Here is a 57,671-nt window from a genome sequence, read left to right as displayed (position 1 = left end):
TGACCCGTCGCCCCGGCCATTAGCAGGTGAGGCATTTTTGCCAGGTCGACCACAAAAGTTTCATTAGAGATGGTTTTTCCCAGCGCCATGGGCAATTCCATCTCGGCATTTTGAAATTTTGGTGAAGAGATCACCGAACGCATGGAAACGATACTCGGATTTTTATTAGGCACCTCTATACCGATAGTTCCGCGGCCGGGGATGGGCGCGATAATCCGGATTCCCAGCGCAGAGAGTGATAAGGCGATATCGTCTTCAAGGTTTTTGATCTTCGAGATACGTATTCCCGCTTCGGGAACTATCTCGTAAAGGGTAACCGTGGGGCCAACAGTAGCTTTGATCTGCGCGATATCGATCTTGTAATTCTTGAGGGTATCAACAATACGGTTTTTATTGTCCTCGAGTTCCTCCTGGTTGATGGTTATCCCGCCGCCATAATCTTTTAAAAGATCGATGGTTGGAAATTTATAATTCTTCAGTTCCAGAGTGGGGTCAAATTCCCCAAAATCTTTCACCAGTTTTTTGCTTAAATTATCTTCTTCCTCTTCTTCAGCGGCAGCTTCAACCTCCATAGAAACGTCTTCTTCAGGTTCTTTGATAGTGGGTTCTTCTGAAGGTTCAGGCTTGTTTTTTTCGGAAAGATCAATGGTTTTTTCAGGTTTTTCTTCCTTGATAGCGGCTTTTTCCTTCCAGTCTATTTCCTCTTCGGTTTCACTTACTGGAATTTCAGCATCTTTAAATCCGTCTTTCAATTCTTTTTTGCCAGAACGGAAAAATTCTATGACCATTTCCGGAGTCATCTTCAGCCTAATAGTGAGATAAGCTATAAAAAGGAAGAGCATCAGCAGAATTGTTCCAAAGAAGCCGAGATAATCCTGAAGAAAATCATTCATTTCATAACCAATGCGGCCGCCAAGAATGGCGTAAGAACCGGCAAAAAATCCGAAGAAAACCGAGAACCATATCATCACAAGTGTCCCCCAGAACCAGAATTTCTTAAGATTGTTATTGCTAAAACCCAGGAATAGATAGATCCCACTTAGAAATATCAGGAAAGCCATTGTGAAAGAAGCTATTCCGAAACCTTTATAGATAAAAAAGTCGCTTACCGCTGCACCAAATTTGCTCAGCCAGTTTTGAGCCTCTGCTTCACGGTTGGTAAATTCATTCAGCACACTCTGGTCTGCCTGCCAGTTAAAAAGAAACGATACGAAGGCGATGATGAGGGCCAGGCCAAAAAGCATCAGGAAACTTCCAAAAACCACTTTTTGATGCCGGTTAAGTTTCAACGAAAATTTACGGGATGAAGTACGGGTTTTTTTGGTTTTAGCTTTCTTTTTGGCCATAGGTAGCTCCGGGAATTTTGGCAAAAATACAAATTAGCCTCTTCTAAAATAAAGAAAAGATATTGTATTTAAAATTAACATTTTTTATTCAGAATGTGCAGTAAATATGATATTCGTCAGTGTGTAATTAAGTTAAGCCTGTAATTTTGTGAGTATCATTATTTATTTCTGAATTGTAACGCGCTCATTTAAATTAAATTTTATGAAAACAATCATCGTCGCTACCGATTTTTCCGCCGAAGCTGAAAATGCCCTGAATTATGCGGCTTCTTTCGCCCAGAAAGTAGGAGCGCGCATCATTATTTTCAATTCCTTTACGATCCCTTCCCATTTTGGCAATTCGCTTTTACCGGCTGAAGCCTTAATAGGGCTTGAAGAAGAGAACCAGGAACTTTTAAAATTAAAATGTGAAAGCCTGGCTTCCCGTTTTGGCATAGAAACCCATTATGAATCAAGTATGATGTCTGAGGTGCCGGAAGAATTGAAATGGCTGTATAAAAAATATGAGGCTGATCTTATCGTTATGGGAATGACTGAAAAAGCCCTGGATCAGGATCTTTTTGGAAATACTACCACCTCGGCTATTAGAAAACACAGTTACCCTGTTTTAACTGTTCCGCCCGAGGCAAAATTTAATGGCATCAGGAACATTCTTTTTGCATACGATGATGTGGTTGAAGGGCGGCAGCAGATTTCAGATAAAATAAAGTTACTGGCCGATTTTTTCAAAGCCAAAATCGAAATTTTTCATGTGAACCGCAATTTGAAAAAGGAATGTTCCCGAACTATTCTTCAGGAATTCGAAGGCTCCGACTACGATTTCAAAGAGATAAAATCTGATATGATCCTAAATGAGATCAGGCAGGAGATCAAAACTTTACCTGCAGACCTCCTGGTAATGATTCCGCAGAAGTATAATTTCTGGGAATCTATTATTCACCGCAGCAAAACGAGGATCATGGCATCAGAATCGGCAATTCCGGTATTGTCTATTCCGTTAACTTCCTGAACTCAGGGCTGCCTAAATCATTTTTAAGATCACGCTTAGGTGTAGGATTTTAACCCGGTTAGAAAATATAAGGGAAATAAATAAAAGCGGCGATAATAACTGCCGTAACTGCGGCAATAAAGACCGAGCCCGCGGCAACATCTTTGATATGGCCGATCTTCGCATGGAAATCGGGGTGTACAAAGTCGGCAATTGCTTCAACGGCTGTGTTCAATCCTTCAGCGGTCATCACCAGGCCAATGGCAAAGAACTGCGCGATCCATTCGGTTTTCGAGATGTCGAAATAAAGTCCGGCAATACACACCAAAATTGAAATAACAAACTGCACCTGAATGCTAGGCTCATGCATTAACAACAGCCATGCGCCTTTCATCGCGTATCCACCTCCTCTGATCCTTTTTCCGAGGAAACTGTTTTTCATTATAAAAGCGTTTTCAGTGCTGCAAGATAATCAGGTTCCTCCTCAATTTTAGGCACCTGTTCAGAATAAATTACTTTTCCGGTTTCGTCCAGAACCAAAACGGCTCTTGAGAGAAGGGTTTCCCAGGGGCCATCAATCATTTCAACGCCGTAGTCCTTTCCAAAATTCCGGTCTTTGAAATCGGAGAGGTTTACCACGTTTTTCAGGCCTTCATCGTTAACAAACCGCTGTTGCGCAAAGGGAAGGTCCCGGGATATACATAAAACAACGGTATTGTCAAGTTTTGTTGCCTTCTCGTTGAAATTTTTGACCGAAGTGGCACAGACACCGGTGTCTATACTTGGAAAAATATTCATTATTATTCTTTTTCCTTTAAAGTCTTCTAAGGTTGCAATGGAAAGATCAGATTTGATTAATTCAAAATGGGGAGCCTTTTCTCCAATTGGGGGAAGGTTCCCATAGGTCGTCACTTTTTCTCCTTCAAAATCTATTTTTGCCATATTGTGATGGTTTTACTCCTTATAAATTTAGAAGAATGAAAACGGCTTATTACTAAAATTTTCATAAAACAGAAAAGGCTGCCTTCTTGCGAAAACAGCCTTTATTTATGGGGATGAAGAAAGTTATTTGTCTATAGAACCTAACACTTTCTTCACAAAATTATTAGCGGCATCCCTTTCGGGAACTCCGTCTTCAATCATTTTATGGACTTCCACAGCTCCGCAAAGGTTGGTGAGCAATTCGCCTATCACATCCATTTCTTCTTCAGAAACCGAGCGGTGTTCGGTGAAATTTTCCAGCACTTCTATAGTGTGCTCAAGCTTCTCAACCTCATTGTTCTTCTGCAGATGTCTAATTACTGGTAACTTCATCGACTAAGTTTTTTAACTGGTCAAACTTATTGGTTTGAACCTGATTCTTAAAACTTCCGTTTTTAAAGGTCGCGAAGGTTGGCAGGTTATCAACGGTAGCCAGTTTACGCGATTCCGGATATTTTTCAGCATCCACCATTATAAATTTAGCATTTTCGTTTTCTGAAGCCAGTTTTTTGAACTTGGGCTTCATCAAACGGCAGTTTCCGCACCATCCGGCCATGTATTGCACAACCACTGTTTCGTTGTTTTCTACCAGTTCGCTTAAGTTATCCTGTTCTAATTCGTGAATCATAGCAATAATTTTCCCGTTTTCTTAATTTAAGCTAAGGTAGTTAGCAACACCTTCGCGGTCAGCATTCATCGCTTCTTTACCTTCTTCCCAGTTGGCAGGGCAAACCTCTCCTTTTTCCTGAACGTGAGTGTAAGCGTCGATCAAACGAAGGAATTCATTTACGTTTCTTCCAAGTGGCATATGGTTAATGCTTTCGTGGAAAATTGTTCCTTCCTCATCGATAAGATAGGTTGCACGGTAAGTTACATTATCACCTTCAACGGTCAAAGCACCTGTTTCCTCATCATAAGATTCATTGGAGATATCAAGAATATCAAGTCTTGAGCTAAGGTTGCGATTAGAATCGGCAAGAATTGGGTAAGTTACACCTTCGATTCCCCCGTTATCTTTTGGAGTGTTTAACCAGGCGAAGTGAACTTCGGGAGTATCACAGGAAGCTCCGATCACCATTACATTTCTTTTTTCAAATTCTTCCAGAGCTTTTTGAAAAGCGTGAAGTTCGGTTGGGCACACAAAGGTGAAATCTTTTGGGTACCAGAAAAGCAATACTTTTTTATTGTTTTTCTGGGCCTCTTCCAAAACATTTATTTGGAAAGTGTCACCCATCCCATTCATTGCGTTTACGCTAAGATTTGGAAATTTTTTTCCTACTAAAGCCATATTGTTAGATCGTTTTAAAAATTAAACTATTTATCTTTCTTTTTCACCAACAAAATTAAGCCTTAAGCTCTGTTTTTAAAGGAATGAAAATTCTAAAATTTTATTGTTAAATAGAAGTTGCTTATAGCTTTTAATATTTACAATAAATGGAATTTATAATTAGCAGATTGACAGAAATTTAAGTCTGGAATTAAACAATTCTTATTTTTTCTTGTCGGTAAGTCTCCTGATTTTAATATTCAATGCCGCGTAGAGTAAAGTCATAAACGGACTCAGGTAATTGAAAAAGGCGTAACCAATATAACTTAAGGTAGGTACTCCAAGCACTCCGCTATGGTAAGCACCACAGGTATTCCAAGGAACAAGAACAGAGGTAACCGTACCTGAATCTTCGAGCGTTCGGCTAAGGTTTTCAGGAGCAAGGCCTTTTTCCCGGTAAGCGTTTGCAAACATTTTACCCGGGACGACAATGGCCAGGTATTGATCTGAAGCTGTCGCATTCAGAGCCACACAACTTCCTACCGTGCTGGCAAACAAACCAAAAGTGGTATGGAACATATTCAGTAATGCCTTGCTGATTTTTGCCAGGGCTCCGATGGCTTCCATAATTCCGCCAAAAACCATCGCACAAAGTATAAGCCAGATGGTTCCGAGCATTCCGGCCATTCCACTGGAAGCAAAAAGATCATTTAAAGCCTCTGAATCGGTTTGTACGGCGGTATCAACGGTGATGGCTTTCATAATGCCTTTATAGCCGCTGATAAAATCTAAATGTTCACTGCCACTAATCGCCAGGACCACATGAGGCTGTGCGATAAGGGCGGCAACGGCTCCCAGCAGTGTTCCTATAAGAAGGGCTACGAGAGGAGAGGTTTTCTTTATAATAAGGACAATAACTATCACGGGCACCAGGAACAGCCACGGACTTATATTAAAAGCTGAATCTATAGAATTAAGGATGGCCGAAGTGTCGGTAGTTCCATGAGTATCAAGATTCAGGCCTATGATGATGAAAATAATGATGGTAATGGTTATTGTAGGCACCGTGGTAATTGCCATATATCTTATATGTGTAAAAAGATCGGTTCCCGCCATGGCAGGTGCAAGGTTGGTAGTGTCGCTTAAGGGCGACATTTTATCACCAAAATAAGCTCCCGAAAGTATGGCCCCGGCAGTCATTCCCAGCGGAATTCCCAAGGCATCGGCAATTCCCACCAGCGCGATTCCTACCGTAGCTGAGGTGGTCCAGGAACTTCCAGTGGCGACAGAAATAATGGAGCAAATAATCACAGTTGCTGCCAGAAAAATCGTCGGATTCAGAATTTGGAGTCCGTAATAGATCATCGTGGGAATAATTCCACTTATCAGCCATGTCCCAGCAAGCGCTCCAACCATCAGAAGGATCAAAATCGCTCCTGCCGTACTCTGTATATTTCGGGCTACTTCATCGAGCATGGTTTCAAACTTCACTTTATTGAAATGGCCTACTATTGCGGCGACTGCTCCTCCCATTAAAAGAATAAACTGATTGGACCCGTCTAATGCTGAATCGCCAAAAACCCAGACGTTAAAGGCTAGCATTCCGATAAGTGCAACAACGGGAATAAGGGCTTCCCAGATATTCAGTTCGCGATTCTCAATGATTGGTTCATTTTCTGGATTCGCAGTAGAGTTTTCCATATAATTATTTGATATCTCAGTATTTAAAAATAAAAACCTCACCACAACTTCTGTTTTCAGAATTGTGGTGAGGTCTTCATTTTAAAACCGGTCGTTAATTTTGATCATTTTTTCTGATCGTAATTTTACGACTTTCGGTTTAATCCTGCAAAAATTTAGGCTATTTCAGCCTCGAGTACTCCAACCTTGATCATACATTCTTTCATTTTTTCGTAGGTCCTCTCGATATTATTGTCCAGACCAATGGAAAAACGAATGAGTCCGTCGCTGAGTCCCATTTCTCTTTGTTCTTCTTCCGGAATTTCAGAAGAAGTAGAAGTGCCGGGAGCGCTGAATAATGTTTTATAGAAACCAAGGCTTACGGCGAGGTAGCCCAGATTTTCTTTCTGCATGAGTTCCATAAGTTCATTGGCCTTGGCCAGAGAACCAACATCTATGGTAAGCATTCCGCCAAAACCATAGTCTTCGTTCATCATTTTTTTGAAGAGTACATGTCCCGGATGAGATTTTAGCCCGGGGTAAACGGTTTTAAATCCGTCTTCCTGGAATTTTTCAGCTAAAAACTGCGCGTTATGGCTGTGTTGTTTCATGCGAATATGAAGTGTACGTAAATTCTTTAAAATGGATGCTGCCCTGAGGCTATCCATGGTCGGACCCAGAAGCATCGCTGCGCCGTCGTTCACATTCCGCAGGTCATTGATAAAATCACGGGAGCCGCAAACCACGCCGCCAACTGTATCGCTGCTGCCGTTGATGAATTTAGTAAGGCTGTGAATCACCACATCGGCGCCTAATTTTGCCGGACTTATAGATAATGGCGAAAAGGTATTATCAACCAGAAGCTGCAGCTTGTTGGTTTTAGCGATTTTTGCCAGTTCTTCAATATCGGCCACTTCAAGCAACGGATTACTTACGCTCTCACAATAGATCACTTTTGTATTTTTCTGAATTGCGGCTTCAACCACATCGGTTTTTGTAATATCCACAAAAGTGGTGGTAATACCCAGCTGAGGTGCGAAATTCTTCAGAAAGGCATAGGTACCGCCATAAATAGTGCGGCTGCAAACAATATGATCGCCGTTTTTACAAAGCTGAAGAAGGGCCGAAGTAATCGCTCCCATGCCCGAGGCGGTTACATTCGCCGTTTCGGTTCCTTCCATAGCGGCAAGGGCTTCACCCAGGTAAAGATTGGAAGGCGAGGAGTGGCGGGAATATAGATAACAACCTTCCGCATTTCCCTCAAAGGTATCGAACATGGTTTTTGCGGAAAGGAAGGTATAGGTCGATGAATCGGAAATTGAAGGATTCACTCCTCCAAATTCGCCAAAATATTGCAAATCCTGAATGCGATCTGCCGGTTTGTACTTCATGTCTTTAGTTTTAGTGACTCAAAGTTGAGAGAATGAGGAATAAAAAACAATGATCCTGATCATATTCAGATAATAAATCTATAAAAATTCAATATGTACGATCAATATTCTGTTTCAGGCAATATATTCCTATTTTTGATGAAAATTTTTTGGATGAAAATCGATGAACTGGACCGGAAGATACTGATGCACCTCCAGCAGGACAGCAAAAAGACAAATAAGGAAATTTCGAATGATCTCGGACTTTCGGTAACCGCAGTATATGAGCGTATTCGAAAACTGGAAAAGGCCGGCATCATTTCAAAATATGTAGCCGTTCTTGCTCCCGAAAAAATAGAAAAAGGCTTTATGGTGCTTTGTCAGGTAAAACTCATTCAGCATAAAAAGGATTTTCTCCACAAATTCGAAAAGGAAGTAGCGCATCTTCCGGAGGTTACCGAATGCCTTCACGTGAGCGGTGATTACGATTATATTTTAAAAGTCCTGGTAAAAGACATGGATGCATACCGCGAATTCATGGTCACCAAACTCACGAATCTCGACCATATAGGCTCGACCACGAGTATCTTCACCATTAATAAAGTCAAGGAAACGACGGTGATCAACCTCTGATTCTTAAAATTTTGGATTGTACGTAATGCTACATTGGTCATTGCCAAGAATAGTCGTACTTTTGTGTTCAATTTGTTAAAAAATCAGTAAAAAACAAGCTATTATGAGTACATATGATGTTGCAGTGATCGGTTCGGGTCCCGGAGGTTATGTGGCGGCCATTCGTTGCGCCCAGTTAGGAATGAAAACTGCAATCATTGAAAAATATTCCACTCTTGGAGGTACCTGTCTTAACGTTGGCTGTATCCCGAGTAAAGCGCTGCTCGATTCTTCTCATCATTATCACGACGCCATTGCTCATTTTGAGGAACATGGGATAGAAATTCCGGGCGAGGTAAAACTGAATCTTGAAAAAATGATGGAGCGTAAATCATCGGTGGTGAGTCAGACCTGTGATGGTGTGAAGTTCCTCATGGATAAAAATAAAATCGATGTGATTCATGGCGTAGGTTCTTTTAAAGATAAGACCCACATCAATATTGAAAAAGATGGCGAAACCCAGACGATAGAGGCGAAAAAGATCATTATCGCGACTGGATCGAAACCTGCTAATCTTCCGTTCATCGAGCTTGACAAAGAGAGAGTGATCACTTCTACTGAAGCTTTAACGCTGAAAGAAGTGCCAAAACATATGATCGTGATCGGGGGCGGAGTTATTGGTCTCGAACTCGGTCAGGTATACCGTCGGCTTGGAGCAGAAGTGACCGTTGTGGAGTTTATGGATCGCATCATTCCTACCATGGATGGAGCGCTTTCCAAAGAACTTCAGAAGGTATTGAAAAAGCAGGGGATTAAATTCCATGTGAGCACCAAGGTGAAATCGGTGGAAAGGAATGGTGATGAGATCGTGGTAAAAGCCGATGATAAAAAGGATAAAGAGATCGAACTGAAAGGAGACTACTGCCTTGTTTCTGTTGGTCGCCGACCATTTACAGATGGATTGAATGCTGAAGCAGCCGGAGTTGAGTTGGATGATAAAGGTCGAGTGAAAGTGAACGATCACCTTCAGACTTCTGCCGATAATATCTACGCGATTGGAGATGTGGTTCGCGGAGCCATGCTCGCGCATAAAGCCGAAGAAGAAGGCACCATGGTCGCCGAATTGATGGCTGGTCAAAAACCACATATAGATTATAACCTTATTCCTGGCGTGGTATATACCTGGCCTGAAGTTGCCGCGGTTGGAAAGACCGAAGAGCAGTTAAAAGAGGAAGGTGTAAAATATAAGGAAGGTAAATTCCCTATGCGCGCTTTGGGTCGGTCCCGTGCCAGCGGCGATCTCGACGGATTTGTAAAGATCCTTGCCGATGAAAAGACCGATGAGGTGCTGGGAATTCACCTGATTGGAGCCCGTATGGCCGATTTGATTGCTGAAGCGGTTACGGCTATGGAATTCAGGGCTTCTGCCGAAGATATTTCGAGAATGAGCCATGCTCACCCAACATTTGCTGAAGCGATGAAAGAAGCGGCACTTGCGGCCACTGATAACAGGGCTTTGCACGTGTAAAACCTCTCGACTGCGCTCGAGGAGACTTTCGGGTTGAAATTCAACATAAAAGGTTGTCTAAAAATTCTTATTAACGTCATTCTGAACTTGTTTCAGAATCTTAACAAATGATTTGTCTCCTCGAGCAGGCTGGGAACTGTCACCTCGAGCGCCTGCCTGCCGTGGTAGGTAGTCGAGAGGTCACCTTCTGGACGAAATAAAATTTTTAAAGACCACCTTTTGCGGGTGGTTTTTTCTTTTGAAACATAATCTAAGGTGATTTAAAAATTCCCTGTTCACTGCAAAAATTTGAATATTGTATTATAACATTCACTACATTTAACAAGTAATTCCAAATTTCAGAAATCATGGGAAAAGAAAAATCACCTTCGAAGAATTCGGCTAAAAAAGAGCCGGTATTGTCGCTAAAGGAAAAACGCGCTGCTAAAGCAGCGAAACGTAAGAACAGAAGTTAACTTATTAGTATTATAAAACTGTGAAGGCATCATGAAAATGGTGCCTTTTTGCATTCTACATTAAAAAATTGATACTTTTAGTTAAATTTCGATTATGAAGAAAATCCTTAGTTTCGCTGGCTCAAATAGCAGTACTTCCATCAATCAGCAACTTCTAGACAATATACTCGATCGGATCCAGGGCCATGAAATAACCCGCATAAAACTTACAGATTATCCTTTACCGCTGTTTGGAGTGGATCTGGAAAGGAAGCAGGGATTTCCGGAAAACCTTAAAAAAATCCATCAGCTTATCCGGGAGCATGATGCCCTTATCATTGCTGTTAATGAGCATAATGGAGGTCCGTCAGTTTTTTTTAAAAATACGATAGATTGGCTTTCACGCTTACAGCGCGATTTTCTAGAAGACAAAAAAATCCTGTTGTTTAGTACTTCGCCCGGCAAAAGAGGAGCCCGCTCTTCGCTTGAATACACTAAAAATATCTTAACTAGATTTGGAGGTGAGGTCATTGAAAGTTTCAGTTTGCCTTCTTTTAAAGACAATTTTCAGGATGGAAAGATCACCAACGAGGTTTTTGATATAGGAATTGACGATGTGCTTACTACCTTTGTGCATCAAATTGATGAGTAAGTGCGTACTTCTAGAATTTTTGAAATAAAGGACCTGACAAAATTCAAACAGCGTTTGCTGGAATGGAGCCTTCATTCCAGAGAAATTGTATGGCTGGATAGTAATGAATATCAGTCAGAAAACGGGGAATATGACGCCATTCTTGCCGTCGAGGCTTTCACCGCTTTAAAAACCGATCATTTCAACGCTTTTGATAAATTAAAGGAATACCAGGAAACTACCGGTGACTGGATCTTTGGTTACCTGAGCTACGACCTGAAAAATGATGTGGAAGACCTGAAATCGGAAAATTTTGACGGACTCCAATTTCCGGATCTTTATTTTTTTCAGCCTCAAAAACTGATCTTTTTAAAAGGAAATAAAGTCGAATTTCATTATCTAAAAATGCTTGATGATGAAATAGACACCGATTTTAACCAAATTTCTTCCACTGATGTTTCTTCCCCTGAAAAATTGCCAAATATTCAGGTAAAACCCCGGATTTCACCAGACCAGTATTTAGAAAAGGTAAACGAAATGCTTCGGCATATTCATCGCGGTGATATTTACGAGGCCAATTTCTGCCAGGAATTCTATGCCGAAAATGTTGACCTGAATGCCATTGAGATCTATCAGTCGTTAAATCAGATTTCGAAACCACCATTCGCGGCATTTCTGAAACTGGAAAATTTCAATCTTATTTCTGCCTCCCCTGAAAGATATCTGAAGAAAAAAGGAAAAGATCTTTTGTCCCAGCCCATAAAAGGAACTGCGAGGAGAAGCGATGATCCGGAAGAAGACCTTGAAATTGCCCGGGAACTGGCGTTAGATCCAAAGGAACATTCCGAAAATGTTATGATCGTAGACCTTGTGCGCAATGACCTTTCCCGTATAGCGAAAAAAGGAAGCGTAAAGGTAGATGAACTCTGCAAGGTTTATACGTTCCGGCAAGTGCATCAGCTCATTTCTTCGGTAAGGGCGAAAATCGCCGATACTATACCGCCGGTGGAAGCTCTGCGAACCAGTTTCCCAATGGGTAGTATGACCGGAGCTCCAAAAATCTCTGCAATGAAGATCATCGAGGAACTTGAGCAGACCAAACGCGGACTCTACAGCGGGGCCGTTGGTTACTTTTCTCCTGAAGGTGATTTCGATTTCAACGTGGTGATACGAAGTATCCTTTATAATTCGGAAAATAAATACCTCTCATTTTCGGTAGGTGGTGCCATTACCGCCAGGTCTAATCCAAATAAGGAATACGAAGAATGTCTACTGAAAGCAAAGGCCATGCGCGAAGTACTTTCTGCCGGTAAAAGCGAGGTTTAACAGGTTAGGCCTTCCATTTAGATAAATAGGAATGGTCTTTTTGTATCTTTGGTAAAATGATAGAAAAGGACTTTAAAAATCTTATAAAATCAAGATTTCCGTTTCTCTGTAACAATCGGTTATTGCTGGCGGTAAGTGGAGGAGTGGACAGTGTTGTGCTCGCCCATTTTTGTTATGTGGCAAAACTGGATTTTGCGCTGGCTCATTGTAATTTCAATCTGCGCGGCGAGGAAAGCGATGGAGATGAAGCTTTTGTGGTTGACCTGGCTGATTCGTTAGAAGCAGAAGTCTATACCGAAAATTTCAATACTGAAAAATACGCTGAAGAAAAGGGAATTTCCATTCAAATGGCTGCCCGCGACCTTCGTTATGACTGGTTTGAACAGCTTCGTCAAACCCTTAAATTTGATTTTATTCTTACCGCGCATCACGCGAATGATAACCTGGAAACCTTTTTGATCAATCTTATAAGGGGAACGGGACCCGAAGGTTTAACTGGTATCAAAACCGAAAACCAGAAAATTATCAGGCCACTACTTCCTTTTTCAAGGAAAGAAATCGAAGGATACGCGCGAGCTCATAAATTGAAATGGCGTGAAGACAGCAGCAATGCTTCTGATAAATATATGCGCAACAAGATCAGGCAGCAAATCGTGCCGGTTATGGAGGAGATCAATCCTCAACTGCTGGATTCATTTGCCAAAACCCAGCGGCACCTTCGGGAAAGCTTTGAGCTTGTTGAAGACTACATCAGTCTTCTCTATCCTAAAGTGGTGCAAAAGAATGAATTTGGGTATGAACTCGACGTGGAGTTTCTGAAAAAAGTTCCAAACCCCAAACAGATACTTTACCAGCTTTTAAAATCTTTCGGCTTTACCGAGTGGAATGATGTTTATGGACTTCTGACGGCACAGTCGGGAAAAGTTGTGTACTCCGAAACGCATCGGCTTATCAGGGATCGGCAAAAATTATTACTAACGGAAAATAGAAACCGCCCCGGAAAATTTGAATATGTTGTAAATGAAGGCGAAAACTTCATGATGATACCTCCGGGAACTTTTTGCATAACAGAAACCAATGCACTGGGAAGAACTTCAAAGAACTGTATATATGTACCTAAAAGAAAACTGCAGTTTCCGGTGGTCATTAGAAAATGGAAAAAAGGAGATTATTTCTATCCCTTCGGAATGAAAGGCAGGAAGAAGATCAGCCGTTTTTTTAAAGATGAAAAATTTTCTTTGCCCGAAAAGGAAAATACCTGGCTAATGTGTTCCGGTGAAGAGATCGTTTGGGTAATAGGGCATCGGGCTGATGGTCGATTTGCAGTCGAAGAAGGTGATGAAAAGATATTCAAGATTTGCATCACCTGAAAAATGGCATAAATACTGATATTTTCAGAAAATTCCTTTCCTGGTTTAGAGGCTACTTTTTATCTTTAGGCGCTTAAAAAAAAGACCCTGAATGAAATTTATTAAATACCCTCTGCTTGCAATACTAATTTTCTTTGTTGCAAACCCCGTTCTTTCCCAAACAGAATCTGAATACGATGTTAAGGAGCATTATACAAAAATGGAAGTGGATATTCCCATGCGAGACGGCATAAAGCTTCACACCACCATCTATTCACCAAAAGATAAGACTCAAAAATATCCCATTTTGATGCAGCGAACGCCTTACAGTTCGCGGCCTTATGGCGAGGGGCAGTTTCGTTCAAAGATCGGCCCTAATGAAATTCTGATGAAACAGGGGAATATCATCGTCTACCAGGATGTTCGCGGCAGGTGGATGAGCGAAGGTCAATACGACAATATGAGACCTTATATTCCTAATAAAAAAGAAAAACAAACCGATGAAGCGAGCGATACTTATGATACTGTAGACTGGCTGGTAAAAAATGTACCTAACAATAATGGCAATGTGGGAACCTGGGGAATTTCGTATCCTGGTTTTTATGCAACTTATTCCCTGCTAAGCGGTCATCCGGCTTTGAAAGCGGTTTCTCCGCAGGCGAGTATCAGCGATTTCTTTTTTGACGATTTTCATCATAATGGCGCTTATTTGCTCAGTTACTGGCGAGCCACCGCCCTTTTTGGATACCAGAAAACGAAGCCGGTAGATACCGCCTGGTATGATCTTCCAGAATTGGGAACCAAAGATCAGTATCAATTCTTTCTGGAACATGAGCCTTTAAGCACCCTTGATCAGTATTATAAAGAAGATAATGAATTCTGGCAGCAGCTAAAGAATCATCCAAATTATGATGAATTCTGGCAATCTCGCGGGATCGTTCAGTATATGAAAGGTATCAAGCCGGCAGTGATGATCGTAGGCGGTCTTTTTGATGCGGAAGACCTTTACGGTCCTTTCAATATTTATAAGAGCATTGAGAAAAACAGTGACAATTATAATATCCTGGTTTATGGTCCCTGGAGTCATGGTGACTGGGCGAGAAATACCAAAAGACAGTCGGTTGGGAATGTGTATTTTGGCGATAATATTTCAGCCGATTTTCAGAAAAATAAAGAGACGGTTTTTTTCAATCATTTCTTAAAAGGCAAAGAAAAACTCGGCCTTCCGGAAGCTTCCATTTATGACACCGGCCTTCGCCAGTGGAACGAATATGAACAATGGCCGCCAAAAAATGCCGTAGACACTACTTTTTACCTGGGAGCGCACCAGGAATTCACTACTACGGCTACCAATCATACCGAAACTTTTGTGAGTGATCCCGAGAAACCGATTTCATATAACGATGAGATCAAAGTTGTTTTCACCCCAAGGGAATACATGACCGGGGATCAGCGATTTGCTGCAAGAAGGCCCGATGTGGTAGTTTATGAAACCGATGTTTTGAAGGAAGATATGAAAATGGTAGGGCCCATCCAGGCAAAACTAAAGGTGGCTACCACCGGAACAGCTGCCGACTGGGTGGTAAAGGTCATAGACGTATACCCGCCAGATGCTGAAAATTATGAGGAAACACAGCCACACCTGAACATGAGCAATTATTATATGATGGTAAGGAGTGAGGTCATGCGAGGCAGGTTCAGAAACTCTTTTTCAAATCCGGAACCTTTTACTCCTAATAAAAAGACGGAAGTAGATTTAACTTTACAGGGAATAAATCATACCTTTAAAAAAGGACATAAGCTACAGATCCAGATCCAGAGCACCTGGTTTCCGCTCATAGATCTTAATCCTCAAACTTATGTAGACAATATCTTCAAGGCTAACGAGGAAGATTTTAAGAAGCAAACGCATACTATCTATGGAGATTCGGCTATTGAATTCTCCTTATTGAAAGAATAAAAATTGACCTGTCGTGAAAAAAGTGGAAGCATCAGATCTTAAAATTATCGAACTCGAGAATTCGAGAAAAAGTCGTTTGCAGATCCTCAATTTTGGAGCGACAATTTTCAGTTTCAAAATAAAGAATAATAAAGGGAAACTTACCGATGTTATAGTCGGTCCACAGGAACCTTCAGATTATATAAGCAGCGAATACCGTGAGGAAAATAAATGTTTTGGTGCGACTGTAGGGCGTTTTGCAGGGAGAATAGCAAACGGAAAGTTCAAGATTGGGGAGGAAGAGTATGATCTTTATGAAGAATATGAAGGTGCCCATTTGCACGGTGGTCATTTTGGCTTTCAATACAGGTTATGGAATATTGAAAATGTTGAAAAAGGAGAGAATCCTTCTGTAAAACTTTCCTATATAAGTCAAAATCTGGAAGAAGGCTATCCGGGAACCCTAAGAGTTGAAGCGACCTATACGCTAACCGAAAAAAACGAGATCAAAATTTCTTATTTCGCAAAAACCGATAAAACTACCATTGTAAATATTACAAACCACAGCTACTGGAATTTGAACGGTGGAGGAAGTGTGAGTGATCATTTCATGAAAGTGAAGGCCTCGAAGATCCTTGAACTGGACGAAATAAATTTGCCCACGGGAAACCTCACCAAATTAAAAGATCATCCTAAAGATTACAGGGAAAGTCGGCTGCTGGGAAATCGCGAACTTGATGATGTTTATATCCTTGATGTGATGGAGAATGAGGTACAGGCGCAATTATTTTCTCCCTTAAGCGGAATAAAACTGCGGGTGAGGAGCAATCAGCCCGTTATGGTAATTTATTCGCCCGAAACTTTACCGCAAAAATGGACCTATTTGAGCAGAATAGATTCCAAATATCCGGCGGTGGCACTGGAGGCGCAAAATTATCCCGATGCCCCTAATTTCAGGAATTTTCCGTCCAGTTTATTGCAGCCGGGGGAGGAATATAAGAATGAGATCACCTTTTCATTCAGTGTAAAATAGTTGATATAAATTTTTATCGATTTATTAACTTTTGGGAATATAGTTCTATATTTAGAAAAATTTAAGATAATATTATGATGCAAATAATCTGTTGCATAACTTCCGCTCAAATTTATTTCTAACAACTAACTAACTAACGAACAACCTTAAACAGATCTTTTATGGAGTTTGAATTACTGGACCTGATAGTTTTCATTGCCTATGCATTGCTAATTATAGGAATTGGACTTTGGGTATCCCGAGGAAAAGGAGAAACCTCTGAAGATTATTTTCTTGCAAGTAAATCTCTGCCCTGGTGGGCCATTGGTGCTTCACTTATTGCCGCGAATATTTCGGCAGAACAATTCATTGGAATGTCAGGTTCGGGTTTTGCACTCGGTTTGGCCATTGCTTCGTATGAATGGATGGCTGCTCTTACCCTGATCATCGTGGGAAAATTTTTCCTTCCGATCTTTATTGAAAAGAAGCTTTATACCATTCCTGAATTTATTGAAGTTAGGTATAGCAAGAATTTGAAAACGATCCTGGCAGTTTTCTGGATCTGTTTGTTCATTTTCGTTAACCTTACCTCTGTGCTTTACCTGGGAGCCACAGCTTTAGATACCATAATTGGTACCGGTGACGGCTCTATTTTTATGGAAAGTATTATTGGGCTGGCACTTTTTGCCGCCGCATATTCCCTTTACGGCGGACTTTCAGCAGTTGCATGGACAGATGTGGTTCAGGTCGTGCTGCTCGTAGCGGGTGGACTTATCACCACTTTTATCGCTTTAGAACATGTATCACCCGATGGAAATATTTTCCATGGAATGGCAACCATCTATGAGCAGGTTCCTGCAAAATTCTCTATGATCCTTGATAAAGGTGAAATTATTACTCCTAATGGGAAAGATGCCTGGTGGGATCTTCCCGGACTTGCCGTTCTTGTAGGCGGAATGTGGGTTGCTAACCTTTATTACTGGGGCTTTAACCAGTATATCATTCAGCGTACCCTGGCTGCGAAAAGTTTAAGAGAATCCCAAAAAGGGATCGTGCTGGCCGGATTTCTTAAATTATTAATACCTCTTATTACTGTAATTCCCGGGATTATCGCTTTTGTATTAAACACCGATGCCGGAGGAAATATCGTCCAGGGAGTTACCGATCCTTCATTTTTCACCGCAAGCGGAAATGTGATTAACGATAACGCTGCTCCATGGCTGATCAAGCAATTTATACCTGCCGGTTTAAAAGGTCTTGTTCTTGCCGCACTTGCTGCCGCGATTGTTTCGTCACTGGCTTCTATGCTTAACTCAACGGCTACGATTTTTACAATGGATATTTACAAGCCTTTCTTTCAGAAAAAGAAAAATGAACAGCAACTTGTAAATGTTGGCCGGATTACAGCGAGTATCGCTCTAGTTATTGCCATTATTCTGGCGCCACAATTGAAAAGCCTGGGTCAGGTATTTCAATATATACAGGAATATACCGGTGTGGTAAGTCCGGGGATCCTTGCGGTCTTTATATTAGGTCTTTTCTGGAGAAAAACCACAAACAGAGCTGCAATTTGGGGTGTTCTGGTATCTATCCCGATCGCGCTTTACTTTAAAGTTGGACCTAACGGATGGATCGATTCTCCGTTTTTCGTTACCTGGCCTTTTATGCACCAGATGATGGCAACCTGGATCCTTACTATGATAATAATGGTGATCATCAGTTACGCTGAAACAGGTGGAACAATTCAGGAGAAATCAATCAAACTTACAAAAGGCTTATTCAAAACGGGCCCTGTATTCAATATTTGTAGTTTCGCGATAATTCTTATCCTCACAATGTTATACGCCCTATTCTGGTAAAAATTTGAAACTGAAACATAAAAAATCCCAAAACTCGCGGTTTTGGGATTTTTTTATGCTTTTTTAAACTTTCCTTGTAGAATCACGGTGAATAATGGTTGTTTTTAATTTGTAATCCATAAACTCATCCGGTAATTTATTTTCGATCCTGTCAATAGCGGTTTCAAGAGCCAGTTTGCCCTGTTCCTCTTCCTGCTGATCGATGACGCTTAGAGAAGGCCGAAAATTTTCTCCCATTACTCCGTTTGTAAATCCAATTACCGAAATATCTTCAGGAATACGGAAGCCTGCATTAAGGATACATTTGGTAACCTGAACTGCAGAGAGCTCATCAGAAGCGAGAATGCCGTCAATTTTTTCTTCCTGAAGTAGTTTCAGGAACTTCTGGTGTGGAAACTTATCATGGGTAAACTCAATAATGCGGTTTTTCATTTTCTGCCTTTTTGCGGCTTCCATATAACCGTCTCTGCGCTGGTCGTCCACACTGGTGAAAGGAATTCCTGTCGCGTAAGCCACTTTACGACACCCTGTTGATATAAGTTCCATAGTTGCCTGTTCTGCCTGCAGGGAATCGTTGATACTCACTTTGTCACATGGAATTCCTGCAAGAACACGATCAAAGAGAACCAGGGGTACATTATATTCTTTTAGATCCAGGAGGTGCTGGATCTGCTTTTTCGCCTGCGTCTCCTGAGAAATCGACATCACTATTCCGTCAACACTACCGGAAATGAGGGTTTCAATACTTTCTTTTTCTTTTTTTAAAGACTCATTGGAGATACAAATGATAAGCCTGTATCCCATTTCTGTAGCTTTAGCTTCCATCCCGTATAAAGCCTTGGCAAAAAAATGGGGAAGTATATCGGGAATGATCACTCCTATGGTTCGCGTTTGCATGGATTTAAGGTTGCGGCCCAGAGAACTAGGAATATAATGCCTTAGTTGTGCGGCTTCCTTTATTCTTTCGCGAGTCCTGGGGCTAATCTCGGGACTGTCATTTAAAGCCTTTGAGACTGTACTTATGGAAACATTGAGTTGTTTCGCCAGTTCCTTAAGAGTCACCTTTTGTTCCATTTACCGGTTTTTATTGCCTAAGATAATGAAATTCAGGAAGTTCGTTCAGCATTTTCGCAGCCTGCTCAGCAGTAATATCCCGCTGAGGCCCTGCAAACATTTCATAACCCACCATAAATTTCTTTACCGTTGCCGAACGGAGCAGCGGCGGATAAAAACTCATGTGAAAATGCCATTCCGGATGATCCTTTCCATCAGTCGGTGCCTGATGAATTCCTGAAGAATATGGGAAGGAGGTTTTGAAAAGATTGTCGTACTTGGTGGTTAGTTTTTTTAAAATTTCGGCATAAGCTTTTTCCTCCGATTCATTTAACTCACCAATATGCTGAAGATGTCTTTTAGGAATGATCATAGCTTCAAATGGCCATACCGCCCAAAACGGAATAAGAGCCACGAAATGCTCATTTTCTTCCAGTATTCTTTCATCTGCTTCCAATTCCTGCTCAAGATAATCGGCGAGTATGCTGCGCTGGTTAGCTTCCCAATATTCTTTGAATTTTGCTGATTTTTTCAGAATTTCTGTTGGAATAGATTTCTGAGACCAGATTTGTCCGTGCGGGTGCGGATTACTACAGCCCATCATGGCGCCTTTGTTCTCAAAAATCTGAACATAATTGATAAAATCATGGGAACTGAGTTCCTGAAATTCCTTTTTCCAGGTTTTGATGACTTCGGTAATATCTTCAACTTCCATCAGCGGAAGAGTAAGCGAATGATCCGGGGAAAAACAAACTACCTTGCAAATACCTCTTTCAGATTCGGCTGTTAACAAACCTTCCTTATAATCAAATTCTTCAATGTCGGGCAAAAGCGAGGAGAAGTCGTTAACAAAAGTGTAGGGTCTTTTATAATTCGGATTTTTCTCCCCGCCAGCCCTTTCATTGCCCGGGCAAAGATAGCATCCGGGATCATAAGTTGCTTTTTGAGGCGCTTTGCTTTCTTCAGTCTTTCCCTGCCACGGCCGTTTGGTGCGATGTGGAGAAACAAGGATCCATTCACCGGTTAGAATATTATACCTTCGATGCGATTGATTATCTAATTTTTCTTTCATGGTTTTGCTTCCTTTACAACAGTGGTTCCGGCATCAGGCAATACTTTGATCACATCGGGATCAATACCATATTTTTCTTTATAGGCCCGGCTCAATTCGGTTGAATAATGATCTATATGTTCATTTTCGATAAGATTAATGGTGCATCCTCCAAAACCGCCGCCCATCATTCGGGAGCCATAGATATAATTTTTATCCCTCGAGAAATCAACCATAAAATCCAGTTCTTTACAACTTACCTCGTACTGGTGCTGAAGACCTTCGTGAGATTGATACATCAGTCTTCCAAATTGTTTAAGATCTTCTTCTTTTAGGGCCTTAGTCGCTTCAATAACCCGTTCATTTTCTTCGATCACGTAAAGGCTGCGCCGGTATATCTTTTCGTCCAGTTGTTTTTTATAATTTTCTAAAGTTTTATGATCGACATCCCGAAGGCTTTTAACTTCCGGATGATCTTTTTGAATAATAGATACAGCTTTTTCGCATTCAGCTCTTCGGGTATTGTATTCGCTGTCTGCGAGGCTGTGCGAAACTTTGGTGTTCAGTAAAAGAAGGCTGCAATTTTTAAAATCAGCATGAATATATTCTGAATGCAGATCCCGGCAATCGAGAAGTATAAGGTTACCGCTTTTGCTCATTACCGAAGCATACTGGTCCATGATCCCGCAATTGTTGCCCACAAATTCATTTTCGGCTTTCTGAGATAGTTTTACAATATCAAGTTTGGAAAGCCCCAGGTTGAATAATTCATTAAGTCCGGCCGCGAGTCCGCATTCCAGGGCAGCCGATGAACTGATTCCTGCTCCAACCGGAAGTTCGCTTTTCAGGATACAATCAAAACCCCCGGGAGTTTTCCCCATTTTTTTCAGTTGCTCTAAGACGCCGAGAATATAATTTTCCCAGCCTGCCTGTTTTTCAAAAACTTCATCTATTCTGAATTCAAAACCTTTTCCGAAAGTTTCACTAAAAATACGACAGAAATTTTCGGTATTATTCGGCCTGAATTGGAATTTGATCTTTTTATCAATGGCTGAGGGAAGCACAAAACCTTCATTATAATCGGTGTGTTCGCCAATGAGGTTAATACGTCCCGGCGAATGAACACTCAGGCTCGCATTAAAATTGGCAAAATCTTCGGGTTTCTTTTGAAAGGTTCTGATATGCTTCAATGTGTTGCTTTTTCGTTTTAATAATAACAAATATATAATAAACGTAAAAATTACGCTAAAAATTTATTTTATAAAAATTTTAAATGGTTATATTTAATCAAAATTTAAGGAATGATGGCTTCAGCCCGCACAGATCTTTATCAGATTAAAGAAAAAATGTATGTGGCGACCGATTGTATTATCTTCGGTTTTGACTCTGGAAAATTGAAATTATTACTCTTCCGAAGAAGGGTGGAACCTTTGCGCGGAGAGTGGTCGCTGATTGGAAGTTTTGTAAGGCTCGATGAAGATATAGATGTGGCAGGACATAGAGTTTTAAAGGAGATTACAGGCCTCGACAAGGTTTTTATGCAGCAGCTAAAAACTTACGGTAAGAAAGACAGGGATCCAGGATACCGGTGTATTTCTGTTGCTCAATATGCCCTAATCAGAATTGAAGAGCATGATGAGCAACTGGTTGAAGAACATGGTGCCCACTGGTTTGAAATTGATGATTTGCCCGAGCTGATTCTCGATCATCGCCAGATGGTGGATGATGTGCTGGCGCAAATTCGGCAGAATGCGCGTTACCGGCCTATTGGTTTTGAATTATTGCCGGAGAAATTTACCATCCCGCAGTTACAGCTTCTTTACGAGGCTATTTATCAGAAAAAGCTGGATTCGCGTAATTTCAGAAAAAAGGTTTTATCACTAAATGTCCTGGAAAAGCTGGATGAAAAAGACCGGAGCGGAAGCAAGCGCGGAGCTTTTCTTTATAAATTTAACTATAAGAATTACCAGCAATTGATGGATTCGGGATACAATTTCGAGATTGTATAGCATCTTTAGTGCTTCCCGAATTTTTTCATCTTATATAACTGTCTATTTTACGTTTATTAGTATTTTTAAGAAAATTAATCACAATGGCTCATAAGATCAACAGAAGAAATGCCCTAAAAAATATCGGACTGGGAGTGGGTTTTATCGGACTCTCCAGTATTTCCCCAATTTTAGCTTCGGAAAAAATTGAGAAACCTGCCTTTTCCGGAAAGATCAGGCATTCCGTTTGTCGCTGGCCCTATGGAGATATCCCGTTAAAGGAATTTGCCCAGGCCTGCAGAAAAATGGGAATTACAGGTATGGATCTTTTAAAACCTTCAGAATGGGATACCGTTGAAAAAGAAGGCCTGGTCTGCTCGATGGCCACCGATGATTTTGCGAGTATCGCCCACGGTTTCAATAATCCCGATAACCACGCGCGGCTTCAGGAAGCTTATCGCGGACTCATAGACAAAGCCTCTGCTCATAATATTAAAAATGTGATCTGTTTTTCTGGAAATCGGAACGGCATGGATGAGGAAACCGGCATCGTAAACTGCATCAAAGGTCTGACTCCCTTGCTCGACTATGCCGATAAAAAGAACGTGACCATGGTGATGGAGCTTCTCAACAGCAAAGTAGATCATAAAGATTATATGTGCGACCATACCGATTGGGGAGTGGCCCTGGCGAAAAGGCTCGACCGTCCTAATTTTAAATTACTCTACGATATTTACCATATGCAGATCATGGAAGGAGATGTGATTCGAACCATTCGTGATAATCATGAGTATCTCGCCCATTACCATACCGGCGGCGTACCTGGCCGGAATGAGATCGATGATACCCAGGAACTTTATTATCCCGCGATCATGAGAGCGATTCATGATACCGGTTTTGAAGGTTTTGTAGCGCAGGAGTTTATTCCCACCTGGGATGATAAACTCGCTGCCCTGAAACAGGGAATTGAGATCTGTGATATTTAAAAATTTAATGTAATATACCCAATGAAAAACCCCTTATTTCATTCCTTAATTAAAATAGCAAACCCACAATAATGGTAAAAAAGACTCTCTTACTGGCTGTTATATTCCTTGTCTTTGGCCAATCATTCGGTCAGTCATACTCTCTCGATGCACGTGTGGCTAGCCTTAAAGTTCAATCAGCACACCTCGAAATGGAAGGTGAAAATATCCAAGGAGAAACGATTGGTATTAACAACCAATACTTAACCATGGACGGGGAGCCGACCATTCTTATAACCGGGGAATTTCATTTTTCACGCTATCCAAATGAGCATTGGAAGGAGGCCATTCAGAAAATGAAAGCAGGTGGCATCGACGTAATTGCTACTTATGTTTTTTGGAACATGCATGAAGAACAGGAAGGGGTGTTCAGCTGGGAAGGTGACAACAATCTTCGCCAGTTTATTCAATTATGTGCTGCAAATGATATGAAGGTCATCCTCAGGGTGGGACCCTTTTGTCATGGTGAAATCAGGAACGGCGGACTTCCTGACTGGTTGCTCGGCAAGATGCTCACAATCCGTTCCAACGACCCGGAATATTTGAAATATGTCGATCGTCTGTACCACCAAATCGGTATTCAGGTGAAGGGTCTTTTGTTCAAGGACGGCGGACCTATTTTCGCCATTCAGTTGGAAAATGAATATCAGCATTCGGCATCACCCTGGGGTTTGACTTATCCCGCTCAGCCCTTTGATTTTACGGCTGCTGAACGAGATCGTCAGCTTACTCAGGAGGGGGTTAGCATTTCGAAGGAAGAAAATCCATATGCGGAGCTGGGAAATCAGCATATGTCCGTACTCAAGTCGCTCGCACAAAAAAACGGACTAAATGCTCCGATATACACGGCCACCGGTTGGGGGAACGCCGCCGTAATAAAGAATGAAACACTCCCTGTTCAGGCCGCTTATCCCTATCCGGGATGGGCACCGGCTGAGCCCTCCGATTTTTACTTGTACAAGAACTTGCAGAAAAATCCGGATTACGGCCCAGTGCGCTACAATCCGGAGGATTACCCATACATCGCTGCGGAAATCGGCGGTGGGATTGAAGGGACCTATACACGCCGTCCTGTCGTACCGGCCAAAAGTCTCGAGGCTCTAATTAACAGATTTCTGGGAAGTGGGGCCAACGGCATTGGTTACTATATGTACCATGGCGGTATCACCCCAAAGGGAGACGAATTCTATTTTAATGATGAAGCTTACGGCTATCCTAAAATGGAGTACGATTTTCAGGCGCCGCTTTCGGCCTATGGAAAGCCCCGGGAGTCGTTCTACCGGTTGAAAACGTTGCATTACTTTATTCACAGTTTTGGTGAGATGATAGCCCCAATGGTACTGCCGATCGACCCACCTTCAGGGAACCCTTATAAACCTGAGAAAGTCCGCTACTCCGTTCGTTCCAACGGTGATGAGGCATTCTTGTTTTTGAATAATTTTCAAGACCATAAGCAACGAAAAGACCTGGAAAACCTGCAGTTTAATATCCATTTGAATGACGGGCGAATACAGATACCTGAGTCGGGCGGTATAAGTCTGAATAAGGATGAGAATGCCATTTTGCCTGTCAATCTGCAACTGGGAAATGTTCGTTTGAATTATGCCACGGCCCAACTCCTTACCAAAGGCCAAAATCGGGATGGTGAATTTTACGTATTTTTTGCCCCCGAGGGCGTGCAGCCGGAATTTTCCATTGCTGCTTCCGAAGAAAAAATTGTGAAAGCCCCCAACTGCATGATCGATAAAAGTTCGCAGCGGGTACTGATCAAACCTGATAAATTACCTGCAGAAATAAGCATTCAGTCCAAAACGGAAACCCTGCATTTCCTAGTCATTGACAAAGCCACTGCGCTCAACTGCTGGAAAGTGAAAAATGCTGGCGATGACTTTATGATCATCACCGATGCCATGGTTTTGGATAAAAACGGCCAATTTGATCTCATTTCCAAGGATAAGAACAACATCAACATTCAGGAGTATCCGGCAAAAGGAGAACTGAAGGCGAGTAAGGGAAACTTGACCAGGCTTTCGAACCCCGGCGATTTGTTGGCCAGTTACAAGCTCGAGCTAAAAGCCATTCCAATTGATTTTCCTGTGGAATACAAGGGCAATAAAATGTCCATCGATCTGTCCTCAGGCATGCCTCATGGACCGGATGATATTATCTGTCGCGTTCACTATACCGGTGATACGGGGCAGGGATTCCTCAATGGGAAGTTAGTGATCGACGACTTCTATAAAGGCATTCCCTGGGAGATTGGCCTACGCGATTACCTCAATCAGCCAAGTCCTGGCAAACTGGTATTCTATTTTAGGCCGATGTACAAAAATGCCTCATTTTTGCAGGACCTGGATCCGGCGAAAATCCCGGAATTTGACGAGAGGGGGCAATTTCTGAAGATCGGTACTCCGGAATTCTTTCCGGAGTACAAAGTCTCCTTGACTTTCTAAGGCCAAAGAAATGAATCTCCAAAGCTCGTGCATCACTTCATTTTTCTCTTGCTTATTTTTATAAAGGAAGAAGGGCTTGATCCAATATGTTTTGTGAAGATCCGGGTGAAATAATAAGGATCGTTGTAGCCTAAGATATAGGCAACTTCTTTAATTTTTAGGGATTGGTTGGTAAGCAGACGTATGGCTTCCTGCATTTTTACATTAATGAAATATTCTAGGGGCGAGGAGCCGGTTTGGTTTTTGAAAATCATCGAAAAATGGGATTCAGATAAATTTACGTGTTTTGCAAAGTCTGAAATTCTGAGATTTTTGCAGATGTTTTTCTGCATGAACAGAATACATTGATCTACTGGGTTAGAACTTCTGTATCCTTTCACCATCCTATAGGTTTCCACAAAGAAAAAGGAGGCAAGGAGATTGTTTAGGGATAAATTTGCGTAGTTCAGATTCTGGATTGAAAATCCGGATTCCAGAGTAGTTAAAAGTTCATTGAACAGATTGATACGGTCATTAATTCTTGCCTCTGCGTTTGGGTCAATTGACCTCAATTTACTAAAGAATTCTTTGAATAGAAAGCTATGTAAACCGCCAAAATGTATCCAGTAAATTGACCAGGGAATGCGTGAGGAAGCCCAGTATTTATGTGGTTCATATGCTGGGATGATGAAATATTCATTGGGTTTTAATTGCTGAACGCCATTTGAAGTACTAATAGATCCGGCACCCTCGATACAATAAATTAAGATATTTTCGCTTACTCCGTTTTTTCGTTTTCTGTAGTGGTTTCGCGCATGCGGATAAAAACCAATATCACTGATATAAAGCCCACGAATCAGCGGATTTTTTTTGATCATGCTAAGTTGCCTTTTGGTCATGACCACGCTTCGTGCCCCATAAAAGCTATCTGTCTTTCCATCTATGGGCTCTGTTGAGTCTAAATCTTTCTTCAAAATAAAAATTTTTATATTTTTCCTTCCTATCATCGATTCGTCCATTAACAGGAGGTTATTGAATCTTTGTTTACTATTTTTTATTAATTCATTATTCTTGAATAACCTCAATGTTCTACTCATTAGGTGTTTTTTTTACCAATATTAATCTAAGAGGAATATTTTTCATAAAGTTAGAAGAATAATCATATTGTCCATCTAATCACAGAAAAATCTATTTCAATAAAGATTACTAATTTTTTTCTTTACCACAGGTTCAAACCGCCTGCAGTAAATTAACAGCAATGAAAAAACTAAACATAAAGTACATTTTCGCTATTTCCATGGTTTCTGCCCTGGGAGGTTTGTTATTTGGATACGATTGGGTGGTAATTGGCGGCGCTAAACCTTTTTACGAGAAGTTCTTCGACATCGCAAATTCACCTAATTTACAAGGGTGGGCTATGAGTAGCGCGTTGCTCGGTTGTTTATTGGGTGCCATTATTTCCGGGATGTTTTCTGACCGCTACGGAAGAAAGAAACTTCTGTTATTTGCCGCCTTTCTTTTTACGCTGTCGGCCATTGGTACAGGGGCTTCAAATCAATACAACATATTTATTATTTACCGGATCTTGGGAGGTATCGGCATTGGCTTGGCCTCGAACTTATCACCCATGTACATTGCCGAAGTGGCACCAGCCGCTGTTCGGGGCAAGTTTGTTTCGCTCAATCAATTGACAATTGTCATCGGTATTCTGCTGGCACAATTGGCAAACTGGCAAATTGCTGAGCCTGTTGCTCCTGGTGCAACTGACAGTCAGGTCTTGGCTTCATGGAACGGTCAAACTGCCTGGCGCTGGATGTTTTGGGCTGAAACAATTCCTGCTGCTTTGTTCTTCTTGCTGATGTTTTTTGTTCCGGAAAGTCCCCGTTGGTTGGCGAAAAATGGAAAAGAAAGGAAGGCTGAACGAATTCTGACCCGCATTGGTGGATCTGATTATGCGCATGTAGAATATGCCAGTATTCGGCAAACGCTTCGAAACGAAACCGGTAAAGTAAATTATCGACAACTGTTTGAGCCAGGCATCAAAAAAGTGTTGCTTATCGGGATCGTAATCGCGGCATTTCAGCAATGGTGTGGGATTAATGTTATTTTTAACTATGCCGAGGAGGTATTTGAGGCTGCCGGCTATGGGGTTTCAGACATTCTATTTAATATCGTGGTCACCGGTAGTGTGAATTTGGTTTTTACTTTCGTGGCAATTTATACCGTTGACAAACTGGGACGACGTGCACTAATGTTACTTGGAGCAGGCAGCTTGGCCGGAATTTATGTTTTGATGGGCGCTGCTTATTTTTTCCATATCTCCGGTTGGATTCTTCTTATTTTGGTTGTGTTAGCTATTGCGTGTTACGCCATGTCGCTCGCCCCGGTTACCTGGGTGGTGCTTTCAGAAATTTTCCCTAACCGCATCCGGGGCGCGGCAATGGCTGTTGCCACTGTTTCGCTTTGGCTGGCAAGTTTTCTATTGACTTATACATTCCCGTTACTGAATTACACATTTGGGGCGTCAGGCACTTTCTGGCTTTATGGACTGATCTGCTTAGGTGGGCTCATCTTCATATTCAAAAAATTGCCTGAAACCAAAGGAAAATCTTTGGAGGAGATAGAACATGAAATTGTAAACTAACTAAAATGAACTTGATGAAGTATATTCAACTTTTATTGTTGCTGCTTTCAGTTTGGGCATGTAGCACCAAGTCTGCACAAAAAATAGAACTGAGTGGAGAATGGCAATTTAAGCTAGATTCCCTTGATGTCGGAATCACCGAAAGGTGGTATTCTCAAGATCTTGACCACAGTGTTAGACTTCCCGGATCAATGGTTGAAAATGGGAAGGGCTTTGACATTACACCAGACACGAAATGGACTGGCGGTATTAGAAATCCGGAGTGGTATAAAGACTCCAACTACGCTCCTTATTTTGATCCCGATAATGTCAAGTTTCCTTTTTGGTTGCAGCCCCAAAAAAAATATACAGGTGCTGCCTGGTACCAAAGAAAAGTAACCATTCCTAAAAACTGGAAGGGAAAAAGCATTTGGCTTAATCTTGAACGACCGCATTGGGAAACAACGGTTTGGGTGAATGGAAAAAAAGCAGGTCAGCAGAATAGCCTTGCAACTCCTCATAAATACGATATTACCTCGTTGGTTAGAATGGGTGATAATTTTATTTCTGTCCGCGTTGACAATCGCACAAAAGATGTTGATGTAGGTTGGAACTCCCATAGTATAACAGATCATACACAAACGAACTGGAACGGCATTGTAGGTGATATTTCGCTGCAAAGTGCAGATCAGATTCATTTTAAAAGCCTGAAGGTCTTTCCGGATCTGAAATCAAATATTGTAGACATAAAAGCAGTTGTCAACAATACTTCATCGAAAAAAAAGGATATAAAGATCGAAGTTGAAATCAAACTGAAGAAAACTGATCGTGAAGCTGGGATAAAACAGTATAAATTTACAATTCCAGCAGGAGAAAGTACAGTGAATCTGGAATGCGTATTGAATGAAAAGGCGCTGACATGGGATGAATTTGATCCAAACCTTTATGCACTTTCTGCTGAAATTGACTATCCGGAAGGAAAAGATAAGCAGTCTGTTGATTTTGGGTTTCGTAATTTTGAGGGGGACAGCACAGGCTTTTCGATCAATGGTCACCGTACCTTTTTGCGTGGAACCCTTGATTGTGCTATTTTCCCCAAAACAGGTTACCCGCCCACTAATGTTAAAGATTGGAAAAAGGAATTTACAGCCATTAAATCACATGGACTAAACCATGTCCGTTTTCATTCCTGGTGCCCACCAGAAGCTGCCTTTGTTGCTGCTGATGAAATGGGGGTTTACCTTCAAGTAGAGTGTTCGTCATGGGCTAATCAGAGTACCCAGTTGGGGAGCGGTCTGCCAATCGATCAGTACATTTATGACGAAAGTAAGCGCATAGTTGATGCCTACGGAAACCATCCATCTTTTGTCATGATGGCCTATGGGAATGAGCCGGGTGGACCAAATTACACAACATTCTTAAGAAAATTCGTTACCTATTGGGAAGAGCAAGACGATCGCCGTTTGTATACTACTGCTGCAGGCTGGCCAGTAATTTCCGAAAGTGATTATCATCTTACCTCAGAAAACGTGCGGATTCAAGGATGGGGCGAAGAATTAAAAAGTATTATCAATAGTCAGCAGCCCAAAACCACTTATGATTGGTCAGAAGGGATTAAAAACCTGAAAAAACCAATGGTTAGCCACGAAATCGGGCAGTGGTGTGTTTATCCGAATTTTAAAGAAATTAAGAAATACACCGGTGTACTGAAAGCTAAAAATTTCGAATTATTTCAGGAAAGTTTGAGTGCTCACCACATGGGGCAGCTAGCCGATAGCCTGTTATTGGCATCCGGGAAACTGCAGGCGCTTTGTTATAAAGCCGACATTGAAGCGGCCCTGCGAACGCCAAACTTTGGGGGCTTTCAGTTATTGGGCTTGCAGGATTTCCCGGGCCAGGGCACAGCTCTGGTTGGGGTACTCGATGCTTTCTGGAAAGAGAAGGGTTACATCTCGCCAGAAGAGTTTCGGCACTTTTGCAATTCGACTGTTCCTTTGGCAAGGTTGGACAAACGAGTTTTCAGGGAAGACGAAACGTTCACAGCGAATATTGAAGTTGCACATTTTGGAGAATCACCTCTGAAAAATGTTAGCCCCCATTGGAAAATTTATCAGAACGAGAAAATCATCGCAGAAGGGACGCTGGGGCAGCAGGATATTCCACTCGGAAATGCTAATAAATTGGGGAAAGTTGTTTACCAATTTCAGAAGGAGAACAAACCACGTAAGTTAACCTTAGAAGTTTCAATCAAAGAGTATCAAAACTCATGGGACATATGGGTGTATCCTGCCTCTCCAATAAAACTCCCAAAGAATATTGAGGTTGTAGAAGATCTAAGTCCATCGGTGTTTAGGCACTTGGAAGATGGAGGGAAGGTCCTGTTAAGCTTAGGAAAGGGAAAAGTCACCTCGAATATGGGAGGCGATGTCGGTGTTGGATTTTCCAGTATTTTTTGGAATACGGCTTGGACGGGAGGACAAAAACCACACACGCTCGGTATTCTGTGCGACCCGGAACATCCTGCGCTGGAACTTTTCCCCACTGAATATCACTCGAACTGGCAATGGTGGGATGCTATGAGTCACTCTGATGCGATACAACTTGATTCTTTTGCTACTGATCTAAAGCCGATCGTCCGGATAATCGACGATTGGGTTTCGAACAGAAGACTGGCACTTCTTTTCGAAGCAAAAGTCGGAAAAGGCAGCATTTTTATCAGTGGTGTCGATTTGGTCAATCATTTGGCTGACAGGCCTGAAGCGGACCAGATGAAAAAAAGCCTCCTTCATTACATGGCCAGCGACCGATTTCATCCAACGGTTGAATTAAGCGTATCGCAGCTCAATTCGATCATAAAATAAGTTGTAGATGAGCAAAATAGTTAAAGCATATCAAGAGAAACGAACCATTCCAACTTACGGATTAGGGAAGCCCGAAACCAATCCTCTTTTCTTTGAGAAAAGGGTTTATCAGGGCTCAAACGGTAAAGTTTACCCCGTGCCTTTTATCGATAAGGTTTTTGATGAGAAGAGAGATCAGGCATATGATGCCGCAATTCTAGAAAATGATTTCGTACGTTTAGTCATGTTACCCGAAATAGGGGGGCGAATATTTGAAGCACAAGATAAGACCAATAATAATTACAACTTTTTCTATAAACAGGAGGTTATAAAACCTGCATTGGTGGGACTTGCTGGGCCCTGGATTAGCGGAGGCGTTGAATTCAACTGGCCGCAACACCACCGTCCCGGCACCTATTTGCCAACCGATGTTTTTATCGAGGAGGAAGCAGACGGCGCAAAAACCGTCTGGATGTCAGAAAACGATCCGATGAACCGGATGAAAGGAATGCACGGAATCCGTCTTCGACCAGATAGTTCATTGATTGAACTCCGTGGGCGCCTGTTCAACAGGACTCCATTAACGCAAACCTTTTTGTGGTGGGCCAATGTTGCGGTAAAGGTACATCAGGATTACCAGAGCTTCTTTCCACCCGATGTGCATTATGTCGCCGATCATGCGGTACGTGCTATGAGTAGCTTTCCTTTTGCCAAAAATGACTACTATGGTGTTTCCTATCACGAACGGCCCGGGAGAAATGATTTACGAAATTATCAAAATATTCCGGTACCCACCAGCTATATGGTTTGCGAGACGAAATATAATTTTTTTGGAGGATTCGATTTTAAAAGCGAAGGTGGCTTCATCCATGTTGCTAACAGGCACATTGCACCGGGCAAAAAGCAATGGACCTGGGGAAGTGAGGAATTTGGCAAAGCCTGGGATCGCGAACTTTCTGACAACGGTGATCCCTACTTCGAGTTGATGGCCGGCGTTTATACCGATAATCAACCCGATTTCTCCTATCTGTTGCCTTACGAGACCAAGACATTTTCACAATTCTGGTGGAGTTATAAAGAAATAGGTCCAGTGCAGAATGCCAATAACAATTTGGCTATTAGGCTTGTTCTTCAACAAGGTAATAAATTAGATATTGGAGTGGCAAGTAGCCGCCAGTTTGCAAACCTACAGTTTATTCTGAATATCGGGAATCAGAAGCGGGTTTTTAAGAAGATGACGATCTCGCCTGAGAATCCCTGGATTGAGAAAACAATCATTCTGCAAGCCGGACAGGAAGAAGCGGTTTCGCTTTCGGTTTTAGATGAACATGGGAAAGAATTATTAGCGTACCAGCACCGTGAAATCAATAAGCTGCAAAACCGGAAATTAGCCAAAGAGCCTGCACAGCCAGTTGATGTAAAGAGCAGCAGCGAACTGCAGCTGATTGGAGAACATCTTGAACTCTACCGGCATCCGACACGCTATCCCGAGCCGTATTGGGAAGAAGCTATAAAACGTGATCCGTCGAACTACAAAACTCATATTTCGCTGGGCCGCGCGGAGTTAAGAAAAGGACGACTTAATAAGGCCAAGCAGAATTTTAGAACGGCGATTGAAATGCAAACCAGGTATCATCCCAATCCGGCATCTGGCGAAGCACATTTTTTTGGTGGCATTGTAGCGAAGTACCAGGATGAAATTGGTGAAGCGTATGCATTGCTTTATAAATCGACCTGGAATTATGAGTGGCGATCAGCAGCCTATTATCATCTTGCACTAATTGATTGTATGCGCACCGATTATGAACAAGCTTTGGAACATATTGAAGCATCGCTGGATACGAACAGGCAAAACAATAAAGCAATTGTGCTGGGGGCAGTAATAAAGAAACGTTTGGGAAAGGGTGAAAATGCCGGAAAAATAATTGATTCGCTCATAAAAACAGATCCGCTAGATCAATGGGCAAAGCATGTACAGACTAGCTTGTCCGGGGATTACAGTGAATTTTTGAGATTTTCCAGGAATGATGCCCAAACTATCATCGACATTGCTTTCGATTACTGCGAAGGCGGCTTTTATGAGGAAGCGATTCAACTCCTTCAATTGCATCACGAACATGAGCCTGCTATCTGCGCGGTACCTAATCCACTGAAAAAAACAGTAATGACACGATTTATTTTGGCCTGGCTTCTTCAAAAGATGAACAAGAAATCAGCATCGGAGTCCTTGCTTAAAAAATTTACCACTATCTCGTATGATTATTTTTTCCCTTCGCGTATTCAAGAGCAATTGGTACTGGAATGGGCCATTCAGCAAAACAAAGCAGTTCCGATGGCAGCTTATGGCCTGGGGAATTACTACTTTAACCTCCAACGCCACGAAGATGCTATAAATAGCTGGGAAAAAGCAGCAAGTGCAGGTTGCGAATATGGAACACTCTATCGAAACCTCGGCATTGCGTACTGGAATACTAGTGCCAATGGCGAAAAGGCGAGAAGAGCCTTCAGGAAAGCGGTGCAGCTATCTCCGGAGGATATGCGGATATCATACGAGTTTGATCAACTACGAAAAAAGTTGAATGATGATCCCACTGATCGATTAGCAAATCTTGAACCACTTAAAGAGAGAATACTGGACCGCGACGATTTTAGTGTCGAATTAGCTGCGCTGTATAATTTTACCGGCCAATACGAGAAGGCGCTTGAATTACTTGAGAATAAAAACTTCCATCCATGGGAGGGTGGGGAAGGACAAGTGTTGCGGCAATATACCTCTTCCTGCCTGCAGCTCGGACAAAAAGGCTTAGAAAAGGCGGACCCGCAGAAAGCATTGATGTATTTCGAAAAATCGTTGAATACCCCTGATAACTTAGGGGAAAAATATCACCCCTTGCAGGCTTTGGCACACATCAACTACTGGAAAGGTATGGCTCATAAAGCATTGGGAAACCTGAACAAGGCCACCGAATACTTTCGGAAAAGTGCAAACGAAGAAGGTGACTTTGTTGATATGGCCGTTAGCCAATATTCAGAGTTGTCATACTACAAGGCTCTATCATTAAGAGAACTTGGGAGGATTGAGGAGGCAAACAGCCTATTGCACCAGATAAAGACATTTGGCGAGGTAAAGCTAAAACAAGAGGTCAAGATAGATTACTTTGCAACTTCCCTCCCCTTATTACTGGTATTTGATGATGATCTCCGGAACAGAAATGAATGGGAAGCAAAATACCTAATCGGATTGGCAGAACTTGGCCTGGGGAACAAAGAGAAAGCATTTTCTGTTTTTCAAGAAGTACTCGAAATCAACAGGATGCACGCTGGAGCACATGAATTATTATATCTGCGTAAGCGAAAGGCGAACAATGGAGAAAAATAAAAGTTGAAAAAATTATTTACAATTATGGAAAAGAAAGCATTATCTCCGGATGTGTAAACTGTAAGGTAAAGGTTGCTATCAAAAAGAACTTTTGGTTTTCAGCAATAAAACTTGGGATTATCATAAGATATTTTTGGTGAATTCATGGCAAGAATATTTTTAAAAAATAAGGGTACTTTTTACCTTTATTTTTGTATGTTTGTTTTACTTCGTAAAATTTATGTTAAAAAAAAGAATTTTTGACTATCATTTATACTTTAAAAATAGAACTAAAATTATGAGAAAAACTACTTTATCCAAATTTCATATATTCCATTATAAAGGAATATTTCTTCTGTTCTTGTTTTGTCTTGGATGCTCCATGACGTTTGCCAAGGAGGTCAAGATTAATTTATTAAAGGAGACAAGTCGACAACAAAAAACAGTAACGGGTACTGTTGTCTCTGAAAAAGATAATTTACCTCTCCCAGGTGTAACTGTATTAGTTGCTGGAACGAATAATGGTGTAGTGACTGATTTTGATGGAAATTATGAAATTATTATTAATGAAGATGAGGCATTGCTCGAATTTTCTTATGTAGGCTTCAAGACCAAAACCGTTCCTGTCAATGGCCAAAAGGTAATTAATGTTTCTTTGGAAGAAGACCTAGCGAGCTTAGACGAAGTTGTTGTTGTGGGTTATGGGACCCAAAGAAGACAAAACGTAACCGGAGCCCTTTCCTCTATTAAAGCAGAAGATATTATCACTCAGGGCGCAAATACTGTAGAAAAATCTTTGCAGGGAAGAGTCGCTGGTGTTCAGGTCGAATCAGCAGGAGGAAACCCTGGTTCTGGTGTTAGGATTTTAATTAGAGGTACTGGTTCTTTTGGAAATAACAGTCCTTTATACATTGTTGATGGGGTTCAGGTTGATAATATTAACAATTTGGCACCCAATGATATTGCTTCTATGGATATTTTAAAAGATGCTTCTGCAGCTGCAATTTATGGATCTCGTGCGGCAAATGGGGTAGTTTTAATAACAACAAAATCAGGAAAAAAAGGCGAAAATCGTATAGATATAATTGCTTACTACGGAGTTCAGAAAATAGCGAACAAACTCGATGTATTAAATGCTTCTGAGTGGGCCACGGTGAGTAATGCAGCTCATGATAATGCAGGTCTTGCACGCTTGGACATTGCAGCAACCCCTGCCAGTCTTGGTATTGGAACTGATTGGCAGGATGAAATTTATCGAGTAGCACCCATGCAAAACTATAATATTTCAGCTAGTGGGGGAGGGGACAACTATACTTATAGTCTATCTGGAGGTTATTTAGATCAAGATGGGATCGTCAAAGAAACGGGTTATAAACGCTATAATCTTCGTCTCAAATCATCCTTCACCAAAGGGAGGCTTGAAGTTGGCGAAACTGTATTGCTTTCTCAAGAAGATTGGCGCAATATGGCCGGAGGTTGGGGAGGCCAGGGAGGAAATCCTGTGGGGTCTGCCCCAAAAATGATTCCTGTTTTTGACGTCTATAATGAAGATGCCATTGGAGGATACGGGGGAGCCTATGGACCAGTAGTGAATGTTGCCAACCCCGTGGCTCAGCTATATCTTGAAATTCCAAAAACAGAAGTAAAGAAAGCAGTTATAAATACCTATGCTCAGTTCACCATTCTGGATGGCTTGAAATATAAGTTAAATGCAGGTTATACTAACACCAGTGGTTATGATTATACATATACCTATCCATACGAAGTAGGAAGTCTTTTTACAAATCTTGATGCTGACCTTTACGAAGGTCGTTATGAAACCAAATATAAGCTCTTAGAGCACACTTTATCTTATGATAAAAATTTGGATAAACATGAAATTCATGCTTTAGTAGGCTATACTTACCAGGACACCCAATATAGGGGACTTAGTGGAAGTAAAAGTGGTATGCCGTCTGGGGTTATGGTATTGGATGCAGGAACTACTAATATAGCTTCAGGAAGCAACGCATGGGAAAATTCTTTGATATCTTATTTCGGAAGGGTAATTTACTCATACGATGACAGGTATACGGTTACCGGTATTATTAGAAGGGATGGATCTTCAAGGTTTGGAAAAGGTAATAAATATGGTAATTTCCCTTCTATTGCGATAGGTTGGAATCTTTCTAATGAAGAATTTTTCAATTCCGAAGATTCCTTTATTGATTTAGCTAAACTTAGAGCAAGCTATGGTGTACTTGGTAATCAGGAATTTGCGGATTACCGATTTAGCCCGGCCATAAATCTCAACACTAATTATGTCGTAGGGCAAGACCAACATCTTTGGCCCGGAGCTATTCAAATGGCTTTCGCAACTCCAGATATAAAATGGGAGACTTCTAAAACCTTAAATATAGGAACAGACCTGTCTATGTTTGACCGAAGATTGCAGATAACGGCAGATTATTTCGTTAAGAAGAATTCTGATATTTTGCTTCAGGTGCCTATTCCTTTATCTACAGGAGCAAGTGGAAATAGTCCATACATAAATGCAGGAGAAATTACTAATAAAGGATTTGAGTCTTCTCTGACATATAAGAACACTATCAAAGATTTTAATTATGAGGTAACCGGAACTTTTTCTTCTGTAGATAACGAAGTGGTCCAGCTTGGTACCGGTTCACAACAAATTTTCGGTGGCCAGCCTACTCATCATGGGGCGTCAGCAACAGTGACTCAGGCAGGATTACCTGTAGGTGCTTTTTACTTGATAAAAACCGATGGTTTGTTTAATTCAGCAGAAGAGGTACAGGCGTATTCTAGAGACGGCAAGCTCATTCAACCTAATGCATCACCTGGGGACGTAAAGTTTGTTGATTATAACAATGATGGACAAATTGATGAAAATGACCGTCAATTCCTGGGAAGTCCTAATCCGGATTTTACCTACGGCCTCGGGGGTAATGCGCAGTGGAAAAATTTTGATTTGAGCTTGTACTTTCAGGGAACCTATGGTAATAAAATATATAATGGCTTAAGGCAGGACTTAGAAGGGATGAATCTGGAATATAATTATGCCAGCAGTACTTTGAACGCCTGGACTCCTGAGAATCCTAATACCAGCATACCAAGAGCTGTAATAAATGATCCTAACCAAAATGCAAGGACATCCGGCCGCTTTTTGGAGGATGGATCTTATCTTCGACTGAAAACTTTACAGATTGGATATTCTTTACCAAAAGATATTATTGAGAGTATTCACGTAAAAAAGTCTAGGATTTACCTAAGTGCAGATAATGTATTTACTGTTACAGATTATTCCGGATATAATCCTGATATAGGTAGAGCAGGCTCTGTATTAGATAGAGGAGTAGATTTTGGACACATAGCTTATCCTTTGTCTAAAACATATATGTTAGGTATTGATATTTCCCTCTAATCACAAATAATAAAACTATAATCATGAAAAATTATATATATATACTATTTTTAGCAATAACATTAAATGGTTGCACGGATGACTTGGAGCAAGTCAATCCCAATGTAATTACAAAGGAAAGCTTCTGGGAAAACGAAAGCGATGTATTGTCGGGTTTAGCTGCCACGTATAAGGTGCTACGAGATGTAAATAATGGCTACTGGGGTGTAAGAGGAATAGAGTTAACTAATGGTAGGGGAGACGATTTCTTCATTAGAAATGATGTGAGAGCTTTATATCAACTCTCAACATTTACAAATGATCCTACAACGGGTACTCCTGCTTCAATGTTTGCCGGTTTCTATACGGGTATTTTTAGAGCTAATCAGGTAATCAAAAATACTCCCGATGCCGATATTTCGGAGGAAAAGAAGGCACAATTAATTGCTGAAGCAAAGTTTCTGAGAGCCTTAAACTATTTTCATTTAGCAATTAATTTTGGTGATGTTCCCATAATAACACATGTCCCGGAGACAAGGGAAGACTATTTTGTGGCGAAGTCTCCAGAGACTGAGGTTTGGACTCAGGTAGAAAATGATCTAAAAGAAGCAAAATCTAATCTGCCTGTCAACTATCCTCCAGAATGGGTAGGAAGAGCCACAAAAGGAGCTGCTATCGGATATTTGGGTAAAGCTTATTTATACCAGGAGAAATGGCCGGAGGCAGAAACAGAATTTGCTTTACTGGCAAAGCCGGATGGGTCTCCTAAGGCTCCATTCAATTATGATTTACTTGAAAACTATGGAGATAATTTTATAGCTGAATACGATAATAATAAGGAAAGTCTTTTTGGAATTCAAAACCAGAATGTGGGTGGTACTAATCCTTGGGCCGGGGAAAATGCAAATGAATCTCAAGGCGTGACCACGGCCCAGGAATTTGCCCCAACCGAGGTTGGAGGTTGGTTTGAAGCCTTTCCTACAAACAAGATGTTTCAGGAATTTCAAAAAGAGAAAACAATAAATGGGGACTTTGATCCAAGAATGTATGCGTCTATAGTCTGGGATTATCCTGGAGCTACATTCTATAATAAGCCTTTTTCTGATTTCACTTTGCAGTTTGGTTTTAATTCATTAATCAAAAAATATCAGAATTATCAGGATGACAATGAGGGGATCTGGATTTCTAATATTAATGAAAAGGGATTGCGTTTTGCAGATATTCTGTTGATGTATGCCGAAGCATTGACCATGCAGGGAAAAGTTTCAGAGGCTTACCCATTGGTGAATAGGATAAGAAACAGAGCCAACCTTCCAGATCTTCAGGAGGGTTTAAGCCAGGAGGCTTTCATGGCAGAAATCCGTCATCAGCGTATGGTTGAATTTTTCCGAGAAGGTCTAAGGTTCTATGATCTTAAAAGGTGGGGGCTACTTGAGGAAGAAATTATGAATAGTGATAAAGTAGGTAAAGAATTCTTTGATTTGGCAAAAAATGAATTTTTTCCTATCCCACAAAACGAATTGAATACGAACCCAAAAATGGATCAAAATCCCAATTGGTAGTTTTTGTTATTTCTATTTTTAGATCGAAGTGTCAATTTTTTATAGTACTTCGGTCAAAAAAAGAAATTTATTTACAATTCGCAACTATAAATGATTACTTACCTAAAGCCTCCAACAATGGAAGTAAAAACTTTTTCTCTGTTAGTATTTTTGTGTGTCCTTAGCGTTGACGCCCAACAAGCTTCGCCAGAATGGGAAGATCTCCAGGTAGTTTCCAAAAATACTGAAGAACCGCATGCCACTTTTCATGTCTATGATTCAGAAACGCAAGCAAAAAAAGGGAATTATGAATCTTCTGGAAATTACGAAAACCTGAACGGCACCTGGAAATTCCATTTTTCAGAAACCCCTAATCAGCGTCCGGAAAATTTTTATCAAACCGATTATAATACCAGCAGCTGGGATAAAATTGAAGTTCCGGGAGACTGGCAGCTGCAGGGTTATGATTTTCCTTTGTACACCAATATTGAGTATCCTTTTCCGAAGAATCCGCCATATGTCGATAATTCCTATAATCCCGTTGGTTCTTATAAAAGAGATTTCGAGGTACCTTCCACCTGGAATGGAAAAGAAATCTTCCTGCACTTCGGCGGCGTGAACAGCGCCTTTTATGTATGGGTAAACGGAGAAAAAGTGGGATATAAGGAAGGAGCGAAAACGCCTGCAGAATTCAATATTACACCTTATCTGAAAGAAGGTAAAAATGAGGTTGCCGTTGAGGTTTACAGGTGGAGCGATGCCAGTTATTTACAAGATCAGGATTTCTGGCGCCTTAGCGGAATTGAGCGCGACGTCTATCTTTTTGCGAAACCGAAAGTGAGCATTCAGGATTTTTTCCTGAAGGCATCTTTGGATGAATCATTTGAAAATGGTCTTTTTTCCGGAACGGTTTTTTTAGAAAATCCTGAAAAGAAAAAAGGCGATTATAAAGTTGATCTGAAGATCTGGGACGGTGAAAATGTAATTTTTCAGGATGAAAAAACAGTAAAACTAAGTGGCGAGGTTATAGATTCTGTTCAGTTTTCAGCAAATATCCCGGAAGTGAAAAAATGGAGTGCAGAAACCCCCAATTTGTATACGGCCACAATCAGTCTTTCTAAAGAAGGAGAAAGCAAGATGGCTACAGCTACAGAAATTGGTTTTAGAACAGTGGAAGTAAAGGGAGGAAATCTCCTTGTGAACGGAAAACCCATTTTGATCAAAGGAGTAAATAGGCATGAGCATGATGAGAATAAAGGCCATGTAATTTCAAAAGAACTGATGGAGCAGGATATTGCCCTTATGAAGAAAAACAACATCAATGCTGTGCGAACTTCTCACTATCCAGATGATCCTTACTGGTATGATTTAACTGATAAATATGGACTGTATGTTGTAGATGAGGCCAATATTGAAAGCCATGGTTTCGGCTATGATGAAGATAAAACTCCTGCCAATAAATCCGAATTTGCCAAAATGCATCATGACAGGATCAAAAGAATGGTGGAGAGGGATAAGAATCATCCTTCGGTGATCATCTGGTCCATGGGAAATGAGGCCGGTGACGGACCTGCTTTTGTCGATAATTATCACTGGATAAAGCAAAAAGATGCTACGCGTCCTGTTCAATACGAAAGGGCCGAGCGCGGTGAGCATTTCCAGGAACTGCACACTGACATTATTGCCTGGATGTATGCACCTCTCGAAAGTATTGAGAAGTATTACCTGGGTCATTATCCCGAACGCCCGTTCATTTGGGTGGAATATGCCCACGCCATGGGTAACAGCAGTGGAAACCTTATCGATTTGTGGAATTATGTTTATTCTCATGACCAACTGCAGGGTGGCTTCATTTGGGATTGGGTGGACCAGGGGCTTGTAAAAACCGACAGTAGCGGAACCAAATACTGGGCTTACGGAGGTGATTTTGCTCCAAAACGCTATCACAATGATGGCAATTTTGTAATGAATGGGTTGGTAAATCCCGACCGCTCTCCGCATCCGGCACTAGAGGAGGTAAAGTATGTCTATCAGAATGTCGATTTTGACTTGCTTGATTCCACGGCACTTGAATTCCGTGTGAAGAACAGGTTTTTCTTTACTAATCTCGACAAATATGATTTCAGCTACGAAATTCTTGAAAATGGGAAGACCCTCAAAAAGGGCGAATTAGAACCATTTGATTTAGCACCACAGGATTCTCTGAGTTTCAAAATTGAAAATGTCGATCTTTCCTATGATCCTTCGGCTGAATATTTCATTAATTTCTATGTAAAAACGAAACAGAAGGAAAATCTTGTTCCGGCGAATCATCTTATTGCTAAAAAGCAGTTTCAGCTTAAAAAAGGTGAACCGAAAGTTGCGGTACAAACATCCGATTTTGGCAGACTGAAGGTCAAAAAGTCCAGTGGAGAGATTTTAATTCATAACGATCAGGTACAGGTGAAATTCGACAAAAATCAGGGTCAAATCTCTTCCTATACTTTTAACGGCAAGGAACTTTTGAAGAAAGGGCCAAAGATAAATTTCTGGAGGGCGCCTACCGATAATGATTTTGGAAACGGACTTCCTCAACGAGGCCGCATGTGGAAGGAGGCTTCTGAAAATTACAACCTGACTTCGGCTGAAGTTACCTCAAAAAACAAAAAAGCTGTGACAGTCGAGTTCAAATACAGTATTCCGGCAGTCAATTCTACTTACACTTCCGAATATACGGTGAGTGCTGACGGAAGTATTTTGGTGAACAACAGCTTTGATTTTGGAGGCAAAAAAGAAGAGGTGTCTGAACTACCACGTTTCGGAATGAATATGATCCTTCCTGACGAATTCGACCAGGTGAAATGGTACGGCAGGGGTCCGCAGGAAAATTATCGGGACCGGAAACAATCTGCTTTTGTAGGTGTTTATGAGGCTTCGGTAAACGATCTGTATTTTCCTTACAATCGTCCGCAGGAAAATGGATACCGAACCGAAAATCGCTGGGTAGAACTAACCAATGACAGTGGAAACGGACTAAAATTCATTGGCATGCCGCTCATTTCTTTTAGTGCGCATCACAATTACATGTCAGATTTTGATCCCGGTGAAAAGAAGCAGCAGCGCCATACCAATGACATTAAGCCACGTGACCTGGTAAGCCTCAATATTGATTACGGGCAAACCGGAGTTGGAGGTGATAACAGCTGGGGCGCCCGAACCTATGAAAAATACCAGCTAAAGCCGGGCGATTATAGTTATAGTTTCTTGATTAAGCCTGTAACGGCCGATTAAGTGATAAAATGTAAATTGCATCAACTTTGCTATGATTTTTAAATTTGAAACAATGAAAAAGCGGGAATTAAATTCCTACGGAAAGGCCCTTATTATGGCCTTTCTTTTTGGCTTTGCTTTGTATTCCTGCAAATCTGGAATTGAGAGCGACAGCCGCATAACAGAAACTCGTGTAAAGCAGAACTTCGGCAGAAACTGGGAATTTCGACGTTTGGCAGATAATGCCGCAGATGAGAGCTGGGAGACCGTCAATATTCCCCATTCCATGAAAACTGAGCCCCTGGTGGTGAAAGAGCAGTGGCAGGGGAAGGCCATCTACCGCAAAAAATTCCAGGTGCCATCACTGGAAGGGCGAAAATGGTTCTTTCATTTTGAAGGTGTGATGCAGGAGGCGAAGGTGTCGATCAACGATTCGGTGGTGATGGTGCACAAAGGCGGCTATCTTCCATTCACCGTTGATGCAACTCCATTCCTGAAGGAAGGCCGTGAAAACACCATCCGCGTTGAAGTTAGCAACCTTGATGATTTTGAGATCCCACCGGGAAAGGCGTTGGAAAATCTCGATTTTAACTACTACGGCGGAATTTACCGGAACGTATGGCTCATCAAGACCAATCCCGTCTATATTACCGATGCTGTGCGTGCCAATCAGGTCAATGGCGGTGGCATCCTGGTGCATTTCGACTCGATTTCTGAAGAGGTGGCCCGCGGATTAGTAAAAACGCAAATCCGCAACGAGACTTCTGAAAATAAGCAGATTCAATTGCGTGTTGTTTTTACCGATGAAGAGGAAAAGCGACATGAATTCCTTTCTTCTGAAGCTGAAGCAGGAGCTGAAGAGGCTATTTCGGTCTCAAAAGAGATCAGTATTAAAAATCCGCAATTATGGTCCCCGTCCGATCCAAAGCTGTACCGGCTAAAGGTAGAAGTGATCGCCGATGGGGAATTGGTCGATTCCGAAGAAATAAAGACTGGCATAAGAGATATCCGGCTCACCGATACCGCTTTTTACCTCAATGGCAAGAAGCATTTTATCAATGGCACCAACCGCCACCAGGAATATCCATACATTGGCTATGCGCTTTCTGATGAAGCCCAGTATCGCGATGCGTATAAGATCAAGGAAGCCGGTTTCGATTTTGTGCGGCTCTCTCATTATCCACAGTCGCCGGCTTTTCTGGCGGCCTGTGATGAATTGGGAATTATGGTGATGGATGCTATTCCCGGCTGGCAGTTCTTCGGAAATGAGGAATTTGTGCAGAATTCCCTTCAGAATATCCGGGATATGGCCCGTCGGGACAGGAATCATCCTAGCGTGATCTTCTGGGAGAATTCGCTGAATGAATCCGGAATGTCTAAAGAATATATGAAAAAGGCCAATGCGACCCTCAAGGCCGAGCTGCCTTATGAGGATACCTACAGCGCCGGCTGGATTGATGATCCTGCCTATGATCTCTATATTCCCGCCAGGCAGCATGCGAAACCTCCGTTTTACTGGAACCACTACGAGAAACAGCGGCCACTGTTTATTGCTGAATACGGGGATTGGGAATATTACGCGCAAAATGCCGGTTTCAATCAGAAAGCCTTCAGCGACCTGCGGGAAGAGGAGCGATCAAGCCGGCAGCTACGCAGTGCCGGGGAAGCGGGAATGCTGCAACAGGCGCTTAATTTTCAGGAGGCTTTCAATTCAAATCTCAAGGGGCCTCACACCGTGGGCCAGGCGAATTGGCTTATGTTCGACTATAATCGCGGCTACAGCCCAGATCTTGAGTCTTCGGGAATTGCAGATATCTTCAGAATCCCAAAATTCAGCTATTATTTTTACCAGAGCCAGGAGGGGCCGTTTACCGATGCCTTTTCCGATCCCATGGTCTTTATAGCCAATTTCTGGACGGCCGGTTCTTCTAAGGATGTGAAGGTTTTTAGCAATACCGAAGAAGTTGCACTTTTCCTGAACGGCAAATTAGTAGCGAGGAAGAGAGCCGATGAAAACATCATTTCTGACGAACTTCCGTTTCCGCCCTTCACTTTTCATCCTGACCAATTTGAGCCGGGGACGCTGAAAGCGGTGGGTTATATCGATGGAGAGGAGGTAGCTTCACAGGTGGTGCAGACCCCCGAAGAGCCTGTAGCTCTTAAATTGAATGCCGATTTTTCCGGAAAAAACATTGCTCTAAATACTCCAGATGTGATCTTTGTGTATGCACAGGTGGTTGACAAAAATGGTACAGTGGTGCCAACGGCCACCAATAAAATTAAATTCAGCCTGGAAGCTGCTCCAAAAAATGCAGAGATCGTAGGTCCGGCAGCGATTAAAGCCGAGGCCGGAATTGCGACTATTCTGCTGCGTACCGAAAATTTCCTGCATCCTTTGAAGATAAAAGCCAGTTCCCCTGGCCTGGAAGAAACTGAAATAACCATCGAAAATCCTTAAAAAATGAAATCCATTTTCCGACAGTTGCAGCTGTTTTTGCCGCTCTTGGTTTTGCTGTTAGCCACAAAGCAATATGCCCAAAATAATCAAGGCAATGCGTATGTAGATCAAAATGGAATCATTCGATGGAAAGCCAATAAGGAGGAAATACATGGTTTTGGAGTGAACTATACCGCTCCCTTTGCGCATGCTTATCGTTTGGCACAGAAAAAAGATATCGATATCAAAAAAGAGATCGATAAGGATATTTATCATTTTACCCGTCTCGGATTTGATCTGTACCGCATTCATGTTTGGGATACCGAGATCAGCGACGAACAGGGAAATCTGCTGGAAAATGAACACCTGGATATTTTCGATTATCTGCTGAAACAGTTAAAGGACCGGGGAATAAATTTTGTGCTTACTCCAATTGCATACTGGGGAAACGGTTGGCCCGAACCCGATGAGGATACTCCGGGTTTTTCTGATAAATACGGAAAAGAAAAAAGCCTTACCGATCCCGATGCCATCAAGGCCCAGCAGAATTACCTCACACAGTTCATGAACCACGTGAACAAGTATACCGGGGTCGCTTATAAGAATGAGCCCAACCTTATCGCTGTAGAAATAAGCAATGAACCGCATCATCGCGGAACTAAGGCTCAGGTTACTGAATTTATCCGAAAAATGGTGAATGCAATCCAGAAGACCGGCGCGAAAAAGCCAATTTTCTATAATGTGAGCCATAGCATCCATTTGGCCGACGCGTATTTTGATGCCGGAATCGATGGAGGAACCTTCCAGTGGTATCCTACCGGCCTTGGTTTTGGAAAAGAGCTGGAAGGAAATCTCTTGCCAAACGTAAATGACTATCATATTCCCTTTGAAGACGTGATCAAAGAACACCATGCGGCTAAAATTGTATATGAATTCGATGCGGCTGATGTGCTGAAATCCTATATTTATCCCGCGATTGCCAGAAGTTTTAGAACGGCGGGAATACAACTGGCGACTCATTTCGCTTACGATCCTACTTTCCTGGCCTATGCCAACACCGAGTATAATACTCATTATATGAACTTAAATTACGTGCCGCATAAAGCCCTTGGGCTTATGATCGCCTCGGAAATTTTTCATAAGATTCCAATGTATTCAGATTTTGGTGAATATCCCGATAACCTTGAATTCGGAGATTTTAAGATTAGTTACGAAGGTGATGTCGCGACCTACAATTCTGAAGAAAAGTTCATTTACACTAATTCAAATGATGAGCAGCCCAAAAATTTAAAGAAGCTGAAAGGGATCGCCGGCCATGGCAGTTCGCAGATTGTTAAATATGAAGGCAAAGGAGCTTATTTCCTGGATAAGATCAAAAAAGGAGTCTGGAGGCTGGAGGTGATGCCCGATCCGGTTATTGTTAAAAATCCATTTGGGAAAAACAGTCTGGATAAAACAGTGGCAGTAATCAGCTGGAAATCGAATGAAATGAATGTCAAACTGCCCGATCTTCATGAAAATTTTATGATAAATGGGATCAATAAAGGGAATGATTTTATAGACACAGCTACGGGCTTAAGTTTTTCAATAAGCCCGGGGGTATATATCCTGAAAAATCCAGGAGCAACTTTTAAAGATTTAGATTTTAATGAAAACCATCGGTTTAAAATCGATGAATTTGTCGCAAAAGAAAACACCGTGGATAAAACCTACCTGGTTCATGAGCCTTTAAAAACTTCCGAAGCAGGCCGGGAAATTGAACTTAATGCCACCGTAGTTTCTAATGAAGAGGTGGAAAAAGTGGAGGTATGGCTTCAAAACGGAAATATGTATGATTCTGTAGAGCTGGAGGCAAAAAATAACTACGATTATTCAGCTAAAGTGCCGCAGAAACTGCTTAATAATGGCTTCATGAATTACAGGATCATTGTTACAACAAAGGGTGGTAAATTTACATTTCCGGGTGGAGTAGCTGGCAGTCCTGCCGACTGGGATTTTCATTCTTCCGAAGAATATCAAACCAAAATTATGAAAGTTGGTTCCCCGATTTATCTTTTTAATGCCGCTACCGATTCTGATAAAATGGTACGGGAATGGAGACCGGAAAATGAAGTGGTACCGATTCCGGGGAATGAAGCTGAATTCCAGGTGAAGCTTGAAAAGCTGTTTATGGAAGACATAGAGAATAAAAATGCTGAACCTGTCTATGATTATTCCTTCCGCTATAATTTTTCCGAAAAGACTTTAAACCGGTCACTCACATCGAAAAATGAGCTTGTATTAAAAGCACGGGCTCTTGGCGATAAAACCGAAAAACTACAGGTAGCACTGGTAATGAAAAACGGTGCTGCTTTTGGAACTGTGGTCGAACTTTCGCCCGAAATTGAAGAAATTACCATTCCTTTATCAGAATTAAAACCCGTGAAAACGGTTACTCTGCCAAGACCTTATCCCGGATTTCTTCCTTACTATTTTGAACATTCCAATGAGTCTCATTTGAAAATGCAAGATGTGGAAGCGGTGCAGTTTTCAATAGGGCCGGGAATATCTAAAGATCAATTACAGCAACCTCATGCAATTGGGATTAGAAGCCTATATATCAATTGATAATTGACAATGGATAATGGAAAATTTCAAGCGATAAGCTTTGGAATATCCGCTGAATATTTACCGGCAGGCAGTCTCGCAGTTACGATAAGTTCAATTAATTACGTCATTTTAAGTGCAGTGAAGCACTCTCCATCTTTAATTAGAAGCAAAGTGCTTAAAAATGAAGCTTTTAGATTTTTTGCTTGTTCGTCAAGCTGAACTTGTTTCAGCTTCTCTTTGTTCTAAACTTAACTTTATCTTACAAACAAAAAATGCCCCCGCATATCGGAGGCATTTTTTTGCAGTATAACAGAAAATTAACCACATTTAGAAGAACCACAGTCCTTACAGGTTAAGCATCCTTCCTGATAAATTAGATTTGAGGAATTACAATTACTGCATTTTTCTTTTCTGGCTACAGTTCCATCAGCGATATAGCGTTTTAAAGCTCTCACGACACCATTTTTCCAGGTGTTGATAGACTCGCTATCCAGCTGCAGGCTGTTGATAAGATCTACCACTTTATCGATAGACATTCCGTGGCGCAGGGTACTGGAGATCAGTTTCGCATAGTTCCAGTATTCGGGGTTGAACTTATGAGAGAGTCCCTCGATAGTGGTTTTATAGCCTCTCTTGTTCTCGTATTGAAAGTCATAACGAGAATTTCCTTCTTCATCATAATTTTTGATGATAAGTCCTTCATTTACCCAACGCGGAATTAATATTCCCTCCTCATCATCGGCATATCCTGTAAAGATCTCGTAAGGTCTTCCGTCTACGAGTCCGATAAAGGCGATCCATTTGTCTTTATTATTCTGAAAACGAACAACATCTGCCGTCAGTGTTTGTGGACGTTTCAACGGAAATGCTCCAGGGGTCGATTCTTCTTTTTCTTCTTTCTTTTCTTCATTTGAAATAAGAACACCCGACCTGGATCCGTCGCGGTATACGGTCACTCCTTTACAACCTGCTTCCCATGCTTCGAGGTAAAGTTTCCCCACGAGATCTTCATTGACATCGGCTGGAAGGTTAATGGTCACACTGATGGAATGATCTATCCATTTTTGAACAGCTCCCTGCATTTTTACCTTGCTGAGCCAGTCCACATCGTTCGAAGTTGCCTGGTAATAAGGAGACTTTTTCACCAGTTTATCAAGCTCTTCCTGCGTATAGTTTTTGTTGGTATCATACCCGTTAATCTGCATCCATTGTTTGAAACGATGATGAAAAACCACGTATTCTTCCCATGAATCGCCCACTTCATCAACAAAATCAACACGGGCATTTTTATCGCCGGGATTCACTTTTCTCCTTCTTTTATAGACAGGAAGGAATACAGGTTCAATTCCGGAAGTTGTTTGCGTCATCAAACTGGTAGTGCCGGTAGGAGCGATGGTTAAAAGAGCAATATTTCTTCTTCCGTGCTCGAGCATATCATAATACAGCTTTTCATCTTCGTCTTTTAAACGGAGAATGAACGGATTGTCTTTCTCGCGATCTGATTCAAAAATGGAGAAAGGACCTCTTTCTTTAGCCGTGTCAACCGAAGCTCTGTATGCAGCCAAAGCGATATGTTTATGAATATCTACTGAAAAATCGATTCCTTCTTTACTGCCGTAACGAATTCCCATTGCGGCAAGCATATCTCCTTCGGCGGTGATACCAATCCCCGTTCTACGTCCTTCATAAGCTTTTTTGCGAATGTTTAGCCATAGATTTTTTTCAACTCCTTTTATTTCCTCGCTTTCAGGATCGGCATCGATCTTTGCCAGAATATTATCGATTTTCTCTAGTTCCAGGTCGATAATATCATCCATGATCCGTTGAGCTTTACCCACATGCTTCCTGAAAAGCTCATAATTGAAACTTGCTTTTTCGGTAAAGGGTTCTTCCACGTAAGAAAAAAGATTGATGGCAAGCAATCGGCAGGAGTCATACGGGCACAGCGGTATCTCTCCGCAGGGATTGGTAGAAACCGTTTTATAGCCAAGATCTGCATAACAATCGGGCACCGACTCGTTTATAACGGTATCCCAGAAGAGGATTCCGGGTTCAGCCGATTTCCAAGCATTGTGAACGATCTTTTTCCATAGCTTTTCAGCTTCAATCTCTTTCGAGTATTTCGGATTACTACTGAAAACCGGATATTTTTGAGTATACCTACCGTGATTTTTCACGGCTTTCATAAAGTTGTCATCGATCCTGACCGAAACATTGGCGCCTGTGACTTTTCCCTGTTCCATTTTGGCATCGATAAAATCTTCGGCATCGGGATGATTGATTGATACGGAAAGCATTAAAGCTCCCCGACGCCCGTCCTGTGCCACTTCACGGGTAGAATTGGAAAAACGTTCCATAAAAGGAACAATACCGGTAGAGGTGAGGGCCGAATTTTTAACGGGTGAACCTTTTGGCCTGATGTGAGAAAGGTCATGGCCAACTCCGCCGCGGCGTTTCATTAATTGTACCTGTTCCTGGTCGATCTTCATGATACCCCCGTAAGAATCGGAATCACCATCATTTCCGATCACAAAGCAATTGGAAAGAGAGCCTACCTGGTACGGATTCCCAATTCCCGCCATAGGGCTTCCCTGCGGAACGATATATTTAAAGTTTCTGATGAGTTCAAAAACTTCATCCTCACTCATCGGATTAGGATATTTTTTCTCGATCCGGGCAATTTCTTTGGCGATACGTCGATGCATATCATCGGGAGTGCATTCATAAAGGTTCCCATTCGAATCTTTAAGGGCATACTTGTTCACCCAAACTCTGGCGGCAAGATCGTCGCCTTTGAAATATTTTAGGGAAGCTTCATAAGCCTGTTCCTGGGTATACGACTTTGGAACGACTGGTTTCTCTTGTACAGGCATATAAATTAGATTTTTAGGTTGAAAATTAGGTTTCAGAGCAGTATAAAGCTACGCAAAGAAATGAAACAATTAACAAATCATTTAGAAAAAGTTATCAAAAGAAAAGTGTTAATTAGCTGATAAACAACATTCTAAAAATTTATTAACCGTAAAAAGTTGACAAATTCTGAAAACTAATGTTTTCCTCTTTTGAAATTGAATAAAAATTTTTACCCCTCAATGAAGCAGGGTAGGAACCTGGAAAAAGGATATTTTTACTAACGGCAGGGGCAAAAAAAGAGGCTCCGCCATCGGCGGAGCCTTCTTGAATTAACACCTATGAAAATTCAAATAAAAAAAGCGTTTATTCCGTAATAGACCATATAGTATATCCATTGGCCGGAGCTTCTATGGTCACCGCCCCATTTTCATCGGAGGTAGGGTGATATGTCGAATGATCGGAATAATCCATCAAAGTCACATTTTTCCAGTTTGAACTAACAGAACGTCTTTTTGTACTGTTGCTGATGCTAATATAAAGAATTAATCCGGGGTTTGTACCTGTTCCATTTCTTTTCATTACATATTCATCGTCATCAACATAAAGTACTTCTAAACTTCCTGTTGCTATGCTGTTGTGAATTTTGATAAGATTTTTTATTTCGTCCTGAAAACTGGTGTTTTCATAATCGGAATAAAAAATAGTTGGGTAACCTGGATGGGTAAGAATGAAGGCATAGGCTTTCATTTTATTTTCAGCAGAAATGAAATTATCTTGATTGGGATCTTTTTCGGTATCATGATTTGCGGTAAATGTCACCGCCTTTTCAGGATAAGTTTTCCATAGAGCCCCTCCTTTAAATGAATTAAGATCATGATTTCGATCAAGTCCTTCTTCCAGACGATAAAATTCGGCAAAGTCGAAAACGCGGCTACCTGTTTCCTCCACGTAATTTGCCAAAATATTCGCATTTCCATCCCAGAGTTCCGCAACAGAAAATCCGCCAACTTCATCAAGCCAGTCTTTTACCACCCAGGGCTCATAACCAAGTACATAATCAAAACGCCAGCCGTCAAAGCCCATCACATTTTTATAATATTTAGCTACAGAATTGTCTTTTTTCCAAAGCCAGTCCTGCACATGTTCTCTATGATGATCCAGGTTGGTTTCAGCATAAAAAAGGCTTCCCGGATCGTACTGGCTTACGCTATTAGGATAGAAATCTTCATAATTTCTATTAAACATTCCTGAAGCATTTCCATGTTCCTCGTCGAAAAGAGTATAGGTTTCATAGCCCCGGTAAGGGTTGTATTCCAGGCCTCCACCAGAGTTGTGGTTGATCACGATATCGGCAATCACTTCTATATCATTATTATGAGCAGTTTGAATAAGATTCTCCAGCTCTTCGCGGGATCCGAAACGTGTTTCAGTGGTTTCGTGTTGAAAATAGTTGCCAAAATCATAATAATCAGAAGGATCATAACCCATCGAATAACCGCCTGACTGGCCTTTAGAAGCCGGTGGTAACCAGATACGGTTAATTCCTGCCTCCGCCCAGCCGGGAACTTTTTCGGCCAGGTTATCCCACCATTCAAAACGTGGTTCAACATCCCAGTAAAATGCCTGCATCATAACACCATTCCCATTATCGTATGCGGAAAGATCTATGGCCTTCGGTTCTTCAGGTTCGGGTTGTGGCTGCTGGGTGCCTGAACCATCCCCGGGCGGATTTTGGGTTTCGTTGCTGTTGTCTTTCGAACAGGAAAATAAAAGGATCCCTAGCAAAAAGACGAAGATGATATTAATTTTTTTCATGAAAAGAATCTGATTTAATTTAAAAAGGGGGCTCAAAAAGCCCCCTTTATTTCGAGAACAAATCTCTAATTTTTAGTCAAAGTATAAGTGTACATTCTCGGATTGCTTAAATCCAGTGTAATGGTATAGTTTCCATCTTCAGGAACTCCTATATTATCACCACCGAATTCCAGAGTGCCATCTGCATCAGTATCTCCAAGATTGAGATCCCAGGCATCATTGGCACGGAATTTAATTCCGTTATCAGGAGCGGACTGTGCAGTTAGGTCCAGGGTTAGGGTCCAAACATGATTATCGGCATCGTAAACCATATTGGTATCGGAATCCCAACCAGTAGGAGTGGCATTTCCAATTACACCCCAGTTGGTTTCAGTAAGTGAATACGTAAGAGCTTCAGTATCAGCTTTCACAAGGAAATATCCGCCTGTTCCATCAGGAGTTCCCGCATTAACCTCGCCTTCCTGAAGAAGGGTTTCAGTATATGATCCATTTTCAGCTCCTGCATCGCCGTAATCTCCATCCCAGCCGGTATTGGTAGGCAGAAATTTATATTCTGGCGCGTCCACGTTCATATAAATAAATCCTTCGTAATCTGTTTTCCCAGCAGCCGAAGCGGCAATAGGGATACCATCTTCCGGAGTCCAGTCATTTCCATATCCACTTGCAGAAACAAAATTTCCAGTGACGTATAATTTTGGCAATTCTTCTTCTGCAGCTTCCGGTAGAGTAACCTTTAGGGATTGGATTTCTGAGGTCACAGCAAGTTCACTGTTGGCATCGGTTCCAGGATATCCAACAACTCTGAAATACAAAGTTCCGGAACTTGGAGCATCTGTGGAAGGATCGTTGTCCAAGCCAGCATCTGCCGCAAGGTTCATCATCTGACTTACCGAGACTCCAAGATTAGTTTTTCCAGTGGCCCCAATGACATCAAAGCTTGAGAAATCTGATGAGGTTGAAGCCTGAAGCTCATAAGTTACCGTAGTTGGTGTGCCGAAATCTACCTCATTCCAAATGAATCTTTCAGCAAGATTATTGGAAGTGGCAGCGGTTAACACATAATTTTCGGAAAAATTATTCATAAACATAATCCCTTCCACATCGGGCTGGGCAATGAATACTACATCATCATCATGCGTACAGGAACTAAATCCTATAACGGCTATTATCGTTAGTAAGAAAATTGAAATCTTTTTCATTTTATTCAGTTATAATATTAATATCCTGGGTTTTGTTCTAAATTGGTATTTACTCCTAGATCGGAGGCTGGAATTGGCATAAGATCTCTAAAAGCTTCAGTGGTCGATCCCTGTGGTACACCGCCTTTCCATGGCCATACACCGTGATTTGAAAATTGATCGAAGCGTATTAGATCAGTTCTTCTATGCGCTTCCCAATATAGTTCTCGGGCTCTTTCAGCAAGAATGAAATCAAGTGTAAGGTCAGAAGCGGTAATATTTGCACTGTCATCACCATAAGCTCTTTCTCGTAATTTATTTATATAAGTAACAGCTTTAGTTTTATCTCCATTAGTTCTAAGAATGGCTTCTGCATACATTAAGTAAGTATCTCCTAGACGGAACATTGGGAAATCGGTATCCGGAAAATCTCCTGTTGGGTCACTGCCGGCATTACCCATGGAATCAACATTTTTATACTTGGTTACTGCATATCCATCATTGAAATTTGAAATATCATTAATTTCTTTGGTTTGCCCTTCTGTAAAAAACATGGCTCGTTCGTCGTCAACTTCTTCGATAGAATTGTCGTTATCATCAAGAAATTTATTTACAAGAGCAGAGGTTGTTCTCAAACCTGCCCATCCGCCATTGATTCCGAAGTTATCGGGATCCATTTCTCCACCCACTGCGGCATGAATAATAAAAGTCATTCCGCCGTATGACTGGGTGTTAATGCCATCATAGGTTATTGGGAAAATAATCTCTTTCTGGGCACCATTCGTGTTGTTATCGGCCAGAAATAATTTCTGGTAATCGTCTACCAGGCTATAACCGGCATCAATTACTTTTGTAGTATAAGTAATCACATCAGCGTAATGGTCTGTACCATTGTACTTTTCAGAATTCAGATAAAGGTTTGCAAGGAGCATCCATGCGGCACCTTTATCGGCTCTTCCATATTCATTGGCCATTGGATCTTTCAAATCTCCTTCAATAGCCAATAATTCGCTTTCGATATAGTCGAATAACTCGGCACTTGATATCTGCTCTGGAAGGTAGGCACCTGGCGCATCCTCTTCGGTTACAAAAGGCGGATTCCCAAATAGGTCCAGAGCATGCCAGTAACTAAGTGCCCTAAGAAAGCGCGCCTCAGCCCTGTAGGTCTTAATTTCCGCTTGCAAACTGCTGTCTACTCCTCGAGAATCCAGTTTATCAGGGCTGGTTTGGCGAAGGAATTCGTTTGCCTGTGCGATTTGATACATGATTCGGGAATACATGGTCCTGATAAATTCATTTCCAGAGGTCCAGTTTTGGTTATGAAGGTCTTTAATTGTACCATCATTCCATCCAATCACTGCCTCTTCAGTTGGAAGCTCTTCCATCATCCAATACAAACGCATGTACTGGGAGAAACCTTCATCCAACCCGGTGAGGTCAGGATTACCGGCAGGACCATCCTGTCCGCTTACTGCAAACCCGGCATATAACTTAGCCAGAAACTGCCTGTATGCCTGTGGATCCTGAAAAGCACTTTCTGCAGTTTGCCTGTTATCTTCAGGCTGCAACTCCAGATCCTTTTGGCAGGACCCTAAAGTGAGAAGACTGAAGAAAATCAGCATTAGTGATTTTATTCTATTAAACATGATTATATGTATTTTTTTGTTGTTCATTAAAATGTAAAGTTAAGGCCAAGTACAAACCTTCTTGATCTTGGGTAGAAGTTGTTATCGATACCTCCAAAAACTTCCGGATCAAGACCTTCATAATCGGTAATGGTCAATACATTCGAGGCTGTTAAAGAAATTTTGAAATCTACTTTTTCTCCAGGAACAGTATATCCAAGACTTACATTATCTAGTTTTACGAAATCAGCCCCTCTTATATAGTAATCTGAAAAGAACTGACTGTTCTGGAAACCTGTGTCCAAAACGTTAGAATTAAGATTTGAATAATAATCGGAAGGAGTATTGGTTCCTGCTTCAACAAATCCGTTAGCAGATTCTGTATTATTATAAATATAGTTTCCAAAGCTTCCTCTGAAGGTAAAGTTCAAATTAAAATTCTTATAATTCAGGGTATTGGTGAGCCCCATAAAATAATCTGGAGTGGCTTTTTTATAGGGCTGTCTGTCTGCCTCAGTGATCTGGTTATCACCATTTACATCTACATAAGCACCTTCAATTGGCTTTCCGTTTTGATCATAGACCTGACGGAATACAAAAAAGGTATAGGGGTCGTATCCTTTTTTCCAGAGCTGAATAGTGTTCCCTACACCCCCGCTAATACCTCCTTGTGGAATAAAGAAATTTGGATTGTCACCTAGAGAAAGTTTTGTGATCTCCTTATCCTGGAAAGTGATGTTGTAATTAAGGGACCAGTTAAAGTCTTCAGATCTGGCAATATCTCCGCTAAGTGCGACTTCTATACCACGGCTTACCGCTGTACCCACGTTGGTTAGCAACTGATCGGAAAGGTTAGCACCTGCAGGTACAGGAACTACTGAGATCAGGTCTTTGGTTTCACGATAGTAAGCATCCACCGATCCGCTCAAACGATTATCGAAAAATCCAAAATCGATACCTGCGTTGTAGTTTCTTAGGCTTTCCCATTTAAGATTTTCGTCATATTCCTCAGGACGCAGAGTTGGAACAAATTGGTCACCAAATTGATAACTTGCCCCACCTACGCTTGGAGTATAAATTCCTAAATAGCCGTAATTCGCACCAATTTCATAGTTACCAGTTTCCCCATAACCTCCACGAAGTTTCAATTGGGAGAGCCAGCTTACATCTTTCAGAAAATCTTCATTCTGCAATTTCCACCCAACTGAAGCCGCAGGGAAATAACCCCATCGGTTTTGAGGAGCTACTCTTGAAGAACCGTCGGCACGAATACTACCAGAGATCAGGTATTTATCGTTAATGTCCAAACTCACCCTTCCGAAGTAAGATTCCAAGGCATTACGGTCTATGGAAACAGGAAAATCAACTTCCTGGTCCTGTTCCGTTCCGTAACTGTCAGAAAATCTAAAAAATTCCTGGTAAGAATGACCGGCAGTTGCGTCTATCTCGGTATTAATAGCTGCAATTTCACTGTTATAATTTAGATAAGTATCTAGAAGTAAGTTTCTATTATAATTCACGTAATTGCTGAACTGGTTAATATTACTGGTATTAGCAGCAGAAGCCAATGGCCGGAAAGTGTGTCCGTGAGCTTCAGCATAATCAAAACCGCCATTAACTACCGCTTTCAATTCAGGTAAAAACGGCATTTTCAATTCAGCGTTTAAATTCGTTATCGATCTTCTAACCTGATTTACATCGGTATATTGATTCAGGAGCGCAACAGGATTTCGAGTCGCCAGGTTTTGTTGGGTAATACCGCCATTTGTTTGGCGCGTAAATTCAAAATAACCTCCAAAAGGACTCTCAGGATCGTAAATGGGTTGGGTAGGATCGAAAGCTACCGCAGAACCAATGGCACCACGATCGGCAAAATGATTCTGATCAAGACTGTTTTTTGAAGTAAGCGATAATTTTAACTGGTTGTCGAAAAGATCCTGGTTTAAAGAAAGATTTATCGCATCCCTTTGGTAATAATCACCTTTTAAAACTCCAGTTTGCTGAGTGTGGTTAAAATTGGCGCGATAATAAAAATTCCCAATTCCCTGCGTGGCGGTAAAGTTGTGAATTGCACCTACAGATGTCTGGTAGATCTGGTCCTGCCAGTCAGTCGAAGTATCGCCCAAAAGGTCAGGATTAGTTCCCGGTGTAGATTCGATTATATTTCGGAATTCATCGGCTGAAAGTACATTCACCTTATCCGTAATATTACCTACCGATGCTTTAACATCATAAGTAAACTGAAAAGGGGAGTCTTTTTTTCCAGATTTGGTAGTAATAAGAATTACCCCG

The 57,671-nt window shown here is 41.5% G+C and carries 37 protein-coding genes (2 of these 37 only partly in view); 20 read left to right on the top strand and 17 right to left on the bottom strand.

What is annotated here, in order from left to right; translation table 11 throughout:
* A protein-coding gene (locus C7S20_RS18165) for a DNA translocase FtsK (RefSeq protein WP_107013785.1) crosses the window boundary here: on the bottom strand, positions 1–1,346 show its 5' portion. 1,006 nt of this gene lie to the left of the window's left edge; the window shows 1,346 of its 2,352 coding nt (coding positions 1–1,346); its start codon is at positions 1,344–1,346; the stop codon falls past the left edge of the window.
* A 202-nt stretch (positions 1,347–1,548) separates the two neighbouring features.
* Between C7S20_RS18165 and C7S20_RS18160 the strand changes: the two genes are divergently transcribed.
* Entirely contained in the window at positions 1,549–2,355 is an 807-nt protein-coding gene (locus C7S20_RS18160; RefSeq protein ID WP_107013784.1) for a universal stress protein, read from the top strand.
* 58 nt (positions 2,356–2,413) lie between these two features.
* Here the strand turns inward: C7S20_RS18160 and C7S20_RS18155 are convergent, their stop codons facing one another.
* From C7S20_RS18155 to C7S20_RS18125, 7 genes are all read right to left on the bottom strand, one after another.
* Positions 2,414–2,776: a diacylglycerol kinase gene (locus C7S20_RS18155; RefSeq protein WP_107013783.1), complete on the bottom strand. Its 363-nt coding sequence runs from the start codon at positions 2,774–2,776 to the stop codon at positions 2,414–2,416.
* Positions 2,776–3,276 carry a thiol peroxidase gene (tpx, locus tag C7S20_RS18150; protein WP_107013782.1) on the bottom strand — a complete coding sequence of 167 codons (501 nt, stop codon included), beginning with the start codon at positions 3,274–3,276 and terminating at the stop codon, positions 2,776–2,778. Before tpx ends, C7S20_RS18155 begins: the two co-directional genes overlap by 1 nt.
* A gap of 123 nt (positions 3,277–3,399) precedes the next feature.
* The gene (locus C7S20_RS18145; RefSeq protein WP_107013781.1) at positions 3,400–3,648 is read right to left on the bottom strand and encodes a DUF6952 family protein; all 249 of its coding nucleotides are present in this window, start codon (positions 3,646–3,648) and stop codon (positions 3,400–3,402) included.
* Entirely contained in the window at positions 3,629–3,943 is a 315-nt protein-coding gene (locus C7S20_RS18140; protein WP_107013780.1) for a thioredoxin family protein, read from the bottom strand. Before C7S20_RS18140 ends, C7S20_RS18145 begins: the two co-directional genes overlap by 20 nt.
* Before the next feature lie 21 nt (positions 3,944–3,964).
* Complete coding sequence (locus C7S20_RS18135; protein WP_107013779.1) at positions 3,965–4,603, bottom strand: peroxiredoxin; 639 nt, start codon at positions 4,601–4,603, stop codon at positions 3,965–3,967.
* Between the two features lie 201 nt (positions 4,604–4,804).
* Positions 4,805–6,283 carry a Na+/H+ antiporter NhaC gene (nhaC, locus tag C7S20_RS18130; RefSeq protein WP_107013778.1) on the bottom strand — a complete coding sequence of 493 codons (1,479 nt, stop codon included), beginning with the start codon at positions 6,281–6,283 and terminating at the stop codon, positions 4,805–4,807.
* Positions 6,284–6,438: 155 nt separating this feature from the next.
* Positions 6,439–7,653, bottom strand: a complete 1,215-nt coding sequence (locus tag C7S20_RS18125) for an aminotransferase class I/II-fold pyridoxal phosphate-dependent enzyme (protein WP_107013777.1) — start codon at positions 7,651–7,653, stop codon at positions 6,439–6,441.
* A gap of 153 nt (positions 7,654–7,806) precedes the next feature.
* Between C7S20_RS18125 and C7S20_RS18120 the strand changes: the two genes are divergently transcribed.
* The 8 genes from C7S20_RS18120 (at position 7,807) to C7S20_RS18085 (ending at position 18,322) form a co-directional block, all read left to right on the top strand.
* Positions 7,807–8,265 (top strand): Lrp/AsnC family transcriptional regulator, encoded by a 459-nt coding sequence (locus C7S20_RS18120; RefSeq protein ID WP_107014322.1) that lies wholly within the window; start codon positions 7,807–7,809, stop codon positions 8,263–8,265.
* Between the two features lie 103 nt (positions 8,266–8,368).
* A complete protein-coding gene (gene lpdA / locus C7S20_RS18115) occupies positions 8,369–9,772 on the top strand; it encodes a dihydrolipoyl dehydrogenase (RefSeq protein WP_107013776.1) in 1,404 nt (467 codons plus the stop codon).
* Positions 9,773–10,321: 549 nt separating this feature from the next.
* Positions 10,322–10,858: an NADPH-dependent FMN reductase gene (locus C7S20_RS18110; RefSeq protein WP_107013775.1), complete on the top strand. Its 537-nt coding sequence runs from the start codon at positions 10,322–10,324 to the stop codon at positions 10,856–10,858.
* Entirely contained in the window at positions 10,859–12,163 is a 1,305-nt protein-coding gene (pabB, locus tag C7S20_RS18105) for an aminodeoxychorismate synthase component I (RefSeq protein ID WP_107013774.1), read from the top strand.
* Between the two features lie 56 nt (positions 12,164–12,219).
* Positions 12,220–13,533, top strand: a complete 1,314-nt coding sequence (gene tilS / locus C7S20_RS18100) for a tRNA lysidine(34) synthetase TilS (protein WP_193510779.1) — start codon at positions 12,220–12,222, stop codon at positions 13,531–13,533.
* 91 nt (positions 13,534–13,624) lie between these two features.
* Complete coding sequence (locus C7S20_RS18095) at positions 13,625–15,472, top strand: CocE/NonD family hydrolase (RefSeq protein WP_107013773.1); 1,848 nt, start codon at positions 13,625–13,627, stop codon at positions 15,470–15,472.
* 13 nt (positions 15,473–15,485) lie between these two features.
* Positions 15,486–16,484, top strand: coding sequence for an aldose epimerase family protein (locus C7S20_RS18090; protein WP_107013772.1), 999 nt, complete (start codon positions 15,486–15,488; stop codon positions 16,482–16,484).
* Between the two features lie 161 nt (positions 16,485–16,645).
* A complete protein-coding gene (locus C7S20_RS18085; RefSeq protein ID WP_107013771.1) occupies positions 16,646–18,322 on the top strand; it encodes a sodium/sugar symporter in 1,677 nt (558 codons plus the stop codon).
* A 63-nt stretch (positions 18,323–18,385) separates the two neighbouring features.
* Here the strand turns inward: C7S20_RS18085 and C7S20_RS18080 are convergent, their stop codons facing one another.
* The 3 genes from C7S20_RS18080 to galK are packed head-to-tail and all read right to left on the bottom strand — an operon-like array spanning position 18,386 to position 21,616.
* Positions 18,386–19,396 carry a LacI family DNA-binding transcriptional regulator gene (locus C7S20_RS18080; protein ID WP_107013770.1) on the bottom strand — a complete coding sequence of 337 codons (1,011 nt, stop codon included), beginning with the start codon at positions 19,394–19,396 and terminating at the stop codon, positions 18,386–18,388.
* A 10-nt stretch (positions 19,397–19,406) separates the two neighbouring features.
* Positions 19,407–20,447: a UDP-glucose--hexose-1-phosphate uridylyltransferase gene (locus C7S20_RS18075; RefSeq protein WP_107013769.1), complete on the bottom strand. Its 1,041-nt coding sequence runs from the start codon at positions 20,445–20,447 to the stop codon at positions 19,407–19,409.
* On the bottom strand, positions 20,444–21,616 hold the full coding sequence (galK, locus tag C7S20_RS18070; RefSeq protein WP_107013768.1) for a galactokinase: 1,173 nt from the start codon (positions 21,614–21,616) through the stop codon (positions 20,444–20,446). The genes C7S20_RS18075 and galK overlap by 4 nt, the downstream gene beginning before the upstream one ends.
* 114 nt (positions 21,617–21,730) lie before the next feature.
* Here galK and C7S20_RS18065 point away from each other — a divergent pair, with 114 nt between their 5' ends.
* From C7S20_RS18065 to C7S20_RS18055, 3 genes are all read left to right on the top strand, one after another.
* The gene (locus C7S20_RS18065) at positions 21,731–22,435 is read left to right on the top strand and encodes an NUDIX hydrolase (RefSeq protein ID WP_107014320.1); all 705 of its coding nucleotides are present in this window, start codon (positions 21,731–21,733) and stop codon (positions 22,433–22,435) included.
* Positions 22,436–22,518: 83 nt separating this feature from the next.
* Positions 22,519–23,400, top strand: coding sequence for a hydroxypyruvate isomerase family protein (locus tag C7S20_RS18060; protein WP_107013767.1), 882 nt, complete (start codon positions 22,519–22,521; stop codon positions 23,398–23,400).
* Between the two features lie 71 nt (positions 23,401–23,471).
* Complete coding sequence (locus tag C7S20_RS18055; protein ID WP_107013766.1) at positions 23,472–25,892, top strand: beta-galactosidase; 2,421 nt, start codon at positions 23,472–23,474, stop codon at positions 25,890–25,892.
* 32 nt (positions 25,893–25,924) lie between these two features.
* Here C7S20_RS18055 and C7S20_RS18050 read toward each other — a convergent pair whose 3' ends face one another.
* Positions 25,925–26,845, bottom strand: a complete 921-nt coding sequence (locus C7S20_RS18050) for an AraC family transcriptional regulator (RefSeq protein WP_159039977.1) — start codon at positions 26,843–26,845, stop codon at positions 25,925–25,927.
* A 284-nt stretch (positions 26,846–27,129) separates the two neighbouring features.
* Here C7S20_RS18050 and C7S20_RS18045 point away from each other — a divergent pair, with 284 nt between their 5' ends.
* The 8 genes from C7S20_RS18045 to C7S20_RS18010 all read left to right on the top strand — a co-directional run bounded on the left by C7S20_RS18045 (position 27,130) and on the right by C7S20_RS18010 (position 47,926).
* Positions 27,130–28,515 (top strand): sugar porter family MFS transporter, encoded by a 1,386-nt coding sequence (locus tag C7S20_RS18045; protein WP_107013764.1) that lies wholly within the window; start codon positions 27,130–27,132, stop codon positions 28,513–28,515.
* 14 nt (positions 28,516–28,529) lie between these two features.
* Entirely contained in the window at positions 28,530–31,355 is a 2,826-nt protein-coding gene (locus tag C7S20_RS18040; RefSeq protein ID WP_107014319.1) for a sugar-binding domain-containing protein, read from the top strand.
* Between the two features lie 7 nt (positions 31,356–31,362).
* On the top strand, positions 31,363–34,713 hold the full coding sequence (locus tag C7S20_RS18035) for a DUF5107 domain-containing protein (protein ID WP_107013763.1): 3,351 nt from the start codon (positions 31,363–31,365) through the stop codon (positions 34,711–34,713).
* Positions 34,714–34,990: 277 nt separating this feature from the next.
* Positions 34,991–38,113 (top strand): SusC/RagA family TonB-linked outer membrane protein, encoded by a 3,123-nt coding sequence (locus tag C7S20_RS18030; protein ID WP_159039976.1) that lies wholly within the window; start codon positions 34,991–34,993, stop codon positions 38,111–38,113.
* Positions 38,114–38,136: 23 nt separating this feature from the next.
* Positions 38,137–39,654, top strand: coding sequence for a RagB/SusD family nutrient uptake outer membrane protein (locus C7S20_RS18025; protein WP_107013761.1), 1,518 nt, complete (start codon positions 38,137–38,139; stop codon positions 39,652–39,654).
* 117 nt (positions 39,655–39,771) lie between these two features.
* Entirely contained in the window at positions 39,772–42,903 is a 3,132-nt protein-coding gene (gene lacZ / locus C7S20_RS18020; protein ID WP_107014318.1) for a beta-galactosidase, LacZ type, read from the top strand.
* A 52-nt stretch (positions 42,904–42,955) separates the two neighbouring features.
* Positions 42,956–45,340 carry a glycoside hydrolase family 2 protein gene (locus C7S20_RS18015; RefSeq protein WP_107014317.1) on the top strand — a complete coding sequence of 795 codons (2,385 nt, stop codon included), beginning with the start codon at positions 42,956–42,958 and terminating at the stop codon, positions 45,338–45,340.
* Between the two features lie 3 nt (positions 45,341–45,343).
* Positions 45,344–47,926 carry a cellulase family glycosylhydrolase gene (locus C7S20_RS18010; protein WP_107013760.1) on the top strand — a complete coding sequence of 861 codons (2,583 nt, stop codon included), beginning with the start codon at positions 45,344–45,346 and terminating at the stop codon, positions 47,924–47,926.
* A gap of 299 nt (positions 47,927–48,225) precedes the next feature.
* On the opposite strand, the gene C7S20_RS18005 is transcribed toward C7S20_RS18010, so the two are convergent.
* From C7S20_RS18005 to C7S20_RS17985, 5 genes are all read right to left on the bottom strand, one after another.
* Positions 48,226–50,781, bottom strand: a complete 2,556-nt coding sequence (locus C7S20_RS18005) for an adenosylcobalamin-dependent ribonucleoside-diphosphate reductase (RefSeq protein WP_107013759.1) — start codon at positions 50,779–50,781, stop codon at positions 48,226–48,228.
* 343 nt (positions 50,782–51,124) lie between these two features.
* Positions 51,125–52,576 (bottom strand): alpha-amylase, encoded by a 1,452-nt coding sequence (locus tag C7S20_RS18000; RefSeq protein WP_107014316.1) that lies wholly within the window; start codon positions 52,574–52,576, stop codon positions 51,125–51,127.
* Positions 52,577–52,641: 65 nt separating this feature from the next.
* On the bottom strand, positions 52,642–53,775 hold the full coding sequence (locus C7S20_RS17995; RefSeq protein WP_107013758.1) for a SusE domain-containing protein: 1,134 nt from the start codon (positions 53,773–53,775) through the stop codon (positions 52,642–52,644).
* Between the two features lie 17 nt (positions 53,776–53,792).
* Entirely contained in the window at positions 53,793–55,400 is a 1,608-nt protein-coding gene (locus C7S20_RS17990; RefSeq protein WP_107014315.1) for a RagB/SusD family nutrient uptake outer membrane protein, read from the bottom strand.
* A gap of 26 nt (positions 55,401–55,426) precedes the next feature.
* Positions 55,427–57,671, bottom strand: partial view of a SusC/RagA family TonB-linked outer membrane protein gene (locus C7S20_RS17985; RefSeq protein ID WP_107013757.1) — the 3' portion only. 683 nt of this gene lie beyond the right edge of the window; the window shows 2,245 of its 2,928 coding nt (coding positions 684–2,928); its start codon lies off the right edge, out of view; the stop codon is at positions 55,427–55,429.

The sequence above is a fragment of the Christiangramia fulva genome (assembly GCF_003024155.1).
Lineage (GTDB): Bacteria > Bacteroidota > Bacteroidia > Flavobacteriales > Flavobacteriaceae > Christiangramia > Christiangramia fulva.
The sequence above is the reverse complement of the archived record's forward strand: the minus strand, read 5'-3'. Positions and strand labels throughout refer to the sequence as shown.

Bases quoted from the DNA above. Each gene is read 5' to 3' on its own strand.
- C7S20_RS18160 (WP_107013784.1), top strand. From the start codon at position 1,549: ATGAAAACAATCATCGTCGCTACCGATTTTTCCGCCGAAGCTGAAAAT.
- C7S20_RS18155 (WP_107013783.1), bottom strand. From the start codon at position 2,776: ATGAAAAACAGTTTCCTCGGAAAAAGGATCAGAGGAGGTGGATACGCG.
- tpx (WP_107013782.1), bottom strand. From the start codon at position 3,276: ATGGCAAAAATAGATTTTGAAGGAGAAAAAGTGACGACCTATGGGAAC.
- C7S20_RS18145 (WP_107013781.1), bottom strand. From the start codon at position 3,648: ATGAAGTTACCAGTAATTAGACATCTGCAGAAGAACAATGAGGTTGAG.
- C7S20_RS18140 (WP_107013780.1), bottom strand. From the start codon at position 3,943: ATGATTCACGAATTAGAACAGGATAACTTAAGCGAACTGGTAGAAAAC.
- C7S20_RS18135 (WP_107013779.1), bottom strand. From the start codon at position 4,603: ATGGCTTTAGTAGGAAAAAAATTTCCAAATCTTAGCGTAAACGCAATG.
- nhaC (WP_107013778.1), bottom strand. From the start codon at position 6,283: ATGGAAAACTCTACTGCGAATCCAGAAAATGAACCAATCATTGAGAAT.
- C7S20_RS18125 (WP_107013777.1), bottom strand. From the start codon at position 7,653: ATGAAGTACAAACCGGCAGATCGCATTCAGGATTTGCAATATTTTGGC.
- C7S20_RS18120 (WP_107014322.1), top strand. From the start codon at position 7,807: ATGAAAATCGATGAACTGGACCGGAAGATACTGATGCACCTCCAGCAG.
- lpdA (WP_107013776.1), top strand. From the start codon at position 8,369: ATGAGTACATATGATGTTGCAGTGATCGGTTCGGGTCCCGGAGGTTAT.
- C7S20_RS18110 (WP_107013775.1), top strand. From the start codon at position 10,322: ATGAAGAAAATCCTTAGTTTCGCTGGCTCAAATAGCAGTACTTCCATC.
- tilS (WP_193510779.1), top strand. From the start codon at position 12,220: ATGATAGAAAAGGACTTTAAAAATCTTATAAAATCAAGATTTCCGTTT.
- C7S20_RS18095 (WP_107013773.1), top strand. From the start codon at position 13,625: ATGAAATTTATTAAATACCCTCTGCTTGCAATACTAATTTTCTTTGTT.
- C7S20_RS18085 (WP_107013771.1), top strand. From the start codon at position 16,646: ATGGAGTTTGAATTACTGGACCTGATAGTTTTCATTGCCTATGCATTG.
- C7S20_RS18080 (WP_107013770.1), bottom strand. From the start codon at position 19,396: ATGGAACAAAAGGTGACTCTTAAGGAACTGGCGAAACAACTCAATGTT.
- C7S20_RS18075 (WP_107013769.1), bottom strand. From the start codon at position 20,447: ATGAAAGAAAAATTAGATAATCAATCGCATCGAAGGTATAATATTCTA.
- C7S20_RS18065 (WP_107014320.1), top strand. From the start codon at position 21,731: ATGGCTTCAGCCCGCACAGATCTTTATCAGATTAAAGAAAAAATGTAT.
- C7S20_RS18060 (WP_107013767.1), top strand. From the start codon at position 22,519: ATGGCTCATAAGATCAACAGAAGAAATGCCCTAAAAAATATCGGACTG.
- C7S20_RS18055 (WP_107013766.1), top strand. From the start codon at position 23,472: ATGGTAAAAAAGACTCTCTTACTGGCTGTTATATTCCTTGTCTTTGGC.
- C7S20_RS18045 (WP_107013764.1), top strand. From the start codon at position 27,130: ATGAAAAAACTAAACATAAAGTACATTTTCGCTATTTCCATGGTTTCT.
- C7S20_RS18040 (WP_107014319.1), top strand. From the start codon at position 28,530: ATGAAGTATATTCAACTTTTATTGTTGCTGCTTTCAGTTTGGGCATGT.
- C7S20_RS18035 (WP_107013763.1), top strand. From the start codon at position 31,363: ATGAGCAAAATAGTTAAAGCATATCAAGAGAAACGAACCATTCCAACT.
- C7S20_RS18030 (WP_159039976.1), top strand. From the start codon at position 34,991: ATGAGAAAAACTACTTTATCCAAATTTCATATATTCCATTATAAAGGA.
- C7S20_RS18025 (WP_107013761.1), top strand. From the start codon at position 38,137: ATGAAAAATTATATATATATACTATTTTTAGCAATAACATTAAATGGT.
- lacZ (WP_107014318.1), top strand. From the start codon at position 39,772: ATGGAAGTAAAAACTTTTTCTCTGTTAGTATTTTTGTGTGTCCTTAGC.
- C7S20_RS18015 (WP_107014317.1), top strand. From the start codon at position 42,956: ATGAAAAAGCGGGAATTAAATTCCTACGGAAAGGCCCTTATTATGGCC.
- C7S20_RS18010 (WP_107013760.1), top strand. From the start codon at position 45,344: ATGAAATCCATTTTCCGACAGTTGCAGCTGTTTTTGCCGCTCTTGGTT.
- C7S20_RS18005 (WP_107013759.1), bottom strand. From the start codon at position 50,781: ATGCCTGTACAAGAGAAACCAGTCGTTCCAAAGTCGTATACCCAGGAA.
- C7S20_RS18000 (WP_107014316.1), bottom strand. From the start codon at position 52,576: ATGAAAAAAATTAATATCATCTTCGTCTTTTTGCTAGGGATCCTTTTA.
- C7S20_RS17995 (WP_107013758.1), bottom strand. From the start codon at position 53,775: ATGAAAAAGATTTCAATTTTCTTACTAACGATAATAGCCGTTATAGGA.
- C7S20_RS17990 (WP_107014315.1), bottom strand. From the start codon at position 55,400: ATGTTTAATAGAATAAAATCACTAATGCTGATTTTCTTCAGTCTTCTC.